Source organism: Micromonospora sp. LOL_025 (assembly GCF_048060285.1).
GTDB lineage: Bacteria > Actinomycetota > Actinomycetes > Mycobacteriales > Micromonosporaceae > Micromonospora.
The window spans coordinates 57,672-105,749 of sequence record NZ_JBHMIR010000022.1 but is presented as its reverse complement, the minus strand read 5'-3'; the positions used below and the strand labels follow the sequence as shown (position 1 = coordinate 105,749).

The window sequence follows — 48,078 nt, the reverse complement described above, 5'->3', positions numbered from 1 at the left end:
GTTGGCACCCGCACCGAGGGGGATCGGCTACGCGGATGCAAGCACCGTCCGGCGCCCAAGGAACTCAGGGGATCTCCAGCGAGAACTGGAGGAGGGCTCTCCGGCGTCACCGGAGGAAAGATCAGATCAGCCACGTCGGCCGCACGTGTCCGACCTGTGCGGGCCGGAAGGGCCGGGCTGTGGCGCGAGGCGGGAGATGCCCTCACTCGGCTGCGCGGGGCGGGGGGTTGCCCTCACGTCGGCCGGACCATGTGTAACGACCACCGGCCCGCCATCATTCCGGCGGGGCCGCGGGCACGCCATGGGCCCGGCACCACCATCCCTGACGGGGCGGCCTGGCCTTGGCGGCGGTGGGCCATGCTCGGGTCTTCCTCGGCCGTACGCAGGGTGTAACGACCCCACCCCCGCCACGATTCCGCCCCCACGATGCCCCCGATCACACCCCCGAACCGGACACCCGGCCTCAATACGCCGTTCGAGGCGATCGACCACCGACGCCCCACCGAACGACAACCCCGAAGCCGGACAATCCACGCACCGGATCCGCCCGCACGTCCGAGATCTTGGTACGTAACGGCCCCTCCGAGGGCCCTTGCCTACCAAGATCTCCCGACCGACCGACCGACCGACCGACCGGCCCGACCGGCGGGCAGGCGGGCGGGCAGGCGGCGCGGGCGTCGATCATGCAGTTGTGGTGCCCCGCACAAGGTGCGATTCGGGGCACGATACCCACCACAACTGCATGATCGGCCACCACGGGCGGGCACGTCGAGAGCCACGCACCACGGCGACACGCAGCCCCACGACGGGCGACCGTGGCAACCGCCTCAGCACGCCTCCCGCAGCAACGGCTCCGCCTCCTCCTCGGTGCCGCCGAGGGCCTCCCGGACCTGCCGGGCCAGTAGGTGGTGCTGGGCGTCCCGGGCGATGCACTCACCGAGGCAGGCGTGACGCGCCGCCTCCGCGAGCCGACCGGCCGCCCGGTGGGCCGTGACGAGCCCGATGAGGGCGGAGACCTCGCCGCGCCGGTAGCCGATCTCCCGGCTGAGCCGCAGGGCGTCGTGCAGGAGCGCGATCGCCGAGCCCGGGCCGTGCAGGCCCAACGCGATCAGCCCGTGCGTGCTCAGGGACTCCGCCTCGACCCGGCGTCTGCCGATCGCACGCGCGATGCTCAGGCACTCGTCGGCGAAACGGAGGGCCTTGGCGTGGTAGCCGAGGTCGACGTAGGCGGCGGCGAGCTGGTCGAGGTCCGTGGCGACTCCGTAGAGGTTCCGCAGCTGCCGGCGGATCACCACGGCGCGGGTCAGGTGCACCACCGCCAGGGCGGGCCGCCCGAGCGCGCGGAGCCCGACGGCGAGGTTGTGCAGGGCGTTGGCGACGTCGTTGGTCGGCTGGTCGGCCCCGGCGAGGGCGGTGAACCCGGCCAGGGCCGTGTGCTGGGCGTGGAGCGCCTCGACGACCTGGTCGAGTTCGAGCTGGACCACGCCGAGGTTGCCGAGGCAGCTCCACTCGGCGTGCCGGTTGCCCAGTTCCCCGTAGAGGCGGAGGGCGTCCGCGTAGCACCTGCTCGCCTCCGCGAGGTTGCCTTCCTCCCGGTGCACGACGCCGAGGTTGTTGAGGATGGATGCCTGTCCGGCCCGGTTGCTTAGTTGGCGTTGGAGCACCAGCGCGGTGGCGAACCGTCGTCGGGCGTCGGAGTAGTCGGCGCGGCTGGCGCTGAGGGTGGCCAGGCTCAGCTCCATGGCGGCGACGCCGTGGTCGTCGCCCTCCCGACGCGCCTGTTCGAGACCCAGCTCGGCAACCTTGCGCCACTCCCCGTGCGCCCCCGTCTCCTGAAGGTGGCCGCGCATCCGGTCGGCGAGTTGCCAGGCGAGCCCGGGCGGGCCGTGCTGCGCCGAGTGGCGGACCGCGGCGAGCAGGTTGCCGTACTCGGTGTGGAACCACTGTGGGGATTCCGGTTCGTCCGGCGCGCCGGCGACCCGGGTCAGGGTGGAGGGCAGGGGTAGGAAGGCCATCCGCGGGAAGGCACGACGGGCGATGCTGTCGGCGGTGGCCAGGTAGGAGCCGAAGAGCCGGGTGAGGGCGGCGTCGCGTTGCTCGTCGCTGTCCTCGGTGCGGGACCGCTCTGCCGCGTAGAGCCTGATGAGATCGTGGGTGACGTACCAGCCGCAGTGCCCGGGACGCACGAGGTGGCCGGCGGCCAGCGTGCGCAGGAGAGCGTCGGCGTCGGCCCAGCCCGCCTCCAGCAGCGCCGCCACCTCCGACGTGGTGAAGCAGTCGACCGGTGCCGACGCCAGCAGCCGCAGCGCGCGCCGCTCCCCCTCGCCGAGCCGCCGGTAGGACGGCTCGATCGCGGTACGCAGCGCGACCTCCGGGTCGCCGGGCACCGACAGGCCGCCGAGCCGGTCCCCGTGGCGCAGTCGCCGTACGTAGTCGGACGCGTCGGACGGACCCGCCGTGGCCAGGTTGGCCGCCGCGATCCGCAGCGCGAGCGGAAGGTGGCCGCACAGCGCGGCCAGCTCGTCCACGACGCCCGGTGTGACGGTTATCGCATGCTCCCGGAACACCGAGGTCAGCAGGGCCGCGGCATCGGCCGGGGTGAGCGGGTCGAGGCTGACCGCCCGCCCGCCGTGCAGGGCCACGAGACCGCCGAGCGTGCTGCGGCTGGTCACGATCACCGCGCAGCTCGCCGTGCCGGGCAGCAGCGGCACGACCTGCTCGGCCGAGGCGGCGTCGTCGAGGACGAGCAGCACCCGCCGTTCGGCGAGCGCGGCCCGCAGCGCCGCGGCGCGGGCGTCGGTCGAAGCCGGTTGGGCGGAGCCGCGTACGCCGGCGTTGGTGAGCAGCTCGGCGAGGACGTCGGCCGGTCGGGCCGGGTCCGCCTGCTGCCCGCGCAGCCGCACGAACCACTGGCCGTCGGGAAAGAGCTCGCAGAGGCGGTGACCGACGTGGACCGCCAGGGCGGTCTTGCCGACGCCCGGCGCCCCCGAGACCGACACCAGCGGCAGGCGCCCCGCAGCAGCCGCCGCCGCGATGGATGCCTGGACGGCCGCCACCACCTCGGCGCGGCCGTGCAGCGTCCCGGGATCGGCGGGCAGCTGGAACATCGGGTTGGCCGGCGGCGCGGGCGCGGATGCCGCCGCGGGCGCGGGTGCTGCCGGTCGCGTGACCGTCGCGGCGGACGGGGGCGGTTGCCAGCGCAGCTCCGGATCCGACCGGAGGATGCACGTGCGCAGGTCCCGCAGCGCGGGCCCCGGGTCGAGACCCAGTTCCTCGGCGAGGACCATGGCCAACCGCTGGTAGGCGTCGAGCGCCTCGGCCTGCCGCCCGCTGCGGTAGAGGGCGAGCATCAGTTGCCCCCAGAACCGCTCCCGCAGCGGGCTGCGCCGGGTCGCCCCCCGCAGCTCGGCGACGATCTCGGTATGGCGGCCCAGGGCGAGTTCGGCGTCGAAGTACGTCTCCCTCGCGCGCTCCCGCCGCTCGGTCAGGGCCGGCACGTCCTCGCGGTGCAGCACCTCGGAAACGACGTCGGCCAACGGCTCACCGCGCCACAGCGCGAGGGCCCCGCGCAGCAGCTCGGCGCGCCGCCCCGGGTCTGCGGTCCGGTCCGCCGCCGCCAGCAGGGCGTCGAACCGGCCCAGGTCGAGGGCGTCGGGTGGCAGCTCGACGAGGTAGCCGTTGGCGCGGGTGACGATCAGCCCGCCCGGACGGTCGTCACCGACCAGGCCACGACGCAGCCGCCGGACGAGCGAGTGCAGGGACGCCTTGGCGTGGGCGGGCACCTCGTCGCCCCAGACCCGGTCGACGAGCGCGGGGACGCTCACTGTGTCGCCCCGGTTGAGCAGCAGCGTGGCCAGCAAGGCCCGCTGCCGGTTGGCCGGAACCGGTATCGCGCGCCCGTGCCGGCTCACGTGCAGCGCGCCGAGCACGCCGAAATCCCACTCCACGACAGCCCCCTGCGTCGCGCCGGGCTTGCCCCGTGACGCCGACCGAGAGCGACGGTAACACGACGCTCCGACACGATCGTCCGCTCGCGACACCGGGCGGACATCGACGCCCGTCCGACCCCTCGGGCCAGCGACAGCGGGTCCGAGGCGGCCGGTGCGACGGTGTCTCCGACAGCGAGGCGGAGCGGGTGACGCGGGTGGACCTCCGCCTCCCGGGGCCGATCGAGGTCGTCCGGGCGGGGTGCCCGCGGCGACCGGGAAGGACGCCTCGGCGACGGGCCGTACGGATCCCGAGGGCCACCAGGACGGGGACCCGGCGGGCGTGGTGACACCCGCCGTGGCCGCGCCACCGCCTCAGCGGGACAGGTCGCGGTCGGGTGCCTGCCCGTCCGAGTACGCGCTGCGGTAGATCGTGCCCCGCCCCGTCGGGTCCGGCGCGTAGGGCAGCGGGGCGGGGTCGACGGGCGGGACGGGTTCGACGTCCGCCGCCGCGCCGCGCCGCGCCCGGACGATTCGGGAGACCACGAACCAGCCGGCGGCCGCCACGCAGGCGACGATGACCACCTTCTGGAGCACGCCGGCGTACCCCTCGACCAGGTGCCAGTTGTCGCCGAGCAGGTAGCCGGCCATCACGAAGGTGGTGTTCCAGATCAGGCTGCCGAGCGTCGTGTAGACCGCGAAGGTCAGCACCGGCATCCGCTCCACGCCGGCCGGGATGGAGATCAGGCTCCGGAAGATGGGGATCATCCGGCCGAAGAAGACGGCCTTCACCCCGTGCCGCAGGAACCACTCCTCGGTGCGGTCGACGTCGCTGAGCTTGACCAGCGGCAGCCGCTGCGCGATCGCCCGGATCCGTTCCCGACCCAGCGCGGCGCCGATCCAGTACAGGGCGAGGGCGCCGATCAGCGAGCCGAGGGTGGTCCAGAAGATCGCGCTGACCACGCTCATCCGGCCCTGGCCGGCGACGAAGCCGGCCAGCGGCAGGATCACCTCGCTGGGGATCGGCGGGAAGAGGTTCTCCAGGGCCACGGCCAGACCCGCGCCCGGGCCGCCGAGCCGCTCGACCAGGCCGATGACGAAGCCGACCAGTCCGTCCTCGGGCGGCGCGGCCTCCCCGGTGGTGGAGCGGGAGGCGAGCAGGGCGTGCGTGGTACGAATCATGGCCCACACGCTACGAACCGATCCTGGGAGTCCGCCAACGGGCCGGCCCCCGCGTCCCGCGGACGGTCCACAGCGGCGGGATGCGGCAGACCACAGGGACCGTCCCGGTCCGGCGGGCCGCCCACGCGGCGACCTCGTCGGGCGATCCGACGGTACGCGACGACCTCGCCGCACAACCCACCGACAGCCTCGCCACCGGCCCACCGGCACACGACGACCTCGCCGCACGCCCCACCGGCACGCGACAGCTTCGCCGCAGGACCCACCGGGAACGCGGCGGGCCTCGTCGGGCGGCCCGGCGCCGGCCGCGCCGCCCGGCGAGTGGGTGCGCTCGTCGGGGCGGTCCGGATCGGGCATTCGCACTAGGGTGGCCCCGTGACGACCCGCACCACGATCGCCGACGCGGCCCCGATCCGGGTCGCGGCGCCCCGCGCCGGGACGGCGGCACGATGACCGGCCGGCTGGCGCAGCTGTGGCGCTACCCGGTGAAGTCGATGCTGGGTGAGCGGCTGCCCGCCGTCGACGTCGGCGTGGCGGGCGTGGCGGGCGACCGGCGGCTGGCCCTGCGGCACCGGGGCACCGGGCGGGTGGCCAGCGCGAAGCATCCCCGGCTCTGGCGCGACCTGCTCACGCTCCGCGCGGCCGGCGCCGCACCCGACCCGGTACGGATCACGCTGCCCGACGGGCGGTCGCTGTCCAGCCTGGACGCCGACGTCGACGACGTGCTGTCCCGGGTGCTCGACGTCCCGGTGACGCTGATCGACCGGCCGCCCGCCGGGGCGGTCCTGGACCGGGCCGACCCGGACGCGGTGCTGGCGGCCGGTGTCGCCGCCGAGGTGCCGGTCGAGGCCAACCCGCTGGGGGCGGCGGCGCCGGGCACCTTCTTCGACTTCGCCCCGGTGCACCTGGTCACGGCCGCCACCCTGGCCCGGGTGGCCGCCGAGCTTCCGGGCGGCACCGTCGAGGCGGTCCGCTACCGGCCCAACCTCGTGCTCGACGTCGACGCGGACGGCTTCGCCGAGAACGACTGGGTCGGCCGCGAGCTGCGCATCGGCCCCGAGCTGGTGCTGCGGATACTCGCCCCCACCCCGCGGTGCGCGGTGCCGACCCTGGCGCACGGGTCACTCCCCCGGCAGACCGAGGCGTTGCGCGTCCCGGCCCGCCTCAACCGGGTCGCGCCGCTGCCGCAGCTCGGCCCGCAGCCGTGCGTGGGCGCGTACGCGCAGGTGGTGCGAGGCGGTCGGGTGGAACAGGGGTCCGTGGTCGAGGTCGGCTGAGCCGGTTCAGTCGTCGTCCTCGTCGTCGTCCTGCGACGGCGTCTTGAGCCGGTCGAGCAGGGCGTCGAGTCGGGCCGCCGTGTCGGGCGGGATCTGTCCCTCCTCGGCTGCCTCGGCGAGGCGCTCCCGCAGCTGCTCGACCCGCTTGGCCCGGTCCTTCTGCTTGCCCCGGCTCAGGTCCGCGAGCTTGTCCCGTAGCCCTTCGACCGTCTTGCGGTCGATCTCGCCGCGGGCCTGCGCCCAGGCGAGCACCGCGGCGAACTCGGCGACGAACTGCGGCAGGCCGACCGGGTCGGGCCTTGCGGTCACCGGCGGCGGGGTGGAGGTCCTGGTCGGCGGCGGCGTCGGTCTGGCCGAGGTCGGGTTCGCGGCCGGTGTGCTGGTGGCGGGGGCCGCCGCCGGTGGCGGACTTCCGCCGTCGCCGAGGACGAGCGCCCCGACGAGCCCGACGAGCAGCGCGACGCCGACGGCGACCAGTGCGGTGACGGGCCTGTTGCGCGCCGTCCCCGCGCCGCCGGCCGGGGCGGGACGGCCGGGGCGGGCGACCACGGGATGGCGCCCACCCGGCGCGGCCGGGTACGCCACCCCGGCGCGGCCGGCGCCGGCGGGGTGCGGGGACGGCGGTGCGCGGTCGATCAGGGTCGGCGGGTGCGCGGCGCCGGCGGACACGGTCGGCAGGACGGCCGTGGGCGGGTGGGCCGGCGCCTGCGGGCCGAAACGGGCGGCGAGCTGGGCCGCGCTCGGCCGGCGCGCCGGATCGGTGGCCAGGCAGGCGAGGGTCAACTCGGCGATGGCGGGCGGCAGCCCGGGGACCCGCGGGGGCGGCACCGGCGGGTGCCCGGCGTGCACCTCCAGCGCGTCCTCCCAGGTCTGCACGGGCAGCGGGGCCCGGCCGGTGAGGGTGCGGTAGAGCAGCGCACCCATGGCGTAGACGTCGCTGGCCGGGTTCGGCGGCCCGGGCCGCATCCGCTCCGGGGCGAAGTACGCGGGCGTGCCCATCAACAGCTCGCCGGTCTGCCCCGCCCGCGGGTGGTGCGGCCCGGCGAGCGCGGCGATGCCGAAGTCGAGCACCTTGGCACCGGTCTCGGTGAGCATGACGTTGCCGGGCTTGACGTCGCGGTGCACCACGCCGATGCGGTGGGCGGCGGCGAGCGCCGCGGCGACCTGGCCGGCCATCCGCACCGCCTCCGGCCACGGCAGCGGCCCGGCGTCGAGCCGGTCGGCGAGGCTGCGCCCCTCCACCAGCTCCATCACCAGGTACGGCACGACGATGCCGCCGTCCAGGGCCGCCTCGCCGTAGTCGTACACCTGGGTGACGTGCGGGTGGGTGAGCCGCGCGGCGGCGCGGGCCTCGCGCTGGATGGTGGCCCGCAGCTGCGGGTCGGTGGCGAACTCGCGGGTGAGGGCCTTGACCGCGACGGGGCGGTGCAGCACCTCGTCGTCGGCGCGCCACACCTCGGACATCCCGCCGAGGCCGATGCGCTCGCGCAGGACGTAACGGTCGTGCAACCGCAGGGTGGGCGAGAACGGCGACATAGCCGTTCAGTCTGCCCTGCCGGCGGGGCCGGCCACCAGCGCGGTGCCCGGTTACGGGCCGGTCGTCGCGGTTCGGGCGGCGACGACCGGCCCGCACCGACGGTCAGGGGCAGCGCGGCGCCGGGACGACCGGCCCGCACCGACGGTCAGGGGCAGCGCGGCGGGGGCGACCGGTGGCGGCTGGATGGGGTCGGCGAGCCGGCGCAGGCCGACGGGGCCGGCCCGGCCTGCGGCGGTCGGGGCCGGCGGGCGTGCAGGCGCGCGGTCAGCCCTTGCGGGCCACCCCGCCGTACATGCTGACCTCGGCCGCCGCCGGGCGGGGCTGCGGCGCGTCCTCGGCACGCCACTCGGCGACCGAGGTGACGCCGGGCTCCATCAGCTCCAGCCCGTCGAAGAAGCGGATGAACTCGGCCCGGGTGCGCAGGTTGATCAGGCCGTGCGGGCTGCCGCCGCGGGCCGCCGCCTTCGCCTCCTGCGCCACGTGCGGGGGCAGGTAGTCGTGGGTGGCGTGCGAGGCCGCCAGGTAGCTGCCCGGCGGCAGCGCGTCGAGCAGCCGCGTGACCACGGCGTACGGGTCGTCCTCGTCGCCGACGAAGTGCAGGATCGCGACCAGCATCAGGCCGACCGGCCGGGACAGGTCGATGGTGCGCAGCAGGTCGGGGTGGCGCAGGATCCGCTCCGGGTCGCGCAGGTCGGCGTCGATGTAGGCGGTGGCGCCCTCGGGCGAGCTGGTCAGCAGCGCCCGGGCGTGCGCGAGCACGATCGGGTCGTTGTCGACGTAGACCACCCGCGACTCGGGGGCGATCGCCTGCGCGACCTCGTGGGTGTTGTCGGCGGTCGGGATGCCGGTGCCGATGTCGAGGAACTGACGGATGCCCGCCTCCCGGGCGAGGTGACGCACGGCCCGCTGGAGGAAACGGCGGTTCTCCAGCGCGGCGGTGCGGATGGTCGGGAAGGACGCCGCCACGATGTCGCCGGAGTCCCGGTCGGCCTGGAAGTTGTCCTTGCCGCCGAGCCAGTAGTTGTATCGGCGCGCGGGGTGGGCCACCGAGGTGTCGATGCGGTCGCTCGGGTGGGCGGGGCCGGTCGTCGTACCCGGGGAATCGGTGGTCAAGGCAGCCTCCACGACTCTGCGCCACCCGCGACGGGGGCGTCCGTCCACTGTCGCCGGTCGGCGACCATGGTAGCCGCACCGCCACCCGGGCGAGACCCCGCCGTGGTCACTCCGGGTAGAGGTCGTCCAGGATCGCGCCGAGGATCTCCGGCGTACGCTCCGGCGGCTCGGCCTCCACGCAGAGGCGTTCCATCGCCACCGCGTAGTAGTCGAGGTCGTCGCGCTTGTCGAGGTAGAGCGCGCTGGTGAGCTGTTCGATGTAGACGATGTCGGGCAACTCCCGGTCACCGAAGCGCAGGATGGTGAAGGCCCCGCCCGCGGCGGCGTGCCCACCGGCGGCGAACGGGATGACCTGGAGCCGGATGTTCGGCGACTTGGTGGTCTCGATCAGCGCCGCCACCTGCTCACGCATCACCCGTGGGCCACCGATCGGCCGGCGCAGCGCGGCCTCGTCCACCACCGCCCAGAGCTGCGGCGGGTTCTCGCGGTGCAGCAACCGCTGGCGCTGCATGCGCAACGCGACCCGGCGCTCGATCTCCGCCGGGGCGGCCCGGCCGTGCCCGAGCAGCACCACCGCCCGGGCGTACTCCCGGGTCTGGAGCAGGCCGGGGACGAACTGGACCTCGTAGCTGCGGATGAGCGCGGCGGCCGCCTCCAGCCCGAGGTACGACTGGAACCAGTTCGGCAGGACGTCGCCGTAGCGGTGCCACCAGCCCGGGCTGTTGGCGTCGCGGGCGAGCTTGAGCAGCGCCTGCCGCTCCTCGGGCGCGGTGACGCCGTAGAGGGTGAGCAGGTCCGCGACGTCGCGCTCCTTGAAGCCGACCCGGCCCAGCTCCATCCGGCTGATCTTCGACTCGGAGGCGCGGATCTCCCAGCCGGCGCCCTCCCGCGTCACCCCGCTGGACTCGCGCAGCCGGCGCAGCTGGGCGCCGAGCAACATGCGCAGCACGGTCGGGCCGGTCCCCGGACCGCCCTCGGCGGGACCCATCGTCACAGCCGACCTCCACATGCCGGTTCGTGCCGACCAGGTGCCCTTCCGCGGCCGACGCGTAAGCATGCCATGAACCGTGAGTGAGGTGAACTTCCTCGGTGCGGACAATCCGTCCCGGTCATCGGGACGCGCTCGCCGCCGGCAGGCGGACGTCAGGCGATCAGGTTGTCGAAGTCCCCGTCGCGGGCGCCGAGCACGAAGGCGGCGATCTCGTCCACCGTGTAGATCAACGCCGGCCCCTCCGGGTGCCGGGAGTTGCGCAGTGCGATGCCGGCGCCGCCGGGCAGTTCGGCCAGCTCGACGCAGTTGCCGCTGGGATTGCTCCGGCGGCTCTTCTGCCAGGCGAGCGGGGGCAGCTGGTTGGTGGGAACGCCGTTCGGAGGCTGTTGCATGGAGGTCTTTCTCTCGCGAGCCCCGCGACGCCGGGCAGCGGTGCCTGACAGAGGGGGCACGATATCGACGAAGGGGCTTCCTGCACGTGCATCTGCTATTGCATCTGCATCGGACAGCGAGCATGATAACGCACGTGAACAGTGCCCATCTGTTCACTCTGAGTCACCTGACCTGGGCTGCGACCAGGAAGGACGGGGCCCGATGCGCGGGCGCGGACCGCCGCGCGCGAGGGCCGGCGGCATCGTGCTGATGGGAGGTCTCGTGCCGGATCCGTTGACCATCGCGTCCGGCATCTGTGCCGCCGGGGCACTCGCCACCTCCTGGCAGCTGCGCCGCCGCGCGATCCAGGCCGAGGTCGAGATCAGGCAGCTCCAGGCCGAGCTCGCCGCCGAGCGGCACGCCGCCAGCCACGACCCCCTGACCGGCCTGCCCAACCGCCGCGCGTTCTACCGCCTGGCGGCCACGCTGCTCACCGACGCGGCCGGGCAGCCGCTGATCGCCGTGGTGCTCGACCTCGACGACTTCAAGCAGATCAACGACCGCTACGGCCACGCCGCCGGCGACCAGGTGCTGGTCAGCGTCGCCCAACGGCTCGCCGCCTTCGCCGGCGACAATCTGGTCGCCCGCCTCGGCGGCGACGAGTTCGCCGGACTGCTGGCCAGCCCGACGATCGACCGGCGGTGGATCGAGCACGCCACCCGGCGGCTCTGCGACAGCCTCGCCGCGCCGATCCCGCTGGGCGGGCTCAGCGTCCGGGTGACCGCCTCCGTCGGGCTCGCCCCCGTCACCGGGCCGGGGCAGCTCACCGAGGCGCTCGACCGCGCCGACGCCGCGATGTACCGGGCCAAGAGCCTCGGAGTGGCCCGCCCGCCCCGGCAACTCGTCGACACCGCCCACCTGGCGGAGTGCTGAGCGCGCACGTCGCGCCGCCGGATCGCCGGTCGGGACACGACGCGTTTCGACGTGTCTCGCGCCGGATGCCGGGTATGCCGGCAGGGTCAGCGCCGCACCGGCCGAGGGAGGAACCACCGTGGCGAGCATCCGGGCCCTGGTCCTGAACTGCACCCTCAAACGCTCCCCCGCCCCGTCGAGCGCCGAGGTGCTCGGGCGCGAGGTGCTCGACGCCCTCGCCGACCAGGGCGTGGCGGGCGACCTGATCCGGGTCGTCGACCACGACGTGCGCTTCGGCGTCTCCACCGACGAGGGCGACGGCGACGGCTGGCCGGGCATCCGGTCCAGGCTGATGGCCGCGCAGATCCTCGTCATCGCCACGCCGATCTGGCTCGGTCAGCCGTCCGCCGTGTGCAAGATGGTCCTCGAACGGCTCGACGCCGAGCTCTCCGAGACCGACGCCGAGGGCCGGTTGCTCACCTACGGCAAGGTGGCCGGGGTCGCGGTCGTCGGCAACGAGGACGGCGCGCACCACACCATCGGCGAGGTCCAGCAGGCCCTCAACGAGGTCGGTTTCACCTGCCCCGCAGCGGGCGCCACCTACTGGGTCGGCGAGGCGCTGCACAAGGTGGACTACATCGACGCCCGGTCCAAGCCCGACACCACGGGACGCACCACGAAGGCGCTGGCGCTCAACAGCGCGCACCTGGCCCGGCTGCTGGCCGAGCAGCCGTACCCGCCGCCGGACGCCCACGCCGCCGGGATCGGCCCGAGCCGCGAGCCGGCCTGACGGTCAGCGCCAGCCGTAGCCGGCGCGCAGCGCCCGCCCGACCCGGTCGAAACGGGCCCGGTCCAACACCGCGCCCTCCCGGCGGATGCCGTCCTCCCGCATGGTCAGCACCCGGTCCAACCGCACCCAGCTCGGCCGGTTGTCCCGGTCCCACTCGCCCGGACCGAGCGCGAGCCAGTGCCGCTGCCCGTCGCGCTCGGCCTGGCTGGACAGCATCAGCCCGAACAACGTCCGGCTGTGCCGGCCCACCACCAGCACGGGGCGGTCCTTGCCCTGACGCGGGTCGTCCTCGTACGGCACCCAGGTCCAGACGATCTCGCCCGGATCGGCGTGCCCGTCGAGCTCCGGGGCGTACGCCAGTTGCCGGCGCTGCAACGCGGCGACCTGGCGGGGGCGGGCGACCTGCGCCGGGCCCGGCCGGGGCCGGCGCGGCGACGGGATCACCCCGCCGATCCGGGCCGCCACGCTCCTGAGAAGACCTGCCACGACCGGCAGCCTATCCCCCGTCGTGGGCGCCGGCCCGGGCGGGACAATCCGGTGGACCGGGCCCGGACGATCGGTCAGGATCGGCGCCATGCCGGTCCCCGCCCACCAGGTTCGCGCCCACTTCACCGCCGACACCGTGATCGTGTACCAGGCGTACCCGCCGGAGATCGCCCGCCCGGCGCTGGCCGCCGGCCGCTTCGTCCCGCCGTTCAGGCGGGAGCGGATGACGTGGATCAAGCCGTCGTTCCGGTGGATGATGTACCGCTGCGGCTGGGGCACCAAGCCCGGGCAGGAGCGGGTGCTGGCCGTCGAGATCACCCGCGCCGGCTTCGAGTGGGCGCTGGCCAACTCGTGCCTGAGCGGCTTCGACCGCGACCGCCACCCGGACCGGGAGGACTGGTCGCGACGGCTGCGGGCCAGCCCGGTGCGGGTGCAGTGGGACCCGGAACGGTCGCTGCGCCTGGCTCCGCTGCCGCACCGGTCCCTCCAGGTGGGGCTCTCCGGCGAGGCGGTGCGCCGGTACGTCGACGAGTGGCTGGTCGGTCTCAGCGACGTGACCCCGACCGCCCACGCGGTGCGCGCGGCGCTCGACGCCGGCGACGACGCCGCCGCCGGGGCGCTGCTGCCCCCGGAGCGCCCGTACCCGCTGCCGCCCGACGTGGCCGCCGTGATCGGCGCGTCCACGCCGTGACCGGGCCCCGTACCCCCGGCGGACGCCGGTCCGCCTCCGCCCGCCACGCGCCACGGCTCCAGCCGGTGCTCGAGGTGGGTCGCCTCGACGACTTCCCGCTCTGGCCGGTGGCCGACGTCGGGCCGTGGCTGGCGCTCTCCGACGCCCTGACCCCCGCCGAGGTGGGCGCCGCCGTGGCCCGGATCGCGGCGTACCACCACCTCGACGACCGCACGGTGTGGCCCGGGGGCGACGATCCGCTGACCGCCGTGCTGCCGGTGGTGGCGGCCGGCCCGGAGCCCGGTTCCCTGCTGGTGCCCGGCGGCCTGCGCCTCACCGACCCGGCGACGGGGGCACGGGTCGACCCGGGCTGCTGCAGTGACCTCAACGAATGGCGCGAGTGGTACGAGATCCCGGCGGGCCGCTCACCGGACCTGGGCCACGACCCCGGCCCCTGGGTGGAGCGGCGCCCCGACGGCACGGTCCGGGTGTGGGCGGACGAGGAGGGCAGTTCCTGGGTGGACGTCCCCGTCGACGAGCTGACGGGGCTCGTCGACGGCGTCCGGGCGGACCTGGCCGGGTTCCTGCGGGCGCTGCGGAGCTGGGCCGACGACGTCGCTCCCGCCCGAGCGGACGAGCTGGTCGCGAACCTGGACCGGCACCTGCGGGTGTCGGAACCGGACGCCCCGGCGAGGCCGTGAGCCGACCGGCGGCGCGGGTGGTCGGGCGGCGCCGTACCCCCTGGCACGTGCTTCACTGGGGGTGTCGGTGCCGGCACGGACGGGGGCGGTGGCGGGTGGTCCTCGAGACACGGATGCGGAGCCTGGCCGCGCCGCCGACGGCGGTCGGCCCGGGCACCCGCCCCCGACGGCGCGTCGCGGCCGCCGCGGCCGCCGCCCTGCTCATGCTGGCCGGCGCGACCGGTTGCACCGGCGGCGGGCGCTCGCAGCCGCCGCCGGCCGACGCCGCGTCCGCCACCGCCGCCACGGGCCCGTCGCCCACGCCGACCGCGCCGGCCGTCGAGGTCCGCGACGACCTGGCAGGCCTGTTCCGGCAGGCCGGCCTCCGGGGCACCTTCGTGATGTACGACGTGGCGGCCGGACGCGTCGTCATGGTCGACCGGGAGCGGGCCGAGCGGCGCTTCGTACCCGCCTCGACGTTCAAGATCGCGCACAGCCTGATCGCGCTGGAGACCGGCGTGGTGCGCGACGAGCGGGAGAAGGTCCCGTACGGCGGCGGGCCGCAGCGCGTCGCCGCCTGGGAGCGGGACATGGGGCTGCGCGACGCGGTCCGGGTCTCCAACGTGCCGGTGTTCCAGGAGCTGGCCCGCCGCATCGGGCCGGACCGGGAGCGGGAGTGGCTGCACCGGCTCGGCTACGGCAACGGCGAGGTCGGGCCGGCCGTGGACCGGTTCTGGTTGACCGGGCCGCTGGAGATCTCGGCCGACGAGCAGGTGCGGTGGCTGGCCCGGCTGGCCCGGGGCGAGCTGCCGGCCGACCGGGGGCACCAGGCCACCGTCCGGGAGATCCTGCGCCTGGAGCGCATCGCCGGGTACGCCCTGTACGGCAAGACCGGCTGGACGGACGCCACCGACCCGGGCACGGGATGGTGGGTCGGCTGGGTCGAGCGCGGCGACCGGCTGTACTGCTTCGCGCTGAACGTGGACGTCCGCGCGGAGGGCGACGCCGACAAGCGCCTGCCGCTGGCCCGGCAGCTGCTGCACCGCCTCGGCGCCCTGCCCGCCCCCTGACCGCCGCGCGCCGTCGCGGCGACCAGGGGCTGCCGGCGGGGCGTCGCACAGGTCGCCGGCGCGGCGGAAAGTCGGTTGCCGCAGGCGGTCGGCTCCGGGATGGTGTCGTCCATGACGTTCTGACGGGCAGCATCCCCATCGCCGAGGCGCGCGGCACCGACCGGTGTCGTGGTGCCGTCCGTCCATTCCCGTTTCCGCGAGAAGCGAGCGTCCTTGTCTCAGCACCAGTCCCCGCCGCAGTCCACCCCGGCCACCGTCACCGTCTTCGCCTCCCCCGCGAGCTGGATCGAGTCCGAGGCCCTGACGCAGTGCCGGCAGGTGGCCGCCCTCCCCGGCATGATCCACGTCGCCGCCATGCCGGACCTGCACCCGGGCAAGGGTGCCCCCGTCGGCGCCGCCATGGCGTCGACCGTGCTCTACCCGTTCCTGGTGGGCTCCGACATCGGCTGCGGCATCGCCGTGTTCCCCATCAGGCTCAAGCGGGCCGTGCCGGAGCGGCTCGCCGCCCGCTTCCCCGACCTCGACCGGCCGCTCGACCCCGAGCGGGACGCCGACGACCCCGCCTGGGCCGTCGTGGCGGGCGACATCCCCGCCGGTCACGTCGACGGGCTCGGGACGGTCGGTCGGGGCAACCACTTCGTCGAGCTGGCGCGCGTCGACACGGTCTTCGAGCCGGGGCACGCGAGTCGTCTCGGGCTCGACGCCGGCGATCTCGTGCTCGTCGTCCACACCGGCTCCCGGGGTCTGGGCGAGCGCATCCTGCGGGCACACACCGAGGTCCACGGCGCGGGCGCCGCCCCTGATCCCGCCGCCTACCTGGCGGCGCACGACGACGCCGTACGGTGGGGCTCGCTCAACCGGCGGCTGCTGGCCGCCCGGGTCGCCCACGCCCTGGGGGCCACGCCCACCGAGCCCGTCGTCGACCAGTGCCACAACCTGTTGGAGGTCCACGACGGGATCTACCTGCACCGCAAGGGCGCGGCGCCGGGCGACGGCCGCGACGTGCTCGTCGCCGGCACCCGGGGCACCGCCTCCTACCTCGTGGCCGCCCACGCCGGTCCGGACGCCAACCACTCGGTGGCGCACGGCGCGGGCCGCAAGATGTCCCGCGCCGACGCCCTGCGGCGCAGCCGGGCCAAGCACACCGTCGAGGAACTGCGGCGCACCCCGGTGGGGTCGCTGGTGGTGTGCGGCGACCGCCAACTGCTCTTCGAGGAGGCGCCCACGGCCTACAAGCGCATCGAACGGGTGATCGCGGATCTCGTCGACCACGACCTGGCCACGCCCGTGGCCACCACGGTCCCCCTGGTCACCTACAAGACGCCCGACGCCGGCTCCTCCACCACCCGGTCCGAGCGTCGCGACGACCGCCGCAGGCGGGGTCGGGCATGAGCCTGCACCTGCTCGTGTCCGCCGGGCGTGGCCCGCAGGAGTGCGCCTGGGCGCTGGCCCGGCTGCTGCGCCGCCTGGAAGACGAGGCCGCCCGACAGGGCCTGACGACCCACCGGGTCCGGACCGTTCCCGGCGAGCGGCCCGACACCTACCGGTCGGCCCTGATCCGGATCTGCGGCGGCGGCGCCGAGGCGTTCGCCGCCGCGTGGACGGGCACCCTGTGCTGGCAGCCCCCAGCCCCTACCGGGCGAGCACCGGCCGGAAGAACTGGTACGTCGTCGCCCGGCCGTGCCAGCTCGACACCCCGACCACGTCGTTCGCGGAGGCGGACGTCGACATCGTGGCCTGCCGTACCGGCGGCCCCGGCGGCCAGCACCGGAACAAGGCCAGCACGGCGGTACGGGCGACCCACCGCCCGTCGGGCATCGTCGTCGTGGTCGACACCGAACGGCAGTTCAGCCTCAACCGCCGCCTCGCCCTGCAGTTGCTGCGGCAGCGGATCGCAGACGACGACGAGGCCGCTGAGCGCGCCGTCGTCACCGCCCGATGGCGTATCCACGACGAACTCGTCCGCGGCGACCCCACCCGCGTCGAACGCCCGGAACCGTCGGGGCAGGCGGCGGGCCCACCGCGGCGGCGGCGAGACCGGGGGCGCTCCCCCCGCCGCCGGGACGCGTCAGCCTCGTGAACGGCGGGAGCCGGACGCCGCCGGCACCGTCACCCGCACCCGCTCCTCCTCCGGGCGGCTGCCGATGTCGTCGAGCTGCTCGCAGATGGTCCTCCGCAGCTCGTCGTAGTCGCGGAAGTGGCAGTCGTTGAACAGCGTGTAGCCGGTCCACATCAGGTTGGCGCAGACCCGCGCCGGCACCCGGCCGGTCGCCGCGCCCATGCCGACCAGCGCCACCGACGCGATGCTGCCCGGCTCCTTCTCGTTCTGCGTGTGGATGGCCTGGAACGCGGCGGCGCACGCCAGCGCCACGTTCAGCGTCTCGCTCACGTCCTGCGCCGACTGATCCATGGTCGGCGTCGAGATCAGGAACCTGGGGTTGGTGGCCCCCGACGGCACGCAGACGGCGCTGCCCACCGGCATCGCTCCGCCGAACCGGTCGCGGATCGCCCGCTGGACGCGCAGCTGGATCCCCGCCCCGAGGTGCCGCTTGACGACCGCGTCGACGCCGCCGTCCATCCGTCCCCGGGAGTTGGTCGGGCTGACCCAGGCGTCGGCCTGCCGGGTGAGGATCGACCCCTTGTGGATCTCGACCTCGGGGGTGTCGGCGAACGCCGCGCGCCACGCCTGCACCACCTTCGCGTTGACGTCTGTCAGCACCACCCTGAGCAGCGGCTTCTCGCGGTCGACGGTCATGGCTCACTCCGGTGGGGAAGGGGTTCTCTCCGACGTGGAGCACGCTATCGCCGCCCACCGACAACCTTTCGCGTCGCGCCACGGCGTCCAGCACCGCGACCGCCGGCGCTGGGCCCACGCCGGTCGCCGGCGCCGTAACTGTCGCCCGCGGGCGGCAGAATGCCCCCACCTCGATCACCCGTGCCGTCGGACCGGCACGGCCCGCCACTCCCGGAGCCCGCGATGAGCGACACCACCGCCCCCACCCCGCCCGACCCGAACGACCCGCTGGCCCTCGCCGGCCTGTTCACCGGCGGCGGCGAGCCGTGGCTGCCGCTGGTCAAGCCGGTCATCGAGGCGCAGCCGGACGCCGCCACGTTCGTCGGCCCGGGCCGCAGCCCGATGGTCGTGCCCGTGCGGGAACTGACCTTCCAGGCGCTCAAGCCCAACCCGCCGCACAAGTGGAAGGTCGTCGTCTTCGGGCAGAACCCGTACCCGCGCAGCGAGAGCGCCACCGGCATCGCCATGTTCGACAACACCTTCCACGACTGGGACGACAGCCGGTTCGGCAGGGTCGTCACCATCCGCTGCATCATCAAGGCGGCGGCGATGTGGAAGCACGGCATCGCCAAGAAGACGCCTATCGCCGACGTCCGCGCCCTGCTGCGGGAGCACGACACGGTGCAGCCGCCGGAGTGGTTCCAGGCGATGCTCACCCAGGGCGTGCTGCTGTTGAACGCGGCGCTCACCGCCAGCGGCGACGGGGCGATGGCCACCGACCGGCACACCGCGTTCTGGCGGCCGGTCGTCGAGGCCCTGGTCGAGGAGATCCTGAAGGCCAAGCAGCACGCCGACGAGGAGGACCGGGGCGTGGTGTTCGCGTGGTGGGGTGCGCACGCGCGCAGCCTCAAGCGGGTGGTGCAGCGGCTCGAGAAGAAGTACCCGGACGTGGAGGTCCGCCACATCGACCACCCCAACCCGGCGGCGCAGGGCGACATATTCTGCGACGGGAACCACTTCGCCGACGTCAACGAGGCGCTCAGGACGCTGGGCGCCGACGAGATCGACTGGCTGCCTCGCAAGGGATGGAACGCGGGCGGCACCAACGCGGACACGGCCGAGCGCATGGGGGCGTTCATCGCCTCCACGATGGAGTTGCACAAGCTCTACCTCGAACGGCTCGCCAGCGTCAAGGACGAGGGCCTGGCCCTTCCCGCGATCACCGGCGTGTCCGACACCCCGTTGATGGACTTCCGTGCGGCCGTCGCCCCGGTGGCCGCGCTGCTGCCCGGGCTCGACCGGCACGTCGAGCAGTCACACCGGTTCGGCGAGAAGCAGGTGGACGGCGGGGCCGACGGCCTCTCCGCCGACGAGGTCGCGGCCCTCTACCTCTACACCTGCGAGTCGGCGTTCTACCGGCAGATCAACGCCACGCTGCGCGACCCGGACCGCAGTCGGATCGTCCCGTACCTGCCGTACCTGCGGCTGCTGTTCTCGGCCGTGTCACGGCTCCCGACCCGCACGGAGCCGCTGTGGCGCGGGGTGTCGCTGGACCTGCGGGCGCAGTACCCGCTCGGGCAGACCGTGACGTGGTGGGGCGTCTCGTCGTGCACGTCGAAGCTCGGCGTGGCCCAGGCGTTCCTCGGCGGTCGGGGCAAGCGGACGCTCTTCGAGGTGCTGCCCGTACGGGCCGTGGGCATCCGGCGGTTCTCCGCCTTCACCGGCGAGGAGGAGCTCATCCTGGCGCCCGGCACGCGGCTCAAGGTGACCGACGTGAAGACGGAGCGCAACGGCCTGTGCACCGTCCGGCTGACGGAACTGGCCGAGGAGCGCATGGTGGCGTGAGCGGCCGGCGGCAGGCGGGACCGCCCGGCGGGCGTGGCGTCGGAGCGCCGGCTCCACGCCCGCTCCGCGCACCCGCGCGTGACCGCCCCGCGTGCGCGCGCGTGACCGCACCCGCGCGTCACCGTCCCGCCTGGGTGGCCGGGACCGGGGCCGGATCCGCGCCCTAGCCGAGGCAGGCGAGGAGTTCCCGGTATGCCTCGTCCACCCTGCCGTGCTCGCTGCGCACCACCCTGGTCCCGGGCCGGGCGGCGACGACCGCGAGCAGCCGGTCGTACATCGCTGCCAGCTCGGTGGTCCCGCCATGCCGGTCGAGCATGCGCTGGGCGTCGAGGTGCGCCGGATCCGTGGAGGTACGGCTGCGTTCGGCGAATCGCCGCAGCGCGTTCTCCTTGCCGTCGAGCAGGACGAGCTCGTGGAACCGGGCGCCGGTGTCGTGTGCCACGCGCTCGGCCTGTTCGATGAATTCGGGACGGCCGAGGAACTGCGGGACGATCACGTCGTGGCGGCCGGCCAGGTGCGTCCGGGCCGCCGCCAGCGCGACGGCGCGGGCGAGCAGACCGGCGGGACCGGCATGGTCACGCCACCGCCCGATGAGGTCACGGATCCGGTCGATGTCGAGATCGAGCGCGAGCGGGTGGTCCTCGACGTACCTGCGGGCCAGCGTCGACTTGCCGCAGCCGGGTGGCCCGTTGAGCACGATCAGGCGCGGCGCCGACGCGGCAGCCGGTTGGGCCTGTGTCACGACGCGCCTCCTCGGTCGGCCCGCGCCGCCGGGAGGCGCCGCCCGTACGGACGCCCACGATGGTACGTCCACGGCCCGGAACCCACGTGCGGCGCGGACCGCCCCCGGTCCGGGGCAACGGCCCGCGCCGCACGCGCCGGCTCAGGAGGATTCGGGCTTCGTGGCGGCCGGTGGTGCGCCGGCGGTCACGAGGGCCCGCAGTTGCGGGGCCATCGTGGCGCTGTCGGGCTCGCGACGCAGCTCGCGTAGCAGCCCGACGACCATGCCGACCATCACGAACAGGAAGGGCAGCGCGGCGAGGATGGTCAGCGACTGCAGGGCGGACAGCCCGCCGGCGAGCAGCAGCACGGCGGCCACCAGGCCGGTCAGGACGCCCCACATCGACACCAGCCAGGCCTTCGGCTCCAGGCTGCCGCGCGAGGAGAGCGTGCCCATCACCACCGAGGCGGCGTCGGCGCCGCTGACGAAGAAGAGCGCCACCAGCACCATGACCAGGATCGCGGTGACGGTGAAGAACGGGAACTCCCGCAGGACCGCGAAGAGCGCCGCCTCCGGGCTCTCCTTCACCGCGGCCGACAGGTCCGTGCCGTTGAGTTGCAGGTTGATGGCGGTACCGCCGAACACCGAGAACCAGACGAAGCTGACGAGGCTCGGGATGGCCACCACACCGAGGACGAACTGGCGGATGGTGCGGCCCTTGGAGATGCGGGCGATGAAGGTGCCGACGAACGGGGTCCAGGAGATCCACCACGCCCAGTAGAAGATGGTCCAGCCCGCCATCCACTGCTCGCCGCCGAAGGCGCCGGTGCGGAAGCTCATCGGGATCAGGTCGTAGAGGTACCCGCCGGTCGACGCGGTGAGCGTGTTGAGGACGAAGACCGTCGGGCCCACCACGAGCAGGAAGAACATCAGCGCCACCGCGAGCACCATGTTGGTGTTCGACAGGAACTGGATGCCCCGTTTGACGCCCGTGACGGCGGAGACCACGAACGCCACGGTGAGCACCGCGATGATGCCGATCGCCAGTGGGGTGGACTTCGGCACGTCCCAGAGGTTCGTCAGACCGCTGTTGATCTGCAGGGCGCCCAGACCGAGGGAGACGGCCGACCCGAACAGCGTCGCGAAGATCGCGAAGATGTCGATGGCCCGGCCGGGTCCACGGTCGGCGCGCTCCCCGATGAGCGGGAAGAAGGCGCTGCTGATCAGGCCGCGCCGCCCCTTGCGGAAGGTGAAGTAGGCCAGCGCGAGGCCCACCACGGCGTAGATCGCCCACGGGTGCAGCGCCCAGTGGAAGAAGGAGTACTCCATGGCCACCCGCGCGGCCTGCGGTGAGTTCGGTTCGTTGAGGCCGCGCGGCGGGGTCGCCAGGTGCGACAGCGGTTCGGCGGCGCCCCAGAACATCAGGCCGATGCCCATGCCGGCGCTGAACATCATCGCCACCCAGGAGACGGTGGAGAACTCGGGTTCGTCGTCGTCGCGGCCGAGCTTGATCCGGCCGTACCGGCTGAGCGCCAGCCAGGCCGACAGCACCACGAAGCCGGTGCTGGCCAGCACGAAGACCCAGCCGAACGACCGGACCACCCAGTCGAGCGCGGTGCCGGTGACCGAGGCGAGGTTGTCGGTGGCCAGGATGCCCCACGCGACGAAGAGGACGGTCACCGCGGCGGCGACGCCCAGCACCGTCCGGTCGATGCCCTGCGCGGGGCGGCCCGGCCGGGGTGGCGCGTCGCCCGGCGGGGTGTTGTCGTCGGTTGCCGGACCTGTCGCGGACACGGTCATGGTCTGTGGACCTCCGTGGGCTGCCGGGCCCGCGGGCCGCGTTCCCGGCTCCGCGCGCGCCGGTCGGCCCGCATCTCGGGTTGTCCCGCGCCCCTTCTGGACGCCCGGGAACTCGGAAAGTCGTCGCTGACGGTGCCGACGTCGTTCCGGCGGGCCTACGGGCCCGCCTTGGCTCGGCTGCCGCGGACGTCGGCGACGACCGGCGATTACTTTCGGCGTCGATGTTGGAGGTGACCCTGCGGTCTCATGACAGTCCGGTGACAAACCGGCGGGCCGGCGGGTCACCGGTTCCCGTCCCCGCTGAGTAGACAGGTGGTGACGGCGGCCCGCCGAGCGGGCACAGTGAAGCGGTGACGACCGACATCCGCACCCCCCTGGCCCGCTACGCCGACCGCCTGCACGCCGTGATCGGCGACGGGCACCACGTCGCCTCCCCGCTCGGCGCGTGGCTGCTGCTGGCGCTCGCCGCGCCGGGCGCCACCGGCCCGACCCGCCCGGCGCTGGAGGAGGTGCTCGGCACCGACGTGGCGGCCGCCGCCGAGGCGGCTCACGGCCTGCTGGCGGCGCCGCACCCGCTGGTGCCCTCGGCGACCGCGTTCTGGCACCGGCCCGGCGTCGAGACGCCCGGGCTCGACGGGTGGCGGGCCGCCCTGCCCGCGTCGACCGCGACCGGGCCGCTGCCGGACCAGGCCCGGCTCGACGCGTGGGCCCGCGAGCACACGCTCGGCCTCATCGAGGCGTTCCCGCTGACGGTCACGCCGCAGGTGCTGCTGGTGCTGGCCAGCGCCCTGGCCACCCGGGTCTCGTGGGCGACCCCGTTCGAGGTGGCGCCGGCCGACGCGCTCGGGCCCGGCAGCGCCTGGGCCGGCGGGCTGCGCCGGGCGCTGCGCAGCCCGGAGCACGGCCACCGCTGCTGGATCGCCGACACCGCGCGGGCCGGCACCGTCGCCGTGCACGCCGCCCCCGCCCAGCCGCAGCGGACCGCCGACGGGGCGGCCGGGCTGCTGGTGGTCTCCGTCGTCGCGGCACCCGACGTGCCGGCCGGGGACCTCCTCGCGGCGGCCCACGAGCTGGCGACGGCCGCCGCCGACACGCCGGAGCGTGAGCTGCCGGCACGGCGGCGTTCCCTGTTCGACGTGCCGCTGGGCGAGGGCCCGCTGTGGACGCTGCGCGAGGAGCCGACCCGGACGTACGCGCCGGACGGCCGGGAGGAGCGGGCGACGGCGGTGCTGCCGTGCTGGTCGGCCCGCAGCCGGCACGAGCTGACCGCGCCCGGGCTGGGCTTCCCCGCTGTCGCGCGGGCGTTCGGCGAACTGCTGGACTCGCCGGGGCTGGAGTTCGAGGCGGCCCAGGCGGCCATGGCCCGCTACGGCCGCTACGGCTTCGAGGCGGCGGCCGTCACCGGCTTCGCCGCGACGCTCAGCCTGCCGCCGGAGGGGGTGGCCCGGGTCGCGGAGCTGCGCTTCGGCCACCCGTACGCCGTGGTGGCGGTCGCCACCGACGAGCGGGCCGGCGGCGGCGCGGCCGGCCCGTGGCACGGGGTGCCGGTCTTCTCCGCCTGGGTCGCCGACCCGGAGGAGCTGGCGGAGGCCGACGTCGCGGACCGCTACGAGGCGTAGCCCGGCCCGGGACGCGACCCCGATCAGGGGGTGTGCGGCTCGGCCATCGCGACGGCGATCTTGCGGGGGCCGGTGAACGGCTCCCGGCCGTGCGCGGCGGTCATGTTGTCCACGACCAGCACGTCGTCGCGCCGGTAGTCGAAGCGGACGCTGGCTGCCCGGTACGCGGCCCGCAGGTGGTCCACGACGTCGGCGGGGATCTCGCCGCCGTCGCCGTAGTACGTGTTGGCCGGCAGCCCCTCGGTGCCGAACATGGCCAGCAGCCCCTCCTGGAGGTCCTCGGCGAGGGTGCTCACGTGGAAGAACGTGGCGTGGTTGAACCAGCGCGGGGTGTCCGAGCCGGGCCGGTGGTGCACGACGTCGCGCACCGCGCGGGTACGCAGCCCGTCGGCGCCGCGCCACTCCAGCTCGATCCGGTTCGCCGCCGCGTACGCCTCGACCTGGGCACGGTCGTCGGTGCCGAAGACGTGCTGCCACGGGGTGCCGAAGTCACCGTGGAAGTTGCGCACCAGCATCCAGCGGCGGCGGACGAACTCCTCGCGTACCGCCGGATCGATCTCGGCGTACACCCGGCGGACGTCGGCCAGCGGGGTGGCGCCCCGCGTCTGCGGCGGGGTCAGGCAGTAGAAGAACAACGTCAGCGGCCAGCGGGCCTGGTACGAGTTCTCGTTGTGCAGGAAGATCTCCTCGTTCGGCGGGTAGTCGGTCGAGGTGTAGACGCGGCCGGCGATGGCGTGCCGGGGCGACGAACGCTCGGTGTAGACCAGCGGCTCACCGGACAGCGCCCGCACCGCCCGGTCGAGGCCCTCGACGCCGCCGACGTCGAACCCGCGGAACAGCAGCCCGCCGTGCTTGACCAGGCTCGCCCGCAGCTCCGCGCGGCGGGCGGCGATCAGCTCGGTCAGCTCGCGGCCGTCGTTCTCGACGACGACCGGCAGCGTGGCGGTCCGGTCACTCATGCTCTCACTCCTGTCGTCGCTCGCCGTCGTCACCGGCGGTCGCGGGACAGCGGGATGGCGGCCCTGACCGCGGCCGGGGCGGGCGGCTCACCCGTGGTGGCGGGTGGCCGCGTCGGTGCGGGCGGCGGTGAGGTCCGCCCGGATCACGGCGAGCAGGTCGGGCAGCCGCTCGTTGAGGAAGAAGTGCCCGCCGTCGATCTCGTGCAGGGTGAAGCCGGCGGCGCTGTGCTCCCGCCAGCCGTCGCTGTGCTCCCGGCTGACGGTCTTGTCGCCACGGCCGCTGAACGCCACGATCGGCATCGGCAGCGGCTCCTCGGGGGTGTAGCGGTAGTCGTCCACCCGAGCGAAGTCGGCGCGCAGCAGGGGTAGCAGCAGCTCGACCAGCTCCGGGTACTCCAGCAGCCCGGCCGGCAGCCCGCCGCCGGCGTCCAGGCGGCGCAGCAGCTCGTCGTCGTCCACCCGGGACAGCCCGTCGAAGTGGCTGGGCGCGTGGACGTGCGGGGCGCGGGCGCCGCCGACGTAGAGCCGCAACGGCAGTGGACGCCCGGCGCGGCGCAGTTCGCGGACGACCTCGAAGCCGACCCGGCCGCCCATCGAGTGGCCGTAGATCGCGTACGGGCCGCGGATCCGCTCGGCGATGGCGTACGCGACGTCGGCGACCTCGAACACCGGGTTCTCGCTGATCCGGTTCTCGCGGCCGGGCAGTTGCACCGGCAGCACCTCGACGTCGGGGCCGAGCCCGTCCTGCCAGCGCCGGAAGACGGTCGCGCCTCCGCCCGCGTAGGGCAGGCAGAACAGTTGGACCGGCGCCGGGTGCCAGCCGCCGGCGGAGAGGAACCAGGTCACCGCGCGCCTTCCATCGAAAGAAATCGCTCCGGTGCCGCTGCCGCCGGAACGGGTGGTGGGTCGGTCCGGCGCACCGGACCGACCCGAGGTACGGCGCCCTCCGAGGCATCGGCGGGCCGACCGCGATCGGGCCGACCGCCATGCTCCACGAGGGGCCTCATGGTCTGCCTACACCTTCACGTCGGAAGCAGCATAGGGCTCGATGCCCGCCCGCGAGAATCCGCCTGGCCTGCCGCGGTGACGGGTGGGCGGGCGGCGCCGGGACGGCCGGTCAGGCGTCGTCCGGCCGGGGGATCGGTTGGGTCATGCCGTCGAAGTCCCGGGGCAGCCGGGCCACCATCTCGCGGAACTCGTCGACGGTGACCGCCTCCCGCAGGGTGGCGAAGACGGCACCGGTGCCCGTCCGGGCGGTGGCCTCGTCCGTCCCGGCCCGCTCCCCCACCCGACGCACGAAGTCCGCCGGACCGGGCGCGCCGCCCGGGCCGTCGCCGGGACCGGTCCCCGCGAGATAGCCGTCGAGTTCGTCGGGGAGGCGACCGGCCGCACCGCCGCTCATCCGTTCCACCATGGTCTGCAAAACGGCGCGGGTGATCGTGGCGGCCTGGGCGGTGGGCAGTCCGGCGCGGCGGGACACCGCATCGAAGAATAGGGGAAACCGCACGGCAGCCTCCTGTCGTCACCGGATGCGCGGATACCCGCCCCCGGTGCCCGCAAACGACCTCCCCGGGCGGGAGGCGGCGTGCCACCCGCTTGACATCAGCCCGGTTACTCAGCGAAACTTGAGTCAATGGATGCTGATGCTTCTCTGGCCGCGCGCGCCCGGATCCACGCCGCCCTCGGCGACCCGGCGCGCCTGGCGATCGTGGACGCGCTGCTGCTCGGCGACGCCTCCCCCGGTGAGATCGCCCACGCCCTCGGCCTGCCCACCAACCTGGTGGCCCACCACCTCAAGGTGCTCACCGGAGCCGGCCTGGTCACCCGCACGCGCTCCGAGGGCGACCGGCGCCGCGCCTACCTGCGGCTGCGACCGGCGGCGCTGTCGGCGCTGGCCCCGCCGCCGCTGGCCGGGGTGGACCGCGTCGTGTTCGTCTGCACGCACAACTCCGCCCGCTCGCAGCTCGCCGCGGCCCTCTGGACGCGGCGCACGCACGCCCCGGCCGCGTCGGCGGGCACCAGCCCCGCCCCCCGCGTGCACCCCCGCGCCGAGGCGGTGGCCCGCCGCCACGGGCTGCGGCTCGACCCGGTCGGCACGGCCCACGTCGACGACGTCGTCCGCGCCGAGGATCTCGTCGTCGCCGTCTGCGACAACGCGCACGAGGATCTCACCGGCGCGGCCCGGCCCCGCCTGCACTGGTCGGTGCCCGACCCCGTCCGCGTCGACACCGACGAGGCGTTCGAGGCGGCGTACGCGGAACTCGAGGCCCGGGTCGACCGGCTCGCCCCCGCCGTCACCGCCGGAGCGCCGCGATGACCGCCGGCCGCCCGCGCCGCCCGGCACCCGCACCCGCACCGTCGACCCGAACGGGAGCCCCGTGAGCACCACCACCCACGACGATCCGGCCGACGTGGCCGTGGTGGGACGCCTGTCCCGCCTCGACCGGTTCCTGCCGCTCTGGATCGGCCTCGCGATGGCTGCCGGCCTCCTCCTCGGCCGGCTGGTCCCGGGCCTGGACACCGCGCTGGACGCGGTGCGGATCGGCGGCGTCTCGCTGCCCATCGCCCTCGGGCTGCTGATCATGATGTACCCGGTGCTGGCCAAGGTCCGCTACGACCGGCTCGGTGCCGTCACCGGCGACCGGCGGCTGCTGGTCTCCTCGCTGGCGCTCAACTGGATCGTCGGGCCGGCGCTGATGTTCGCGCTGGCCTGGCTCTTCCTGGCCGACCAGCCGGAGTACCGCACCGGCCTGATCATCGTCGGGCTGGCCCGCTGCATCGCCATGGTGGTCATCTGGAACGACCTGGCCTGCGGCGACCGGGAGGCCGCCGCCGTGCTGGTCGCGCTCAACTCGGTGTTCCAGGTGCTCGCGTTCGGCCTGCTGGGCTGGTTCTACCTCGCGGTCCTGCCGGGCTGGCTGGGCCTGGCGGGCGCCGGACTGGCCGTGTCGGGCTGGGACATCGCCCGCAACGTGCTGATCTTCCTGGGCATCCCGCTGGCGGCCGGCTATCTCACCCGCCGCCTCGGCGAGCGGGCCCGGGGGCGCGACTGGTACGAGCGCCGGTTCCTGCCGAGGATCGGCCCCACGGCGCTGTACGGGCTGCTCTTCACCATCGTCGTCCTGTTCGCCCTCCAGGGCGAGGCGATCACCGACCGACCGCTGGACGTGGCCCGCATCGCCCTGCCGCTGCTGGTCTACTTCGCGATGATGTGGGCCGGTTCGTACGCCCTCGGCCGGGCGGTCGGCCTCAGCTACGCGCGCACCACGACGCTGGCCTTCACCGCCGCCGGCAACAACTTCGAGCTCGCCATCGCCGTCGCCATCGGCACCTTCGGCGTCACGTCCGGGCAGGCCCTGGCGGGCGTGGTCGGGCCGCTGATCGAGGTGCCGGTCCTGGTCGCCCTCGTCCACGTCTCGCTCCGGGCACGCCGCCGGTTCTTCCCGTCGCCCGTCCCGGGCCGGCCCACCGTCCCCGTCGCGCGCTGAGAGGAAGCACCCCGTGACCACGAGGCCCACCGTCCTCTTCGTCTGCGTACACAACGCCGGCCGTTCGCAGATGGCCGCCGGCTGGCTGCGCCACCTCGCCGGCGACGCCGTCGAGGTGCGCTCCGCCGGGTCGGCGCCGGCCGGAACGGTCAACCCGGCCGCCGTCGAGGCGATGCGGGAGGTCGGCATCGACATCAGCGCACAGACGCCGACCCTGCTGGCGTACGCCACCGCCGAGTCCTCCGACGTCATCGTCACGATGGGCTGCGGCGACGCCTGCCCGGTCTTCCCCGGCAAACGCTACGAGGACTGGCAGCTCGACGACCCCGCCGGCAAGGGCGTCGGGGCGGTCCGGCCGATCCGCGACGAGATCCGGGCGCGGGTGCAGCGGCTGCTGCGGGAGCTGGTCCCGGCCGGCTGACCGGGCGGGTGGGCGCAGCCGGCGGGGAGGGGTCGACCGACCCACGGGGAACGGGTCGGCTCAGCCGGCCGGGTCGTCGGCGAGGACGTCGAGCAGCAGCGCGGCCGTCCAGCCGAACGCCGGCGAGCCCAGCCCGGCCCCGGTGTCCGGATGGAAGTACTCGTGGCAGCCGGAGCGGGCCACCAGCTCGATCATCGAGTCGCGCAGGCCGGCCGCCAGGTCCGGGCGGCCGTGGCGCAACAGCCCCCGGCGCACCAGCCAGTTGACGTTCATCCAGCTCGGCCCGCGCCAGTAGCGCAGCGGCTCGAAGTCCGGCGCGGTGCGGTCGTGGCTGGGCAGCGGCCGGTCCATCCGGGCGGTCAGCCCGAAGCGCGGCGAGCACGCCTCGGCGACCAGCGCCGACACCTGCCGCGCGGGCAGGTCGGGCAGGACCAGCGGGGCCAGGCCGAGCACCGTCCGGGCCGGCACGAGGCGGTCGGCGCGCAGGTCCCGGGGGTGGAAGGTGCCGGTCGTCGGGTCGTACAGCCGGCGCACCAGGGCCTCGGTGATCCGCGCGGCGCGCTCCCGGTGCGGGCCGGGGTCGACGCCGACCAGCGGCGCGATCCGGGCGAGGGCGTGCTCCGCGGCGCCCATGGCGGCGTTGACCAGCGGGCACTCCACCAGGAACGGGTGCCGGCCGGCGAGGTCGTCGTCGCGGTAGCGGCGCTCGCGGTAGGCCGCCACGATCGCGACGTAGCGCGCGTAGTCGAGGTCCGTGGGGCGGTGCGCGGCGTCGGCGTGCGCGGTGTCGTGCCGGCGGTACGCGCGCATGACGGCCGCGTCGGCGGGCACCGCCGCCATCGGCGCGTCCCAGGCGGGGCTGTTGTCCAGCCCGGACTCCCACGGGTGGACGATGCAGGCCAACCCGCCCCGGCCGACGTCCCGGCGGGTGGCGAGGTAGCGCTGCTGGGCCACCAGCCGGGGATAGAGCCGGCGCAGCGCCGCCCGCCCGGCCTCGGAGGGGGACCGCCGGTACGCCAGCCAGGCGGCGGGCGCGTGCACGGGTGGCTGGATCAGCCCGGAGGTGGCGACCGCCGGGGCGCCCTCGGCGAGCCCCGACTCCCAGAACTCCGGCCCCGGGAAGTACGAGCCGACGCGCAGCGCCGGGTTGAACACGATGTGCGGCACCCGCCCGTCGACCCACTGGGCCCGGAACAGGCTGGCCATCTCGCACCAGGCGCGGTCGGGGCGGACGTGGGACCAGCCGATGGCGATGAACGCCGAGTCCCAGCTCCACTGGTGCGGGTAGAGGGTGCGCGAGGGCACCGTGTGGTCGTGTTCCCAGTTGGCGTCGAGGGTGGCGACGGCGAGGCGGCGCAGGGCACCGACGTCGCGGGCCCCGGCGGCGGTGTGCGGGCCGCCCGCGGTCCCGGTGCTCACGCCGCCGCCTGCCGGGGCTGGGCGTGCCGCAGCACGGCGGCGGCCTGGTGCAGGGCGCGTACGGGGTCGCCGCGCAGCCGGCACTCCAGCGCCAGCCAGCCCCGGTAGTCGATCTCCAGCAGGGTGCGGACGAGTGCCGGCCAGTCGAGGTGCCCGGCGCCGGGCTGGTGGCGGTTGGAGTCGCTGACCTGCACGTGCCCGAGGTACGGCGCGGCGGCGCGCAGCGCCCGGTGCACGTCGTCCTCCTCGATGTTCATGTGGAAGGTGTCCGCCACCACCCGCACCGAGGGCAGCCCGACGGCCGCGCAGAGGGCGACGGCGTCGGCGAGCCGGTTGACCATGTGGTCCTCGTACCGGTTGAGCGGTTCCAGGAAGAGGGTGACCCCCTCGGCGCGGGCGTGCTCCCCCAGCTCGCCCAGGGCGTCGACGAGCACCTGCCGGTCGGCGGCGGGCGAGCGGGGCGGCTCGAACGGCGGCAGCCGCCGGGAGAACATCCCCCACGCCGCCGGGGTCATCGCGCCGACGCCGCCGACCTCGGCGATCACGGAGAGTTGGGAGCGCAGGTTGCGCACCGCGTCGCGGGAGCGCCCGGGGTCGAAGTCGCCGATGAAGTGGTCCATCTCCACGCAGACGGTGGGCATGACCACCCCGGCGGCGCGGGCCCGGCGCAGCTCGGGCAGCCGGCGGGCGAGGCCGAGGTCGCCGGAGCCGCGCAGCTCGATCGCGTCGTAGCCGAGCGCGGTGGCGAGCGCGTACTTCTGGATCAGGTCGGTGCCCGGCAGGAGCTGCTCCTGACAGGCCAGGGGAATCGTCATCAGAACCTCAGCACCACTTGGAGGACGTCAGCGTCACCGCGGTCGAGCAGCGCCAGCGCGTCGGCCACCGCGCTCGCGTCGACGACGTGGCTCACCAGCGGCAGCGGGTCGACGCTGCCCTCGGCCACCAGGTCCATGAAGGTGTGTGCGACGCGGGCCCCGGTCCACCGGCCGGCCGTGCCGGGCGCCGGGGTCGGCCCGGAGACCTGGGCCGCCACCAGCTGGATCCGGTTGTGGTGGAACTCCTCACCCAGGCCGAGCCCGTCGGCCTGTCCCTGGTAGAAGCCGGCGGCCACGACGCGGCCGGCGTGGGCGGTGGAGCGGATCGCCTCGTGCAGCGCCGGGTACGCCCCGGACAGTTCCAGGCAGACGTCCGCACCCCGGCCGCCGGTGGCCCGGCGCAGCACGGCCGCGGCCGACTCGGTGCCCGCGTCGACGACGGCCCGGGCGCCGAGCCGACCGGCGTGCGCCAGCCGGGCGGGCACCCGGTCGACGGCGACCACCCGCGCGCCGGAGAGGACGGCGAGCCGGGTGGCGAGCAGCCCGATGACGCCCTGCCCGAAGACCGCGACCCAGTCGCCCAGGTGCAGGTCACCGGCGAGCACGGCGGTGAGGGCGATCGCCCCGGGACGGGCGAAGACCGCAGCGAGGGGGTCCAGCCCGGCGGGCAGCGGATGCACCGTGTCGGCGGGCACGACCGCCTCGGCGCGGTGCCCCCAGATGCCCCAGACGACCTGCCCGGCCCGGCGGCCGGCCACGTCGGGCGCGACCTCGACGATCTCGCCGACCTCCTCGTAGCCGAAGCCCACCAGCGGGTACGGCACGGCGGTCTGCCGGGGCACGAACATCCGGCTGACGTCGTCCCAGTCCTTGCTCAGCCGGGGGTTGCTGCCCCGGTAGAGGGTGAGCTCCGTGCCGGCCGAGATACCGGAGTAGCAGGTGCGGATCCGGACCTGGCCGGGGCCGAGCGGATCCGGGGGGCAGGGCTCGAGGCTGATCCGTCGGGGCCCGGCGAGTGAGACAACCCAGTTGACCATGAGTCACATCCCGGTAGCACTGGGCTCCATCGTAGGCAGAAAATCGGTATATGTCTTGTAATTGATCAATCCAACGCGTTGAATCCCTTCTATACCCTTCGAGAGGAGTGCCACCGATGTCAGCACCTCCGATGCGGATACTCGCCGCCACCCTGATCATGGCAGTCACCGGAACCGGCCTGCTGGCCTGTGGCGACGAGGAATCCGACAGCAACAGCAAGAAGATCACCGTGTGGAGCCTGGAGGACGTGGCCGACCGGGTCACCGCCACCAAGGCGATCATCGCGGACTTCACCGCCAGCACCGGCATCGCCGTCGACCTGGTCACCGTCAACGAGGACCAGTTCCCCGCCCTGATCGCCTCCAGCGCCGCCGCCGGTGAGCTGCCCGACGTGGTCGGTTCGGTGTCGCTCGCCGGCGTCCGCACCCTCGCCGGCAACGAACTGCTGCACTCCTCGGCGAACGCGGAGGTCGTCGAGAAGCTCGGTCGGCAGACCTTCTCACCGCGGGCCCTGGAGCTGACCGCCGACGACGGCAGGCAGCTCGCCGTGCCCAGCGACGGCTGGGGCCAACTGCTCGTCTACCGCAAGGACCTCTTCGCCGCCGCCGGGCTGCCCGCCCCCGACACGTACGAGAGGATCGCCGCCGCCGCGACGAAGCTCAACACCGGCGGCGTCGCGGGCATCACCGCCGCCACCGCCCCCGGCGACGTGTTCACCCAGCAGACCTTCGAACACCTCGCGCTGGCCAACAACTGCCAGCTCACCGACGACTCCGGGGCCGTGCGGCTGGACTCACCGGAGTGCGTCGAGGCGTTCCGGTTCTACGGCGACCTGATGCGCACCAGCTCGGTCAAGGGCGCGCAGGACGTCGACACCACCCGGGCCACCTACTTCGCCGGCAAGGCGGCCATGCTGGTCTGGTCGCCGTTCATCCTCGACGAGCTGGCCGGCCTGCGCAACGACGCCAAGCCGACCTGCCCGCAGTGCCAGGCCGACCCGACGTTCCTCGCGAAGAACAGCGGCTTCGTCACCGCGGTCAAGGGCCCGAACGGCGCCGAACCCGCCCAGTACGGCGAGATCAGCTCCTGGGCCGTGCTCGACGGCGCCGCCGCCGACCCGGCGAGGTCCTTCGTGGAGCACATGCTCGGCGACGGCTACCCGCGCTGGTTCGGCATGTCCCCCGAGGGGCGCTTCCCCGTCCGCAAGGGCACCGCCCAGGAGCCGGAGAAGTTCCTCACCGCCTGGAACACCAGCCAGGCCGGCGTCGACGCCAAGAAGCCGCTCTCCGAGGTCTACGGCGACGAGGTGCTCGCGGCCCTGCGCCGCAGCCCCGACACCTTCCAGCGCTGGGGCCTCACCCAGGGCCAGGGCAAGCTCGTCGGCGCGATCCTCGGCGAGCTGCCGGTGCCCAAGGCCCTGAACGACGTGGTCGCCGGCAAGACCGACGCCGCCGCGACCGCCGGACGGGCGAAGAAGGACGTGGAGGCGATCAAGGCGGGCGTCAATTGACCACCGCCCCACCGGACACCGGCCGCTCCCCCGCCCGGGAGCGGCCGGCCCCGGCCCGCCGCCGCAGGCCACTGACCCTGCGTCGCCGCGAGTCCCGCGCCGGGCTCGCGCTGGTCGCCCCGACCCTGCTCGTCGTGGTCGCCGTGATCGGCATCCCCATCGTCTGGACCGTCGTGCTGGCCTTCCAGCGGGTACGCCTGGCGACGCTGCGGCGTACCGGGCTGTTCGGCGAGTTCACGATGGACAACGTCCAGCGGGTGCTGAACACCCCGGGCTTCGCCGACACGCTGTGGACCACGCTGGTCTACGCCGTGGCCAGCACCGCCGGCTCGATCGTGCTCGGCCTGGTGGCGGCGCTGGTCGTCCGCCGGCCGTTCCGGGGCCGCACCCTGGTGCGCGCGTCGATGCTGCTGCCGTACGTGGCGCCGGTGGTCGCGGTCACCTTCGTCTGGCAGGTGATGCTCGACCCGCAGCTCGGCATCGTCAACGACTGGGGCCGGCGGTTCCTGGGCTGGGACACCCCGGTGCCGTTCCTGTCCCAGGAGTCGACCGCCCTGGCCACGGTCGTCGCCTTCGAGGCCTGGCGCTACTTCCCCTTCGCCTTCCTGTTCCTGCTCGCCCGGCTCCAGGCGGTGCCAGGGGAGCTGGAGGAGGCGGCCCGCGTCGACGGGGCCACGCCCAGCCAGCGGTTCCGGCACATCCTGCTGCCGCAGCTGCTGCCGGTGATCGGCCTGCTGGGGGTGCTGCGGTTCATCATGACGTTCAACAAGTTCGACGACGTCTACCTGCTCACCGGCGGGGCCGCCGGCACCGAGGTGGTCAGCGTCCGGGTCTACGAGTTCCTGACCGCGCGTACGGACATCGGCGCGGCGGCGGCGCAGGCGGTCGTGCTCGCCGTGGTGCTCATCGTGTTCGTGGTGGTGTACCTGCGCTTCTTCGGCGGACGGAGGGACGGCTGATGGACCGGGACCGGATCGAGACGGTGGGCCTGCGCTGGCTGCGCCGGCTGGTGATCGCCGCGTTCCTGCTGGTCACCGTCTTCCCCTTCTACTACATGCTGGTGCTCTCGGTGCGCCCCATCGAGCGGCTGCTGCTCGACCCCGGCTCGCTGGTGGTGGGCCTCGGCGAGCTGACCTTCGACACGTACGCCGAGGTGGTGAAGGCCGTCGACGACGGCGGCCAGGGTTTCCTCACCTTCATGCGCAACAGCGGCCTGGTCGCCGTCGCGGCGACGCTGCTGACGCTGGCCGTGGCGATCCCCGGCGCGTACGCGGTCGCCCGGCTGCGGTTCTTCGGCCGGCGGCAGGTCGACTTCCTCTTCCTGGCGGTCTACCTGTTCCCGTCGATCGTCATCGCCATCCCGCTCTTCGTGGTCTTCACCCGGGCCGGGCTGCGCGGCTCGCTGCTCGGCCTGGTGCTGGTCTACATCTCGCAGACCCTGCCGGTCTCGGTCTACATGCTGCGCAACTACTTCGAGACCATCCCGGTCAGCCTGGAGGAGTCGGCCGCGATCGACGGCGCCGGGCGGCTCGGCATCATCCGCCGGGTCAGCCTCCCCCTGGCGGCGCCGTCCATCATGGCCGTCGCCCTGTACGACTTCATGATCGCCTGGAACGAGTTCCTGTTCGCCCTGCTGTTCCTGGTCGACAAGCCGCACCGGTGGACGGTGTCGCTGGGGCTGGCGCAGCTCGCGGACGGCGTCGAAGTGCCGAAGACGGTGCTCATGGCCGGCTCGGTGATCCTCACCCTGCCCATCGTGATCCTCTTCTTCGCCAGCGAGCGCCTGCTCACCGAGGGGCTCACCAGCGGCGCGGAGAAGGGCTGAGGCCGCGGGCGGGGTTGCCGCGCGCCGGACGCGGACGGCCCCGCCCCTACGGGAGCACCGGGCCGGGCTACGGTGGCGGCATGGGAAACCCGACCCGATGGGAGACCGAAACCGGTCCGGAGCACTCGCAGTGGTACATCGACCGGTTCCGCCGGCTGGCCGCCGAGGGGGCCGACCTGGCCGGCGAGGCCCGGCTGCTGGACGCGATGGTCGCGCCCGGGTCCCGGATCCTCGACGCCGGCTGCGGCACCGGCCGGGTGGGCGCGGCGCTGGCCGACCGGGGCCACACCGTGGTCGGGGTGGACGCCGACCCGGCGCTGGTCGAGGCCGCCCGCGCCGATCACCCGGGCCCGCGCTGGCTGGTCGCCGACCTGGCCGAGCTGGACCTGGCGGCGGCCGGCGAGCCGGAGCCGTTCGACGCGGCGGTCGTGGCCGGGAACGTGCTGGCCTTCGTCGCCCCCGGCACCGAGCGGGAGGTGCTCCGCCGCGTCGCCGCCCACCTGCGTCCCGACGGCGTACTGGCGGTCGGCTTCGGCACCGACCGGGGCTACCCGCTGACCGGGTTCGACGCCGACGCGGTCGCCGCCGGCCTGCGACTGGAGCACCGCTTCGCCACCTGGGACCTGCGCCCGTGGCGCGACGACGCCGACTTCGCCGTCACCGTGCTGCGCCGTCCCGCCGACTGAACCCGCGCCGGCCCGGTCGGGTCGCGCTCAGGCGGGCGGCGCGCTCAGGCCGGGGCGGCGACGACCCGCGCGGCGGCCGGGTCGAGCGTGGCGCCGGCGGGGACCAGGGCGACCAGGCTGGCCGGCAGCCGCACCGGCCGCACGTCGCGGTAGCCGAGCGTGCCCAGCACCTCGCCGCCGGCGAGGACGTGGCGCCGGCCCAGGTCGGTGACCACGGAGACCGCACCGCCGGTCGCGCCGGGCGCCGCGACCGCCTCGACCACCGCGCCGCGGCCCGGCTCCACCACGACGTGGTCGGCGCGCACCCCGCCCCCGGCCGCCGGGGCGGTGCGCGGCGCGGCGGCGAGGTCGGGCAGCCGTACGCCGAGCCGGACCTCCGCGACGCCGCCGTCGTCGCCCACCCGGGCGCAGAGCCCCGTCCCGTCGGCGGCGGCCAGCCGGGGCGGCGCGGTCGGCGGGGCGGTGGGCCCCGTCGGGGCGAGGTCGGGCAGCTTGGGCAGCGCCGCGAACCGCCCGAGCGTGATCGGCTCCGGTTCGCCCTGGCCGGTGCGGGCCAGCAGCAGGCCGGCCTGCAACTCGGTGATGCCGGCCAGTCCGTCCCGCAGCGCAACGGCGTACTGCCGGCCGCCGCCGGAGTTGCGCACCAGGTAGACGTCGCCGATCCGCGCCCCGGACACCCGCGCGGAGCGCTCCCCCTCGGCCGGCAGGGCCAGCGGGGCGAGGTCGGCGCCGGCGGGCAGGCTGTTGAGCAGGGCCGGGGCCGCCGGGACCGCCCGGGCCCGGGTGGCCGCCAGGGCGGCCAGCACCCGGTTGGGGTCGCGCACCAGGTAGCGGCGCTGGTGCCAGACGAGGTGCAGCCCGCCGTCGGGGTGGCGCAGCAGCAGCGCGTCCTCGCCCAGGGCCCGGCCGCCGCCGGCCGTCGCGCCGATCAGCAGCGCCGAGCGGGGCGTCGCCCGGTCGGTATCGGCGGCGACGGAGCAGACCGTCCACGGCGCGGTGGAGAGCCGGCCCCTGGCGGGCAGCGAGTCGGGGGCGTCGGCGATGCCCAGCGGCAGCCCGCGCGGCACCCCGTCGATGGCGCGCCGGGAGACGAGCACGGTCTTCGGCCGGTCGGCGCCGATGATCAGCAGAGCCGACGCGTAGTTGAGCACCGGGTGCAGCTTTTCCTCCCGGTAGACGAACCGGGCCCCGGACTCCTTCTCCACGATCACCGCGCCCGGGTCGCGCCAGGTGCTGCCGCCCCCGGTGAAGAGGCCGTAGAGGGCGAAGCCGCCCAGGCCGATGGCCGCGACCAGCACGCTGACCAGGCCGGCGCCGGCGAGCCGCCGGAACGGCGACTGCGCCGGGTCGGTCTCCCGCATCACCAGCGCGGCGACGGCGCGCTGGACGGTGAACTGGTACGAGTGCAGCTGGTCCTGCCGCGACGGCATCGCGTCCCTTCCCGTGTGCGGTCGGGGCACAGGATAAGCGTTGCGTCGATGCGTTGAGGACCCTGCGTCGCGGCGGCACCGGTTTCCGGGTCGGGTTGCCGCCCTCGCCGGGAACGTGCCCGCGCCTCACCGACGGGGGTAGCATGGGCGCGGACGCCATACCCCCGGGGGTGTCGCGGAGGAGAACCAGGAGGCACGGGATGCAGCTGCGACCCGAGATGACGAGCGAGGCGCTGATCCGCCTGAAGCGGGCCCGGGGGCAGCTCAACGCCGTCATCGAGATGATGGAGGCCGGTCAGGACTGCCGCGAGGCGCTGACCCAGCTCGCGGCGGTGTCGAAGGCGATCGACCGGGCCGGCTTCAAGATCATCGCCTCCGGGATGCGGCACTGCAACGCCGCCCGCGAGCGGGGTGACTCGCCGGAGATGACCGAGGAGGAGCTGGAGAAGCTCTTCCTCGCGCTCGCCTGAGCGCACCCGACGAAACGCACCGCGCACGTTGCGTGACGGTGCGGTGACCGGGTAGACAGTGTGCACACGCCGCCACCCCTGGCGTGTGCCCGCCACATACCCCCCAGGGTATCCGATCCCACAAGGAGCACGGCAATGGCAGTCGAGGTGTCCGTCATCGCGACCTCCACGCTCGGTGACCGCAGCTACCTGGCCTCCGACGGCACGGTGGCGATCGTGGTCGACCCCCAGCGCGACATCGACCGGATCATGTACCTGGCCGGCGAGAAGGGCGTGCGCGTCACCCACGTGGTGGAGACCCACATCCACAACGACTACGTCTCCGGCGGCCTGGAGCTGGCCCGGCTGACCGGTGCCCGCTACCTCATCGCTGCGGACGACGAGGTCGCATTCGCCCGGACGCCGGTCGCCGACGGCGACACGGTGCCCGTCTCCGACGCGCTGCGGCTGCGGGTGGTCGCCACGCCGGGGCACACCTTCCACCACCTGTCGTACGTGCTCGACGAGGCCGACGACGGCGGCTGGCGTCCCGTCGGCGTGTTCACGGGCGGCTCGCTGCTCTTCGGCACCACCGGTCGTACCGACCTGCTCGGCGAGCGGCACGCCCACGAACTCGCCCACCGCCAGCACGCCTCGGCCGGGCGCCTGGCCGACCTGCTGCCCGACGGCGCCGAGGTGTGGCCCACCCACGGGTTCGGCAGCTTCTGCTCGGCCGGCCAGTCCGACGCGTCCGAGTCGACCATCGGCCGGGAGAAGCGGGCCAACCCCGTACTGCGGCTGGCCGCCGACGAGTTCGTCACCGAGACCCTGGCCGGGCTCGACGCCTACCCGGCGTACTACGCCCACATGGGCGCGGCGAACCTCGCCGGCCCGGCGCCGGTGGACCTCACCCCGGTCGCCCGGGCCGACGCCGCCGAGTTGCGGCAGCGGATCGCCGCCGGCCAGTGGGTCGTCGACCTGCGCCACCGCAAGGCGTACGCCGCGTCGCACCTGGCGGGCACGATCGGCCTCGGGCTCGACGGCCCGATGTCGACCTGGCTCGGCTGGCTCATCGACCGGGGAGCGCCGATCACCCTGCTGGCGGAGACGGCGGAGCAGGTCGCCGACGCCCAGCGCGAGCTGGTCCGCATCGGCATCGACCGAGCGGCCGCCCAGGCCACCGGGGATCCCGGGCGGTGGGCCGACGGGCCGGAGCAGTTGCGGGAGCTGCGCATGGCCGATTTCCCGGCGCTGGCCGCCGCCCGCGCCGGCGACACCCCGGCGGGGCTCCCCGCCCCGGACGTGGTGCTCGACGTACGGATGACCAACGAGTGGACCGGCGGCCACGTCGAGGGCGCGGTGCACATCCCCCTGCCCGACCTGCCCGGGCGCCTCGCCGAGGTGCCCGCCGGCACCGTCTGGGTGCACTGCGGCTCCGGCTACCGGGCCACGGTCGCCGCGTCGCTGCTGGCGAACGCGGGCCGCGAGGTCGTCGTGATCGACGACAAGTTCGGCCGGGCCGAAGCCTCCGGCGTCGCCATGAGCCCCGGCGACGCCTGAGGCGTGCGCACTCCCGCGAGGTTCGAACTCGACGGCGGGACGACGGCGGGACGGGCCGTCCACGCACCGGCCGGGCGGGGCACTCCCCGCCCGGACCTCCGCGACCCGGCGACCGACGTCGGTCGACCGGAGTGCCACGCGACGCCCCGGCCGCGGCCGTGACCGGCGGCCTCGCGCTGACCGTCGCGCTGGCCGTCCTCATCGGGATCAGCCTCGGCCTGCTCGGCGGCGGCGGGTCCATCCTCGCCGTACCGCTGCTGCTCTACGTCGCCGACCTGCCGGCGAGGGAGGCGATCGCCACCTCGCTGCTCGTCGTCGGGGTGACCAGCGCCGTGGGCGCGCTGCCGCACGCCCGGGCCGGCCGGGTCCGGTGGCGCACCGGCCTGCTCTTCGGGATCGCGGGCATGGCCGGCGCGTACACCGGCGGCCGCCTGGCCGCGTTCGTCCCGGCCGCGCTCCTGCTCGCCGGCTTCGCCCTGATGATGCTCGCCACCGCGGCGGCCATGCTGCGCGGCCGGCGCGACGACGCGGGGCGGGAGCGGCACGAGCCCTCGACACCGCGGGTGCTCCTCGACGGCGTCGTGGTCGGGCTGGTCACCGGGCTGGTCGGCGCCGGCGGCGGGTTCCTGGTGGTGCCCGCCCTCGCCCTGCTCGGCGGCCTGCCGGTGCCGGTCGCCGTCGGCACCTCGCTCGTGGTCATCGCGATGAAGTCGTTCGCGGGGCTCGCCGGCTACCTGTCCACCGTCGACATCGATCCGGGCCTGGCCACCGCCGTGACCACCGCCGCCGTGCTCGGCAGCCTCGCCGGGGGCCGGCTCGCCGGGCGCGTCCGGGAGGACGTGCTGCGCCGGGCGTTCGGCTGGTTCGTGGCGACGATGGGCGCGCTCGTCCTGGCCGGGCAACTGCCCGCGCACCTGCGGACGGACCCCCGGCTGTGGACCGTCGCGCTGGCGACGGCGGTCGCGGTCGCGGGGGCGCGACGCCGCCGGCGGCGTCCCCGCCGGCCCGATGATCGCAGCCCAGCCGACCGGTGGGACCGGCCCGACCGGACGTAGCGGGACCGCTCAGGGGCGCAGGATCAGCCGGATCGGGTCGCCCTGCTTGGTGTGCACCCGCCGCACCGCCTCCTCGGCGTCGGCCAGCGGCAGCACGTCGCTGATCGACGCCGACAGGTCGAGCCGACGCTGCCGGGCCAGGGACTCCAACTGCTCGACGTGCTCGGGCTCCGAGCCGTAGTGGCCGAGCACCGCCTGCTGGAAGTAGTTGAACGGGCTGTCCGAGGCGATCGTCACCGGCTTGTTGGCGATGCCCGCGAGGACCAGCCGGCCCCGGCGGGCGAGCACGGTCAACGCCTGCTCGCGTACGGCGGTCACCCCGGCGAAGTCGAACGCGACGTCGAGCCCTCGCCCGCCCGTCAACTCCAGCACGGCCTCGCGGAACGCGGCGTCGGCCGGGTCGAGCACCGCGTCGGCCCCCAGGGCCGCCGCCCGGTCCCGCGCCGCCGCCAGCGGTTCCACCGCGATCACCGGGGCCGCGCCCACCAGGCGCAGCAGTTGCACGGCGTGCGCGCCCAGCCCGCCCACGCCCCACACCCCGACCGCCTCGCCGGGGCGGGTCCGCGCGGTGTCCGTCACCGCCGCCCAGGGGGTGGAGACCGCGTCGGGGATGATGCAGGCCTGTTCGAAGGGCAGGTCGTCCGGAATCGGCACCACCGTGTCCTCGCTGGCGACGACGTACTCGGCCCAGCCGCCGTCGTAGTCCACGCCCCGGGTCAGCACGGTGCCGCGCCGGTCCCGCTCCCCCGCCTGGAGCAGCACCCGCTGGCCGGGCTGCCAACCTTCGAGGTCGTCGCCGAAGGCGTCGACCACCCCGGCGACCTCGTGCCCCAGTGTCACCACGTCGCCGGGCAGGTACAGCGGCGTGAGGGTGCCGTCGATCAGGTGCACGTCGGACAGGCAGACCCCGCCGCCTCGACCCGGATGCGCACCTGCCCGTCCTGCGGCTCGGGCACCGGCACCGACTCCATCCGCAGCGCCCGTTCCGTCAGGTGCAGCCGTCCGGCCAGCATGTCCGCCACCGCGTGCCCTCCCTGCCCCGGCCCCCGGTCGGGTGGCCCTCGACGGGTAGGCATACCCGGCCGGGCGGGAGGAATGCGCGTGCCGGCCACCGGGGCCCGGGGCGACGGCGGGTAGCATCCGGGCCCGTGGGCGTGCGATTCGAGGAACTGGCCTGGCGGGAGACCCCGATCGGCCTCATCAGCCTGCGCCGGCGCCGCGACCCGTCGCTCGACGTCGAGGTGTACGAGGTCAAGCTCGACGACGAGTATCTGATGTCCAGCCTCTTCCCCGTCGCGGAGATCGAGCTGGCCCGGCTGGGCCTGGCTCCCCTGTCCGGGCAGGGGCTCGACGTGGTCGTCGGCGGCCTCGGCCTCGGTTACACCGCCCGCACCGCGCTCTCCGACGACCGGGTCGGCTCGCTGCTGGTGGTGGAGGCGATCGAGGACGTCATCGACTGGCACCGCCGAGGGCTGCTGCCCTTCGCCGCCGGGCTGGCCGCCGACCCGCGTACCCGGTTCGTGCGGGCCGACTTCTTCGCCGCGGTGGCCGACGGCACCGGCTTCGACCCGCAGGAGCCGGGGCGGCGGTTCCACGCCGTGCTGCTCGACGTGGACCACTCGCCGCGCAACGTGCTGCACCCCGGCCACGCCCCGTTCTACACCCCCGACGGCCTGCGCCGGCTCGCCGCCCACCTGCACCCGGACGGGGTGTTCGCCCTCTGGTCGGACGACCCGCCCGATGCCGACTTCGAGGCCGCCCTCACCGCCGTGTTCCGCACCGCGCGGGCGCACGTCGTCCCGTTCGCCAACCCGCTGACCGGCGGGCAGTCGGCCAACACGGTCTACGTCGCCCGGCGCTGACGCGGCCCCGCGGGCCGGGGGCATCGGGGCCGCGGCGGCATGGCCCGGGACAGACCGGGAAGGCGGGCCTGGAGGCCGCGCCGCTGCGGCCGGAGTCACGGGAGGTGGACATGCGGAGCATGCTCTGGGTCGTCGGCGTCATCGCCGGCGCGCTCGTCCTGCTCGGGCTGCTGCTGGAGGCGGTCCGCTGGCTGGTGATCATCGGCGCGGTGGCGCTGGCCGTGGTCGTCGTCCTGGCGGTGGTGAAGGGACGGCAGGCGATGCGCCATTCCGCCGGGCACCGCTGACGACGCCTGGTCGGGGCCGAGCCGCGGCGTGCCCGCGACCGGTGCCGCCCGGGGACCTCGGCCGCTACCTACGCGACCGTAGGTTACCGTGGGGTAGGCGATCGTACGTACGGGCGGAGGAGAGACATGGACCTGAGCGCGGACCGGCCCTGGCTGCGCAGCTACGCCCCGGGCGTACCGGCGACCGTCGCGCCGTCCGACGAGTCCCTGGTCGACCTGCTGCGCGACGCCGCCCGCCGGTTCGGCCCCCGGATCGCCCTGGACTTCTTCGGCGCCAGCACCACGTACGCCGAGCTGGACGACCAGGTGGGCCGGGCAGCCGAGGCGCTGCGCCGGCTCGGCGTCAACCGGGGCGACCGGGTGGCGTTGGTGCTGCCGAACTGCCCGCAGCACGTGGTCGCCTTCTACGCCGTGCTGCGGCTCGGCGCCGTGGTGGTGGAGCACAACCCGCTCTACACCGCGCAGGAACTCACCCGGCAGCTCGCCGACCACGGCGCCCGGGTCGCGGTGGTCTGGGACAAGATCGTCCCCCTCGTCCGCGACAGCGCCGGCGCGACGGCCGTCGAGACGGTGGTCGCGGTGGACCTCACCCGGGCGCTGCCCCGGCGCAAGCGCTGGGCGCTGCGGCTGCCGCTGGCCCGGGCGCGGGCGACCCGCGCGGCGATGACCGGACCCGCGCCCGGGGCCCTGTCCTGGGAACGGACGGTCGCCACGACCACCCCCCTCGACGCCGCGCATCCCGTCCCCGGCCCGGACGACACGGCGCTGCTGCAGTACACGGGCGGCACCACCGGCACGCCGAAGGGCGCCATCCTGAGCCACCGGAACCTGCGGACCAACGCGGCGCAGGGCCGCGCCTGGGTGCCGGGCCTGCGCGACGGCGAGGAGACGGTGTACGCGGTGCTGCCGCTGTTCCACGCGTACGGGCTGACGCTCTGCCTCACCTTCTCGGTGGGCATCGGCGCCACGCTGGTGCTCTTCCCCCGCTTCGACCTGGACCAGACGCTGGAGGCGGTGCGCCGCCGCCCGCCGACCTTCCTGCCCGCCGTCCCGCCGATCTACGAGAAGCTCGCCACGGCCGCCCAGGAACGCGGGGTCGACCTCTCCTCGGCCCGATACGCCATCTCCGGCGCCATGGCGCTGCCCCCGGCGACGGTCGAGCTGTGGGAGTCGGTCACCGGCGGGCTGCTCGTCGAGGGCTACGGCATGACCGAGACCTCCCCCGTCGCGCTCGGCAACCCGGTCTCCCCCGCCCGCCGGCCGGGCACGGTCGGTGTGCCGTTCCCGTCCACCGACATCCGCATCGTCGACCCCGAGGACCCGTCGCGCGACCGCGCCCCGGGCGAGGCGGGCGAGCTGCTGATCCGGGGGCCGCAGGTGTTCGCCGGCTACTGGAACCGCCCGGCGGAGACGGCGGCGGCGCTGCTGCCCGACGGCTGGCTGCGCACCGGGGACGTCGTGGTGGCCGACGCCGACGGCTTCGTCAGCGTGGTCGACCGGATCAAGGAGCTGATCATCACCGGCGGGTTCAACGTCTACCCGTCGGAGGTGGAGGACGCGCTGCGCCGCGTCCCCGGCGTCCGCGACGCCGCGGTGGTCGGCCTGCCCGCCGAGCACGGCGGCGAGGAGGTGGTGGGAGCGGTCGTCCTGGACGAGGGCGCCGAGCCGCCTGACGAGGCGGACGTCCGGGCGGCGTGCCGGCGGCACCTGGCCGGGTACAAGGTGCCCCGCCGCGTGGTCGTCGTCGAGGACCTGCCCCGCTCCCAGATCGGCAAGGTCCTGCGCCGCGAGGTCCGCGACCGGCTGCTCGCCGAGGGCTGACACCGCCGGGCCCGGCCGTCCGTGGTGGGCGACGTGGTGTCGCAGGTCAGGGGGTGTAGCCGCGGGTGGTGCGGTTCGGGGCTGGCGGACCGGCCGGGTGAGCCGCCGCGTCGGGGTGAGCTGCGGCCGGCACCCCCGTCGGGCATCGTCGCGGTTGCCCCGGCCGCCGCCCGGTCAGGCGACGGGTGGGCCCGCAGGATGCGCCGGGCCCGGCGGCGGTCGAGCCACCGTGGCTCGGGCGGGTCCGTCGGATCGACGCCGGTGGCCAGGTCCAGCAGGATCAGCACCCAGAAGCCGGCCGCGCTGAGCATGTTGCGGGCGCGGCCCGGTTCCGGCGCTCCCGGCGGCAGCACGACCTGCGCCCACCGCCAGGCCGCCCAGGCGACCTCGCGGTCCGGGTGGTGCCGTCCGGAGCGGCTGAGCAGCCGGACCTCGCGTCGCGCGGGAGCCGGCAGCCGCCACCAGCGCCGCAGGATCTCCAGCCGTTCCTCGGCGCCGTCGGCGGGCGGTGGGGCGGTCACGTCACCGGGGTTCATGGCTGGCAAGGATAGGCGGGCCGCGCACGGCGGTCCCGACGGGCGGCGGTCGGTCCAGGCGGGTTGCGGCCGGTCGCGGCGGGCGGCGATCGCGGCGCGGCGGCGGTCCCGGCGGGTTGCGGTCAGAACCAGTCGTCGCGCATCTCCAGCGTGGTCCGGTCGAGGCTGTCCAGCAGGTCGAACTGCGGGCCGGTGCGGGGCAGCTCGTGTCGGAAGAAGTACCGGGCGGCCTGGCGCTTGCCGGCGTGCAGGTCGGCGTCCGGGCCGTCGCCGGGGCCGCCGGCCGCCTCGACGACGAGAAGCTGCTCCAGCCACATCCACGCGATCACCACGTGGCCGACCGCTTCCAGGTAGACGCTGGCGTTGGCCAGCGCCACCTCCGGGTCGCCGGTGCTCCACAGCCGCCGGGTGACCAGGGCGACCCGGTCGAGGGCGGCGCCGAGCGAGGCGGCCAACTCGGCGGTCTCGCCCCCGGCCTTCCACGCGCGGGTGGTCGTGGCCCGGACCGTCTCCACCAGCAGCGCCAGCCCGGCCCCGTCGCGCATGGTGACCTTGCGCCCCAGCAGGTCCAGCGCCTGGATGCCGTGGGTGCCCTCGTGGATCGGGTTGAGCCGGTTGTCCCGCCAGTGCTGCTCGACGTCGTAGTCGCGGGTGTAGCCGGAGCCGCCGTGCACCTGGATGGCCAGGTCGTTGGCGGCCAGGCACCACTGCGACGGCCAGCTCTTCGCGATCGGGGTGAGCACGTCCAACAGCAGCCGCGCCCGCTCCCGGTCCGCCGCCTCCGGCGCGGTCTGCTCCTCGTCGAGCAGCCGACCGCAGTAGAGGACGAGCGCCAGGGCGCCCTCCACGTAGCTCTTCTGCGCCAGCAGCATCCGTCGCACGTCCGGGTGGGCGACGATGGGCACCTGCGGTGTGGCCGGGTCCTTGTCGGCCAGCGGGCGGCCCTGCGGCCGCTGCCGGGCGTACGCGAGGGACTTGAGGTAGCCGGTGTAGCCGAGGGCGGTGGCGCCGGCCCCCACCCCGATGCGCGCCTCGTTCATCATGTGGAACATCTGCGCCAGTCCCTGGTGCGGCTCGCCGACCAGGTAGCCGACCGCGCCGGGGCGCCCGCCGGGCCGGTGCACGCCCTCGCCGAAGTTGAGCAGCGTGTTGGTGGTGCCCCGGTAGCCCATCTTGTGGTTGAGGCCGACCAGCACGACGTCGTTGCGGGCGCCGAGCGCGCCGTCGTCGCGCAGCAGCACCTTCGGGACGATGAACAGCGAGATCCCCTTCACCCCGGGCGGGCCGCCGGGGATCCGGGCGAGCACCAGGTGGACGATGTTCTCCGACAGCTCGTGGTCGCCGCCGGAGATCCACATCTTGGTGCCGTGCAGCCGGTACGTCCCGTCGTCCTGCGGCTCGGCGCGGGTGGTGATGTCGGCCAGCGAGCTGCCGGCCTGCGGCTCGGACAGGCACATCGTGCCGAAGAAGCGCCCCTGCACCATCGGCCGGACCCAGGTGTCGATCTGCTCGGGGCTGCCGTGCGCCAGCAGCAGGTTGGCGTTGCCGAGGGTCAGCAGCGGGTACGCCGAGGTCCCGACGTTGGCGGCCTGGAGCCAGGCGAAGCAGGCGGCGCGTACGACGTGCGGAAGCTGCATGCCGCCGACCGACGCGTCCATGCCGGCGCCCAGCAGCCCGGTCTCGGCGAAGACGTCGAGAGCCTGCTTGACCTGCGGGATGGTGTGCACCCGGCGGCCGTCGAAGGTGGGCTCCGCGAGGTCGGCGGCCCGGTTGTGCGGGGCGAACCGCTCGGCGGCGACCCGCTCGGCGAGTTCCAGTACGGCGTCGAAGGTCTCCCGGGAGTGCTCGGCATAGCGGTGCCGCTCGGTCAGCCGGGTCACGTCCAGCCAGTCGTGCAGCAGGAAGCGCAGGTCACGACGGGAGAGCAGGGTGGACGACACGGGTCTCCTTCCGTCGACGGGCGGGCCGTCGGCCGCGGCGCGGCCCGGCATGCCCTCGCGCAGGTCATCCTGACTGATCCGGCCGGCCGCCGCACCACCCGACGCCGATGGGCCATCAGCGGGGCGCGGGGACCGCCGCCGGCCGCCGCAGCGGGCGGAGCGGGGCATCACACCGCAATCCGGACAGGTTCTTGCCATAGCGATAGACAGGTCCCTATCCTCGCTGGAAAGCGCTTTCCGGGGCACGGGCGACGGCACCACCACAGGCGGAACGGGCGGAAGCACGGTCAGGGCGGCCTCGCGGTCGACGCTGACGGCCTCGACTGGTCGAGGCCGGAGCGGAACCGCCGACCCGATCCACATCGAGAAGAGCACCCCCACAGCCGGGTCGACGAGCGACCCGTCCGGCGACCGGCCACACGTCGGCAGCCACGACGGCCCCGCCGGCAGGACACGGCTCGTGGCAGCAACACCCGACATTTCACACGAAGGTGAGGCGAAGATGAGACGACCAGTCGCACTGCGACTCCAGGTGGCACTGGCCACGACAGCCGTCGGGGCCGCGATCGGTCTGGCGGTCCTGCCGACGCAGGAGGCGTCGGCGGCCGCCGGCGCCGCGACCGGCTACGCGACCCAGAACGGCGGGACCACCGGCGGCGCGGGCGGGCAGACGGTACGGGTCAGCACGGGCACCGGGATCCACACGGCCCTGTGCACCCGGGCCAGCAGCAGCACCCCGATCATCATCGAGGTCCAGGGGACCATCAACCACGGCAACACCACCAAGGTGTCGGGCGCCAGCTGCAGCACCGCCGACGGCGTGATCGAGCTCAAGCAGATCAGCAACGTCACGATCATCGGGGTCGGCACCGGAGCCGTCTTCGACCAGCTGGGCATCCACATCCGCGAGTCCCGCAACATCATCATCCGGAACGTGACCGTCCGGAACGTCAAGAAGTCCGGCTCGCCCACGTCCAACGGCGGTGACGCCATCGGCATGGAGAGCGGCGTCCGCAACGTCTGGGTGGACCACGCCACCCTGGAGGCCTCGGGCGGGGAGTCGGAGGGCTTCGACGGCCTCTTCGACATGAAGGACAACACCCAGTACGTCACCCTGTCGTACAGCATCCTGCGCAACTCCGGCCGCGGCGGCCTCATCGGCTCCAGCGAGAGCGACCGCTCGAACGGCTTCGTCACGTTCCACCACAACCTGTACGAGAACATCGACTCCCGCACGCCCCTGCTGCGCGGC

43 protein-coding genes and 1 pseudogene (1 of these 44 cut by a window edge) are annotated in these 48,078 nt (G+C 74.7%); 24 read left to right on the top strand and 20 right to left on the bottom strand.

Annotated elements, in window-relative coordinates; all coding sequences use genetic code 11:
• Nucleotides 1-827: 827 nt before the first annotated feature.
• Entirely contained in the window at nt 828-3,947 is a 3,120-nt protein-coding gene (locus ACFHW0_RS23545) for an AfsR/SARP family transcriptional regulator (protein WP_416610853.1), read from the bottom strand.
• A 354-nt stretch (nt 3,948-4,301) separates the two neighbouring features.
• The gene (locus ACFHW0_RS23540; RefSeq protein ID WP_416610851.1) at nt 4,302-5,108 is read right to left on the bottom strand and encodes a DedA family protein; all 807 of its coding nucleotides are present in this window, start codon (nt 5,106-5,108) and stop codon (nt 4,302-4,304) included.
• A 449-nt stretch (nt 5,109-5,557) separates the two neighbouring features.
• Between ACFHW0_RS23540 and ACFHW0_RS23535 the strand changes: the two genes are divergently transcribed.
• Nucleotides 5,558-6,385 carry an MOSC domain-containing protein gene (locus ACFHW0_RS23535; protein WP_416610849.1) on the top strand — a complete coding sequence of 276 codons (828 nt, stop codon included), beginning with the start codon at nt 5,558-5,560 and terminating at the stop codon, nt 6,383-6,385.
• Between the two features lie 6 nt (nt 6,386-6,391).
• Here ACFHW0_RS23535 and ACFHW0_RS23530 read toward each other — a convergent pair whose 3' ends face one another.
• From ACFHW0_RS23530 to ACFHW0_RS23515, 4 genes are all read right to left on the bottom strand, one after another.
• Nucleotides 6,392-7,921 (bottom strand): protein kinase domain-containing protein, encoded by a 1,530-nt coding sequence (locus ACFHW0_RS23530; protein WP_416610848.1) that lies wholly within the window; start codon nt 7,919-7,921, stop codon nt 6,392-6,394.
• Nucleotides 7,922-8,186: 265 nt separating this feature from the next.
• On the bottom strand, nt 8,187-9,035 hold the full coding sequence (locus tag ACFHW0_RS23525) for an SAM-dependent methyltransferase (RefSeq protein WP_416610846.1): 849 nt from the start codon (nt 9,033-9,035) through the stop codon (nt 8,187-8,189).
• Nucleotides 9,036-9,141: 106 nt separating this feature from the next.
• Entirely contained in the window at nt 9,142-10,023 is an 882-nt protein-coding gene (locus ACFHW0_RS23520) for a helix-turn-helix domain-containing protein (RefSeq protein WP_416610859.1), read from the bottom strand.
• Between the two features lie 155 nt (nt 10,024-10,178).
• On the bottom strand, nt 10,179-10,418 hold the full coding sequence (locus tag ACFHW0_RS23515; RefSeq protein WP_416610844.1) for a DUF397 domain-containing protein: 240 nt from the start codon (nt 10,416-10,418) through the stop codon (nt 10,179-10,181).
• Nucleotides 10,419-10,680: 262 nt separating this feature from the next.
• On the opposite strand from ACFHW0_RS23515, the gene ACFHW0_RS23510 reads away from it, so the two are divergent.
• Entirely contained in the window at nt 10,681-11,331 is a 651-nt protein-coding gene (locus ACFHW0_RS23510) for a GGDEF domain-containing protein (protein WP_416610843.1), read from the top strand.
• A 118-nt stretch (nt 11,332-11,449) separates the two neighbouring features.
• Nucleotides 11,450-12,100: a flavodoxin family protein gene (locus ACFHW0_RS23505; RefSeq protein ID WP_416610842.1), complete on the top strand. Its 651-nt coding sequence runs from the start codon at nt 11,450-11,452 to the stop codon at nt 12,098-12,100.
• 3 nt (nt 12,101-12,103) lie between these two features.
• Here the strand turns inward: ACFHW0_RS23505 and ACFHW0_RS23500 are convergent, their stop codons facing one another.
• Entirely contained in the window at nt 12,104-12,586 is a 483-nt protein-coding gene (locus ACFHW0_RS23500; RefSeq protein ID WP_121397861.1) for a type II toxin-antitoxin system PemK/MazF family toxin, read from the bottom strand.
• Between the two features lie 88 nt (nt 12,587-12,674).
• On the opposite strand from ACFHW0_RS23500, the gene ACFHW0_RS23495 reads away from it, so the two are divergent.
• The 5 genes and pseudogenes from ACFHW0_RS23495 to prfH all read left to right on the top strand — a co-directional run bounded on the left by ACFHW0_RS23495 (nt 12,675) and on the right by prfH (nt 17,086).
• The gene (locus ACFHW0_RS23495) at nt 12,675-13,277 is read left to right on the top strand and encodes a DUF4291 domain-containing protein (protein WP_416610841.1); all 603 of its coding nucleotides are present in this window, start codon (nt 12,675-12,677) and stop codon (nt 13,275-13,277) included.
• Nucleotides 13,274-13,957 carry a hypothetical protein gene (locus tag ACFHW0_RS23490; protein WP_416610840.1) on the top strand — a complete coding sequence of 228 codons (684 nt, stop codon included), beginning with the start codon at nt 13,274-13,276 and terminating at the stop codon, nt 13,955-13,957. The genes ACFHW0_RS23495 and ACFHW0_RS23490 overlap by 4 nt, the downstream gene beginning before the upstream one ends.
• A gap of 95 nt (nt 13,958-14,052) precedes the next feature.
• A complete protein-coding gene (blaOXA, locus tag ACFHW0_RS23485) occupies nt 14,053-15,006 on the top strand; it encodes a class D beta-lactamase (protein WP_416610839.1) in 954 nt (317 codons plus the stop codon).
• 213 nt (nt 15,007-15,219) lie between these two features.
• Nucleotides 15,220-16,398, top strand: coding sequence for an RNA ligase RtcB family protein (locus ACFHW0_RS23480; protein ID WP_416610838.1), 1,179 nt, complete (start codon nt 15,220-15,222; stop codon nt 16,396-16,398).
• Nucleotides 16,395-17,086 (top strand): annotated as a pseudogene (gene prfH / locus ACFHW0_RS23475) (peptide chain release factor H). The gene ACFHW0_RS23480 and the pseudogene prfH overlap by 4 nt, the downstream one beginning before the upstream one ends.
• Here prfH and ACFHW0_RS23470 read toward each other — a convergent pair.
• Nucleotides 17,075-17,761, bottom strand: coding sequence for a macro domain-containing protein (locus tag ACFHW0_RS23470; RefSeq protein WP_416610837.1), 687 nt, complete (start codon nt 17,759-17,761; stop codon nt 17,075-17,077). The pseudogene prfH and the gene ACFHW0_RS23470 overlap by 12 nt on opposite strands.
• Before the next feature lie 222 nt (nt 17,762-17,983).
• On the opposite strand from ACFHW0_RS23470, the gene ACFHW0_RS23465 reads away from it, so the two are divergent.
• Complete coding sequence (locus ACFHW0_RS23465) at nt 17,984-19,585, top strand: ADP-ribosyltransferase domain-containing protein (protein WP_416610836.1); 1,602 nt, start codon at nt 17,984-17,986, stop codon at nt 19,583-19,585.
• Between the two features lie 163 nt (nt 19,586-19,748).
• Here the strand turns inward: ACFHW0_RS23465 and ACFHW0_RS23460 are convergent, their stop codons facing one another.
• On the bottom strand, nt 19,749-20,327 hold the full coding sequence (locus ACFHW0_RS23460) for an AAA family ATPase (protein WP_416610835.1): 579 nt from the start codon (nt 20,325-20,327) through the stop codon (nt 19,749-19,751).
• A gap of 141 nt (nt 20,328-20,468) precedes the next feature.
• Complete coding sequence (locus ACFHW0_RS23455; protein WP_416610834.1) at nt 20,469-22,106, bottom strand: BCCT family transporter; 1,638 nt, start codon at nt 22,104-22,106, stop codon at nt 20,469-20,471.
• Between the two features lie 350 nt (nt 22,107-22,456).
• On the opposite strand from ACFHW0_RS23455, the gene ACFHW0_RS23450 reads away from it, so the two are divergent.
• Nucleotides 22,457-23,725, top strand: coding sequence for a hypothetical protein (locus tag ACFHW0_RS23450; RefSeq protein WP_416610832.1), 1,269 nt, complete (start codon nt 22,457-22,459; stop codon nt 23,723-23,725).
• Between the two features lie 23 nt (nt 23,726-23,748).
• Here ACFHW0_RS23450 and ACFHW0_RS23445 read toward each other — a convergent pair whose 3' ends face one another.
• The 3 genes from ACFHW0_RS23445 to ACFHW0_RS23435 form a co-directional block, all read right to left on the bottom strand.
• Nucleotides 23,749-24,684 (bottom strand): TauD/TfdA family dioxygenase, encoded by a 936-nt coding sequence (locus ACFHW0_RS23445; RefSeq protein ID WP_416610830.1) that lies wholly within the window; start codon nt 24,682-24,684, stop codon nt 23,749-23,751.
• Nucleotides 24,685-24,771: 87 nt separating this feature from the next.
• Nucleotides 24,772-25,530 (bottom strand): thioesterase II family protein, encoded by a 759-nt coding sequence (locus ACFHW0_RS23440; RefSeq protein ID WP_416610828.1) that lies wholly within the window; start codon nt 25,528-25,530, stop codon nt 24,772-24,774.
• Between the two features lie 271 nt (nt 25,531-25,801).
• Nucleotides 25,802-26,191, bottom strand: a complete 390-nt coding sequence (locus ACFHW0_RS23435; protein WP_416610826.1) for a DUF2267 domain-containing protein — start codon at nt 26,189-26,191, stop codon at nt 25,802-25,804.
• A 126-nt stretch (nt 26,192-26,317) separates the two neighbouring features.
• On the opposite strand from ACFHW0_RS23435, the gene ACFHW0_RS23430 reads away from it, so the two are divergent.
• The 3 genes from ACFHW0_RS23430 (at nt 26,318) to ACFHW0_RS23420 (ending at nt 28,593) form a co-directional block, all read left to right on the top strand.
• The gene (locus tag ACFHW0_RS23430; RefSeq protein WP_416610824.1) at nt 26,318-27,001 is read left to right on the top strand and encodes an ArsR family transcriptional regulator; all 684 of its coding nucleotides are present in this window, start codon (nt 26,318-26,320) and stop codon (nt 26,999-27,001) included.
• A gap of 61 nt (nt 27,002-27,062) precedes the next feature.
• The gene (gene arsB, locus ACFHW0_RS23425) at nt 27,063-28,172 is read left to right on the top strand and encodes an ACR3 family arsenite efflux transporter (RefSeq protein ID WP_416610822.1); all 1,110 of its coding nucleotides are present in this window, start codon (nt 27,063-27,065) and stop codon (nt 28,170-28,172) included.
• Nucleotides 28,173-28,242: 70 nt separating this feature from the next.
• Nucleotides 28,243-28,593 (top strand): arsenate reductase ArsC, encoded by a 351-nt coding sequence (locus ACFHW0_RS23420; protein WP_416610856.1) that lies wholly within the window; start codon nt 28,243-28,245, stop codon nt 28,591-28,593.
• Between the two features lie 60 nt (nt 28,594-28,653).
• On the opposite strand, the gene ACFHW0_RS23415 is transcribed toward ACFHW0_RS23420, so the two are convergent.
• Genes ACFHW0_RS23415 through ACFHW0_RS23405 form a run of 3 tightly spaced genes read right to left on the bottom strand, consistent with a single transcriptional unit; the run spans nt 28,654 to nt 31,864 of the window.
• Nucleotides 28,654-30,012, bottom strand: coding sequence for an MGH1-like glycoside hydrolase domain-containing protein (locus ACFHW0_RS23415; RefSeq protein WP_416610820.1), 1,359 nt, complete (start codon nt 30,010-30,012; stop codon nt 28,654-28,656).
• Nucleotides 30,009-30,827: a sugar phosphate isomerase/epimerase family protein gene (locus tag ACFHW0_RS23410; protein WP_416610818.1), complete on the bottom strand. Its 819-nt coding sequence runs from the start codon at nt 30,825-30,827 to the stop codon at nt 30,009-30,011. Before ACFHW0_RS23410 ends, ACFHW0_RS23415 begins: the two co-directional genes overlap by 4 nt.
• Entirely contained in the window at nt 30,827-31,864 is a 1,038-nt protein-coding gene (locus ACFHW0_RS23405; RefSeq protein ID WP_416610816.1) for a zinc-binding dehydrogenase, read from the bottom strand. The genes ACFHW0_RS23410 and ACFHW0_RS23405 overlap by 1 nt, the downstream gene beginning before the upstream one ends.
• A 116-nt stretch (nt 31,865-31,980) precedes the next feature.
• On the opposite strand from ACFHW0_RS23405, the gene ACFHW0_RS23400 reads away from it, so the two are divergent.
• The 4 genes from ACFHW0_RS23400 to ACFHW0_RS23385 all read left to right on the top strand — a co-directional run bounded on the left by ACFHW0_RS23400 (nt 31,981) and on the right by ACFHW0_RS23385 (nt 35,886).
• On the top strand, nt 31,981-33,375 hold the full coding sequence (locus tag ACFHW0_RS23400) for an ABC transporter substrate-binding protein (protein WP_416610814.1): 1,395 nt from the start codon (nt 31,981-31,983) through the stop codon (nt 33,373-33,375).
• Nucleotides 33,372-34,334, top strand: a complete 963-nt coding sequence (locus ACFHW0_RS23395; RefSeq protein WP_121397844.1) for a carbohydrate ABC transporter permease — start codon at nt 33,372-33,374, stop codon at nt 34,332-34,334. The genes ACFHW0_RS23400 and ACFHW0_RS23395 overlap by 4 nt, the downstream gene beginning before the upstream one ends.
• Nucleotides 34,334-35,200, top strand: a complete 867-nt coding sequence (locus ACFHW0_RS23390) for a carbohydrate ABC transporter permease (protein ID WP_132240245.1) — start codon at nt 34,334-34,336, stop codon at nt 35,198-35,200. Before ACFHW0_RS23395 ends, ACFHW0_RS23390 begins: the two co-directional genes overlap by 1 nt.
• An 80-nt stretch (nt 35,201-35,280) precedes the next feature.
• Entirely contained in the window at nt 35,281-35,886 is a 606-nt protein-coding gene (locus tag ACFHW0_RS23385; protein ID WP_366642600.1) for a class I SAM-dependent methyltransferase, read from the top strand.
• Between the two features lie 44 nt (nt 35,887-35,930).
• Here the strand turns inward: ACFHW0_RS23385 and eccB are convergent, their stop codons facing one another.
• Entirely contained in the window at nt 35,931-37,316 is a 1,386-nt protein-coding gene (gene eccB, locus ACFHW0_RS23380) for a type VII secretion protein EccB (protein ID WP_416610810.1), read from the bottom strand.
• A 200-nt stretch (nt 37,317-37,516) separates the two neighbouring features.
• Here eccB and ACFHW0_RS23375 point away from each other — a divergent pair, with 200 nt between their 5' ends.
• From ACFHW0_RS23375 to ACFHW0_RS23365, 3 genes are all read left to right on the top strand, one after another.
• Entirely contained in the window at nt 37,517-37,786 is a 270-nt protein-coding gene (locus tag ACFHW0_RS23375) for a metal-sensitive transcriptional regulator (protein WP_416610808.1), read from the top strand.
• Between the two features lie 135 nt (nt 37,787-37,921).
• On the top strand, nt 37,922-39,325 hold the full coding sequence (locus ACFHW0_RS23370) for a rhodanese-like domain-containing protein (protein ID WP_416610806.1): 1,404 nt from the start codon (nt 37,922-37,924) through the stop codon (nt 39,323-39,325).
• A gap of 158 nt (nt 39,326-39,483) precedes the next feature.
• On the top strand, nt 39,484-40,380 hold the full coding sequence (locus tag ACFHW0_RS23365; RefSeq protein ID WP_416610854.1) for a sulfite exporter TauE/SafE family protein: 897 nt from the start codon (nt 39,484-39,486) through the stop codon (nt 40,378-40,380).
• Nucleotides 40,381-40,389: 9 nt separating this feature from the next.
• Here ACFHW0_RS23365 and ACFHW0_RS23360 read toward each other — a convergent pair whose 3' ends face one another.
• Together ACFHW0_RS23360 and ACFHW0_RS23355 are read right to left on the bottom strand one after the other, a co-directional pair.
• Nucleotides 40,390-41,271, bottom strand: a complete 882-nt coding sequence (locus tag ACFHW0_RS23360) for a zinc-binding dehydrogenase (protein ID WP_416610804.1) — start codon at nt 41,269-41,271, stop codon at nt 40,390-40,392.
• Nucleotides 41,262-41,402 carry a hypothetical protein gene (locus ACFHW0_RS23355; RefSeq protein ID WP_416610802.1) on the bottom strand — a complete coding sequence of 47 codons (141 nt, stop codon included), beginning with the start codon at nt 41,400-41,402 and terminating at the stop codon, nt 41,262-41,264. The genes ACFHW0_RS23360 and ACFHW0_RS23355 overlap by 10 nt, the downstream gene beginning before the upstream one ends.
• 126 nt (nt 41,403-41,528) lie before the next feature.
• Between ACFHW0_RS23355 and ACFHW0_RS23350 the strand changes: the two genes are divergently transcribed.
• The 3 genes from ACFHW0_RS23350 (at nt 41,529) to ACFHW0_RS23340 (ending at nt 44,350) form a co-directional block, all read left to right on the top strand.
• Nucleotides 41,529-42,242 (top strand): spermidine synthase, encoded by a 714-nt coding sequence (locus ACFHW0_RS23350; protein ID WP_416610800.1) that lies wholly within the window; start codon nt 41,529-41,531, stop codon nt 42,240-42,242.
• Between the two features lie 110 nt (nt 42,243-42,352).
• Entirely contained in the window at nt 42,353-42,529 is a 177-nt protein-coding gene (locus ACFHW0_RS23345; RefSeq protein ID WP_199729289.1) for a hypothetical protein, read from the top strand.
• A gap of 126 nt (nt 42,530-42,655) precedes the next feature.
• Nucleotides 42,656-44,350, top strand: a complete 1,695-nt coding sequence (locus tag ACFHW0_RS23340) for a long-chain-fatty-acid--CoA ligase (protein ID WP_416610798.1) — start codon at nt 42,656-42,658, stop codon at nt 44,348-44,350.
• A gap of 658 nt (nt 44,351-45,008) precedes the next feature.
• Here the strand turns inward: ACFHW0_RS23340 and ACFHW0_RS23335 are convergent.
• Nucleotides 45,009-46,877: an acyl-CoA dehydrogenase gene (locus tag ACFHW0_RS23335; protein ID WP_416610796.1), complete on the bottom strand. Its 1,869-nt coding sequence runs from the start codon at nt 46,875-46,877 to the stop codon at nt 45,009-45,011.
• A gap of 451 nt (nt 46,878-47,328) precedes the next feature.
• Between ACFHW0_RS23335 and ACFHW0_RS23330 the strand changes: the two genes are divergently transcribed.
• On the top strand, nt 47,329-48,078 hold the 5' portion of the coding sequence (locus ACFHW0_RS23330; RefSeq protein WP_416610794.1) for a pectate lyase family protein. Its footprint extends 822 nt past the window's final position; 750 of the gene's 1,572 nt are visible here — the first part of the coding sequence; the start codon lies at nt 47,329-47,331; the stop codon falls past the right edge of the window.

Bases quoted from the DNA above. Each gene is read 5' to 3' on its own strand.
- ACFHW0_RS23540 (WP_416610851.1), bottom strand. From the start codon at position 5,108: ATGATTCGTACCACGCACGCCCTGCTCGCCTCCCGCTCCACCACCGGG.
- ACFHW0_RS23535 (WP_416610849.1), top strand. From the start codon at position 5,558: ATGACCGGCCGGCTGGCGCAGCTGTGGCGCTACCCGGTGAAGTCGATG.
- ACFHW0_RS23530 (WP_416610848.1), bottom strand. From the start codon at position 7,921: ATGTCGCCGTTCTCGCCCACCCTGCGGTTGCACGACCGTTACGTCCTG.
- ACFHW0_RS23520 (WP_416610859.1), bottom strand. From the start codon at position 10,023: ATGGGTCCCGCCGAGGGCGGTCCGGGGACCGGCCCGACCGTGCTGCGC.
- ACFHW0_RS23515 (WP_416610844.1), bottom strand. From the start codon at position 10,418: ATGCAACAGCCTCCGAACGGCGTTCCCACCAACCAGCTGCCCCCGCTC.
- ACFHW0_RS23495 (WP_416610841.1), top strand. From the start codon at position 12,675: ATGCCGGTCCCCGCCCACCAGGTTCGCGCCCACTTCACCGCCGACACC.
- ACFHW0_RS23470 (WP_416610837.1), bottom strand. From the start codon at position 17,761: ATGACCGTCGACCGCGAGAAGCCGCTGCTCAGGGTGGTGCTGACAGAC.
- ACFHW0_RS23465 (WP_416610836.1), top strand. From the start codon at position 17,984: ATGAGCGACACCACCGCCCCCACCCCGCCCGACCCGAACGACCCGCTG.
- ACFHW0_RS23455 (WP_416610834.1), bottom strand. From the start codon at position 22,106: ATGACCGTGTCCGCGACAGGTCCGGCAACCGACGACAACACCCCGCCG.
- ACFHW0_RS23445 (WP_416610830.1), bottom strand. From the start codon at position 24,684: ATGAGTGACCGGACCGCCACGCTGCCGGTCGTCGTCGAGAACGACGGC.
- ACFHW0_RS23430 (WP_416610824.1), top strand. From the start codon at position 26,318: ATGGATGCTGATGCTTCTCTGGCCGCGCGCGCCCGGATCCACGCCGCC.
- ACFHW0_RS23420 (WP_416610856.1), top strand. From the start codon at position 28,243: ATGGCCGCCGGCTGGCTGCGCCACCTCGCCGGCGACGCCGTCGAGGTG.
- ACFHW0_RS23410 (WP_416610818.1), bottom strand. From the start codon at position 30,827: ATGACGATTCCCCTGGCCTGTCAGGAGCAGCTCCTGCCGGGCACCGAC.
- ACFHW0_RS23405 (WP_416610816.1), bottom strand. From the start codon at position 31,864: ATGGTCAACTGGGTTGTCTCACTCGCCGGGCCCCGACGGATCAGCCTC.
- ACFHW0_RS23400 (WP_416610814.1), top strand. From the start codon at position 31,981: ATGTCAGCACCTCCGATGCGGATACTCGCCGCCACCCTGATCATGGCA.
- ACFHW0_RS23390 (WP_132240245.1), top strand. From the start codon at position 34,334: ATGGACCGGGACCGGATCGAGACGGTGGGCCTGCGCTGGCTGCGCCGG.
- ACFHW0_RS23385 (WP_366642600.1), top strand. From the start codon at position 35,281: ATGGGAAACCCGACCCGATGGGAGACCGAAACCGGTCCGGAGCACTCG.
- eccB (WP_416610810.1), bottom strand. From the start codon at position 37,316: ATGCCGTCGCGGCAGGACCAGCTGCACTCGTACCAGTTCACCGTCCAG.
- ACFHW0_RS23375 (WP_416610808.1), top strand. From the start codon at position 37,517: ATGCAGCTGCGACCCGAGATGACGAGCGAGGCGCTGATCCGCCTGAAG.
- ACFHW0_RS23370 (WP_416610806.1), top strand. From the start codon at position 37,922: ATGGCAGTCGAGGTGTCCGTCATCGCGACCTCCACGCTCGGTGACCGC.
- ACFHW0_RS23345 (WP_199729289.1), top strand. From the start codon at position 42,353: ATGCGGAGCATGCTCTGGGTCGTCGGCGTCATCGCCGGCGCGCTCGTC.
- ACFHW0_RS23340 (WP_416610798.1), top strand. From the start codon at position 42,656: ATGGACCTGAGCGCGGACCGGCCCTGGCTGCGCAGCTACGCCCCGGGC.
- ACFHW0_RS23335 (WP_416610796.1), bottom strand. From the start codon at position 46,877: ATGCCGGGCCGCGCCGCGGCCGACGGCCCGCCCGTCGACGGAAGGAGA.